At 72.0% G+C, this 56,696-nt stretch carries 50 protein-coding genes (2 of these 50 running past the window's edge); 18 read left to right on the top strand and 32 right to left on the bottom strand.

The genetic code is table 11. The features are described 5' to 3' along the window. A protein-coding gene (locus CCO04_RS01585) for a hypothetical protein (RefSeq protein WP_215812338.1) crosses the window boundary here: on the top strand, positions 1 to 538 show its 3' portion. Its footprint begins 50 nt before the window's first position; the window shows 538 of its 588 coding nt (coding positions 51-588); the start codon falls outside the window, past its left edge; the stop codon is at positions 536 to 538. A gap of 41 nt (positions 539 to 579) precedes the next feature. After that, positions 580 to 1,119 (top strand): pyridoxamine 5'-phosphate oxidase family protein, encoded by a 540-nt coding sequence (locus tag CCO04_RS01580; protein ID WP_215812337.1) that lies wholly within the window; start codon positions 580 to 582, stop codon positions 1,117 to 1,119. A 179-nt stretch (positions 1,120 to 1,298) separates the two neighbouring features. On the opposite strand, the gene CCO04_RS01575 is transcribed toward CCO04_RS01580, so the two are convergent. The 4 genes from CCO04_RS01575 to CCO04_RS01560 are packed head-to-tail and all read right to left on the bottom strand — an operon-like array spanning position 1,299 to position 7,645. Continuing rightward, positions 1,299 to 2,552 (bottom strand): anthranilate synthase component I family protein, encoded by a 1,254-nt coding sequence (locus tag CCO04_RS01575; protein WP_215812336.1) that lies wholly within the window; start codon positions 2,550 to 2,552, stop codon positions 1,299 to 1,301. Next, entirely contained in the window at positions 2,546 to 3,118 is a 573-nt protein-coding gene (locus CCO04_RS01570) for an aminodeoxychorismate/anthranilate synthase component II (protein ID WP_215812335.1), read from the bottom strand. Before CCO04_RS01570 ends, CCO04_RS01575 begins: the two co-directional genes overlap by 7 nt. Positions 3,119 to 3,125: 7 nt before the next feature. Next, positions 3,126 to 5,051, bottom strand: coding sequence for an anthranilate synthase family protein (locus CCO04_RS01565; RefSeq protein ID WP_215812334.1), 1,926 nt, complete (start codon positions 5,049 to 5,051; stop codon positions 3,126 to 3,128). A 59-nt stretch (positions 5,052 to 5,110) separates the two neighbouring features. Continuing rightward, entirely contained in the window at positions 5,111 to 7,645 is a 2,535-nt protein-coding gene (locus tag CCO04_RS01560; RefSeq protein WP_215812333.1) for a CHAT domain-containing protein, read from the bottom strand. A gap of 93 nt (positions 7,646 to 7,738) precedes the next feature. Here CCO04_RS01560 and CCO04_RS01555 point away from each other — a divergent pair, with 93 nt between their 5' ends. Further along, a complete protein-coding gene (locus tag CCO04_RS01555) occupies positions 7,739 to 9,058 on the top strand; it encodes a S8/S53 family peptidase (RefSeq protein WP_215812332.1) in 1,320 nt (439 codons plus the stop codon). A gap of 7 nt (positions 9,059 to 9,065) precedes the next feature. On the opposite strand, the gene CCO04_RS01550 is transcribed toward CCO04_RS01555, so the two are convergent. Together CCO04_RS01550 and CCO04_RS01545 are read right to left on the bottom strand one after the other, a co-directional pair. After that, the gene (locus CCO04_RS01550; RefSeq protein WP_215812331.1) at positions 9,066 to 9,533 is read right to left on the bottom strand and encodes a hypothetical protein; all 468 of its coding nucleotides are present in this window, start codon (positions 9,531 to 9,533) and stop codon (positions 9,066 to 9,068) included. Beyond that, entirely contained in the window at positions 9,530 to 10,108 is a 579-nt protein-coding gene (locus tag CCO04_RS01545; protein WP_215812330.1) for an RNA polymerase sigma factor, read from the bottom strand. Before CCO04_RS01545 ends, CCO04_RS01550 begins: the two co-directional genes overlap by 4 nt. Before the next feature lie 135 nt (positions 10,109 to 10,243). Between CCO04_RS01545 and CCO04_RS01540 the strand changes: the two genes are divergently transcribed. Both CCO04_RS01540 and CCO04_RS01535 read left to right on the top strand, forming a co-directional pair. Further along, entirely contained in the window at positions 10,244 to 10,630 is a 387-nt protein-coding gene (locus CCO04_RS01540; RefSeq protein WP_215812329.1) for a hypothetical protein, read from the top strand. Next, positions 10,627 to 10,875 (top strand): LuxR C-terminal-related transcriptional regulator, encoded by a 249-nt coding sequence (locus CCO04_RS01535; protein WP_215812328.1) that lies wholly within the window; start codon positions 10,627 to 10,629, stop codon positions 10,873 to 10,875. The genes CCO04_RS01540 and CCO04_RS01535 overlap by 4 nt, the downstream gene beginning before the upstream one ends. Before the next feature lie 219 nt (positions 10,876 to 11,094). On the opposite strand, the gene CCO04_RS29060 is transcribed toward CCO04_RS01535, so the two are convergent. Continuing rightward, positions 11,095 to 11,226: a hypothetical protein gene (locus CCO04_RS29060; RefSeq protein ID WP_256448354.1), complete on the bottom strand. Its 132-nt coding sequence runs from the start codon at positions 11,224 to 11,226 to the stop codon at positions 11,095 to 11,097. 211 nt (positions 11,227 to 11,437) lie between these two features. Between CCO04_RS29060 and CCO04_RS01530 the strand changes: the two genes are divergently transcribed. Further along, entirely contained in the window at positions 11,438 to 12,478 is a 1,041-nt protein-coding gene (locus tag CCO04_RS01530; RefSeq protein WP_215812327.1) for an AraC family transcriptional regulator, read from the top strand. 93 nt (positions 12,479 to 12,571) lie between these two features. Then, positions 12,572 to 13,720 carry an AraC family transcriptional regulator gene (locus tag CCO04_RS01525; protein ID WP_215812326.1) on the top strand — a complete coding sequence of 383 codons (1,149 nt, stop codon included), beginning with the start codon at positions 12,572 to 12,574 and terminating at the stop codon, positions 13,718 to 13,720. Between the two features lie 75 nt (positions 13,721 to 13,795). Here CCO04_RS01525 and CCO04_RS01520 read toward each other — a convergent pair whose 3' ends face one another. Further along, positions 13,796 to 14,314: a MarR family winged helix-turn-helix transcriptional regulator gene (locus CCO04_RS01520; protein WP_215812325.1), complete on the bottom strand. Its 519-nt coding sequence runs from the start codon at positions 14,312 to 14,314 to the stop codon at positions 13,796 to 13,798. Between the two features lie 80 nt (positions 14,315 to 14,394). Here CCO04_RS01520 and CCO04_RS01515 point away from each other — a divergent pair, with 80 nt between their 5' ends. Beyond that, positions 14,395 to 15,669: an MFS transporter gene (locus CCO04_RS01515; protein ID WP_215812324.1), complete on the top strand. Its 1,275-nt coding sequence runs from the start codon at positions 14,395 to 14,397 to the stop codon at positions 15,667 to 15,669. Here the strand turns inward: CCO04_RS01515 and CCO04_RS01510 are convergent. From CCO04_RS01510 to CCO04_RS01500, 3 genes are read right to left on the bottom strand one after another with little or no spacing between them, the layout of a single operon-like run. Next, positions 15,653 to 15,982: a hypothetical protein gene (locus tag CCO04_RS01510; RefSeq protein ID WP_215812323.1), complete on the bottom strand. Its 330-nt coding sequence runs from the start codon at positions 15,980 to 15,982 to the stop codon at positions 15,653 to 15,655. The two genes, CCO04_RS01515 and CCO04_RS01510, sit on opposite strands and share 17 nt — an antisense overlap. Positions 15,983 to 15,999: 17 nt before the next feature. Beyond that, positions 16,000 to 17,046 (bottom strand): SMP-30/gluconolactonase/LRE family protein, encoded by a 1,047-nt coding sequence (locus CCO04_RS01505; protein WP_215812322.1) that lies wholly within the window; start codon positions 17,044 to 17,046, stop codon positions 16,000 to 16,002. After that, positions 17,043 to 18,539 (bottom strand): FAD-dependent oxidoreductase, encoded by a 1,497-nt coding sequence (locus tag CCO04_RS01500; protein WP_308281098.1) that lies wholly within the window; start codon positions 18,537 to 18,539, stop codon positions 17,043 to 17,045. Before CCO04_RS01500 ends, CCO04_RS01505 begins: the two co-directional genes overlap by 4 nt. 58 nt (positions 18,540 to 18,597) lie before the next feature. Here CCO04_RS01500 and CCO04_RS01495 point away from each other — a divergent pair, with 58 nt between their 5' ends. The 5 genes from CCO04_RS01495 (at position 18,598) to CCO04_RS01475 (ending at position 21,980) form a co-directional block, all read left to right on the top strand. Beyond that, the gene (locus CCO04_RS01495; RefSeq protein ID WP_215812321.1) at positions 18,598 to 19,284 is read left to right on the top strand and encodes a TetR/AcrR family transcriptional regulator; all 687 of its coding nucleotides are present in this window, start codon (positions 18,598 to 18,600) and stop codon (positions 19,282 to 19,284) included. Continuing rightward, a complete protein-coding gene (locus CCO04_RS01490; RefSeq protein WP_215812320.1) occupies positions 19,281 to 19,925 on the top strand; it encodes a class II aldolase/adducin family protein in 645 nt (214 codons plus the stop codon). Before CCO04_RS01495 ends, CCO04_RS01490 begins: the two co-directional genes overlap by 4 nt. Next, a complete protein-coding gene (locus tag CCO04_RS01485; protein WP_252372590.1) occupies positions 19,926 to 20,843 on the top strand; it encodes a carbohydrate kinase family protein in 918 nt (305 codons plus the stop codon). A gap of 24 nt (positions 20,844 to 20,867) precedes the next feature. Then, positions 20,868 to 21,260: a hypothetical protein gene (locus CCO04_RS01480; RefSeq protein ID WP_215812319.1), complete on the top strand. Its 393-nt coding sequence runs from the start codon at positions 20,868 to 20,870 to the stop codon at positions 21,258 to 21,260. A gap of 105 nt (positions 21,261 to 21,365) precedes the next feature. Then, entirely contained in the window at positions 21,366 to 21,980 is a 615-nt protein-coding gene (locus CCO04_RS01475) for a GNAT family N-acetyltransferase (protein ID WP_215812318.1), read from the top strand. Here the strand turns inward: CCO04_RS01475 and CCO04_RS01470 are convergent. Further along, on the bottom strand, positions 21,946 to 23,937 hold the full coding sequence (locus tag CCO04_RS01470) for a fatty acid desaturase (protein WP_215812317.1): 1,992 nt from the start codon (positions 23,935 to 23,937) through the stop codon (positions 21,946 to 21,948). The genes CCO04_RS01475 and CCO04_RS01470 overlap by 35 nt on opposite strands. Positions 23,938 to 24,056: 119 nt before the next feature. Here CCO04_RS01470 and CCO04_RS01465 point away from each other — a divergent pair, with 119 nt between their 5' ends. Then, positions 24,057 to 25,556: an aldehyde dehydrogenase family protein gene (locus tag CCO04_RS01465; protein ID WP_215812316.1), complete on the top strand. Its 1,500-nt coding sequence runs from the start codon at positions 24,057 to 24,059 to the stop codon at positions 25,554 to 25,556. Here the strand turns inward: CCO04_RS01465 and CCO04_RS01460 are convergent. The 12 genes from CCO04_RS01460 to CCO04_RS01405 form a co-directional block, all read right to left on the bottom strand. After that, entirely contained in the window at positions 25,507 to 26,766 is a 1,260-nt protein-coding gene (locus tag CCO04_RS01460; RefSeq protein WP_215812315.1) for a CdaR family transcriptional regulator, read from the bottom strand. The two genes, CCO04_RS01465 and CCO04_RS01460, sit on opposite strands and share 50 nt — an antisense overlap. Beyond that, a complete protein-coding gene (locus CCO04_RS01455; RefSeq protein WP_215812314.1) occupies positions 26,766 to 27,248 on the bottom strand; it encodes a hypothetical protein in 483 nt (160 codons plus the stop codon). The genes CCO04_RS01460 and CCO04_RS01455 overlap by 1 nt, the downstream gene beginning before the upstream one ends. After that, a complete protein-coding gene (locus CCO04_RS01450) occupies positions 27,245 to 27,730 on the bottom strand; it encodes a hypothetical protein (RefSeq protein ID WP_215812313.1) in 486 nt (161 codons plus the stop codon). Before CCO04_RS01450 ends, CCO04_RS01455 begins: the two co-directional genes overlap by 4 nt. Continuing rightward, positions 27,727 to 29,058: an MCE family protein gene (locus tag CCO04_RS01445; protein WP_215812312.1), complete on the bottom strand. Its 1,332-nt coding sequence runs from the start codon at positions 29,056 to 29,058 to the stop codon at positions 27,727 to 27,729. The genes CCO04_RS01450 and CCO04_RS01445 overlap by 4 nt, the downstream gene beginning before the upstream one ends. Then, positions 29,058 to 30,266 (bottom strand): MCE family protein, encoded by a 1,209-nt coding sequence (locus tag CCO04_RS01440; RefSeq protein WP_215812311.1) that lies wholly within the window; start codon positions 30,264 to 30,266, stop codon positions 29,058 to 29,060. The genes CCO04_RS01445 and CCO04_RS01440 overlap by 1 nt, the downstream gene beginning before the upstream one ends. Beyond that, positions 30,263 to 31,324, bottom strand: coding sequence for an MCE family protein (locus CCO04_RS01435; protein ID WP_215812310.1), 1,062 nt, complete (start codon positions 31,322 to 31,324; stop codon positions 30,263 to 30,265). Before CCO04_RS01435 ends, CCO04_RS01440 begins: the two co-directional genes overlap by 4 nt. Beyond that, entirely contained in the window at positions 31,321 to 32,313 is a 993-nt protein-coding gene (locus tag CCO04_RS01430; protein WP_215812309.1) for an MCE family protein, read from the bottom strand. The genes CCO04_RS01435 and CCO04_RS01430 overlap by 4 nt, the downstream gene beginning before the upstream one ends. Continuing rightward, a complete protein-coding gene (locus tag CCO04_RS01425; RefSeq protein WP_215812308.1) occupies positions 32,310 to 33,383 on the bottom strand; it encodes an MCE family protein in 1,074 nt (357 codons plus the stop codon). Before CCO04_RS01425 ends, CCO04_RS01430 begins: the two co-directional genes overlap by 4 nt. Further along, positions 33,380 to 34,564, bottom strand: a complete 1,185-nt coding sequence (locus tag CCO04_RS01420) for an MCE family protein (RefSeq protein ID WP_215812307.1) — start codon at positions 34,562 to 34,564, stop codon at positions 33,380 to 33,382. Before CCO04_RS01420 ends, CCO04_RS01425 begins: the two co-directional genes overlap by 4 nt. 7 nt (positions 34,565 to 34,571) lie before the next feature. Continuing rightward, a complete protein-coding gene (locus CCO04_RS01415) occupies positions 34,572 to 35,396 on the bottom strand; it encodes an ABC transporter permease (protein ID WP_038683112.1) in 825 nt (274 codons plus the stop codon). 1 nt (position 35,397) lies between these two features. Beyond that, complete coding sequence (locus CCO04_RS01410) at positions 35,398 to 36,150, bottom strand: ABC transporter permease (protein WP_215812882.1); 753 nt, start codon at positions 36,148 to 36,150, stop codon at positions 35,398 to 35,400. Positions 36,151 to 36,221: 71 nt separating this feature from the next. Then, complete coding sequence (locus tag CCO04_RS01405; protein WP_215812306.1) at positions 36,222 to 37,976, bottom strand: GMC family oxidoreductase; 1,755 nt, start codon at positions 37,974 to 37,976, stop codon at positions 36,222 to 36,224. A 326-nt stretch (positions 37,977 to 38,302) separates the two neighbouring features. Between CCO04_RS01405 and CCO04_RS01400 the strand changes: the two genes are divergently transcribed. Then, the gene (locus tag CCO04_RS01400) at positions 38,303 to 39,538 is read left to right on the top strand and encodes a CdaR family transcriptional regulator (RefSeq protein WP_215812305.1); all 1,236 of its coding nucleotides are present in this window, start codon (positions 38,303 to 38,305) and stop codon (positions 39,536 to 39,538) included. A 5-nt stretch (positions 39,539 to 39,543) separates the two neighbouring features. Here the strand turns inward: CCO04_RS01400 and CCO04_RS01395 are convergent, their stop codons facing one another. Beyond that, on the bottom strand, positions 39,544 to 39,738 hold the full coding sequence (locus CCO04_RS01395) for a ferredoxin (protein ID WP_215812304.1): 195 nt from the start codon (positions 39,736 to 39,738) through the stop codon (positions 39,544 to 39,546). Continuing rightward, on the bottom strand, positions 39,738 to 41,189 hold the full coding sequence (locus tag CCO04_RS29455; RefSeq protein WP_215812303.1) for a fatty acid desaturase: 1,452 nt from the start codon (positions 41,187 to 41,189) through the stop codon (positions 39,738 to 39,740). Before CCO04_RS29455 ends, CCO04_RS01395 begins: the two co-directional genes overlap by 1 nt. Before the next feature lie 154 nt (positions 41,190 to 41,343). Between CCO04_RS29455 and CCO04_RS01385 the strand changes: the two genes are divergently transcribed. Then, positions 41,344 to 41,679 carry a hypothetical protein gene (locus CCO04_RS01385; RefSeq protein WP_215812302.1) on the top strand — a complete coding sequence of 112 codons (336 nt, stop codon included), beginning with the start codon at positions 41,344 to 41,346 and terminating at the stop codon, positions 41,677 to 41,679. On the opposite strand, the gene CCO04_RS01380 is transcribed toward CCO04_RS01385, so the two are convergent. The 3 genes from CCO04_RS01380 to CCO04_RS01370 form a co-directional block, all read right to left on the bottom strand. Next, a complete protein-coding gene (locus CCO04_RS01380; RefSeq protein WP_215812301.1) occupies positions 41,663 to 41,902 on the bottom strand; it encodes a hypothetical protein in 240 nt (79 codons plus the stop codon). The two genes, CCO04_RS01385 and CCO04_RS01380, sit on opposite strands and share 17 nt — an antisense overlap. 284 nt (positions 41,903 to 42,186) lie before the next feature. Continuing rightward, positions 42,187 to 42,477: a hypothetical protein gene (locus tag CCO04_RS01375; protein WP_374196933.1), complete on the bottom strand. Its 291-nt coding sequence runs from the start codon at positions 42,475 to 42,477 to the stop codon at positions 42,187 to 42,189. Next, on the bottom strand, positions 42,477 to 49,040 hold the full coding sequence (locus CCO04_RS01370; RefSeq protein ID WP_252372669.1) for an HYD1 signature containing ADP-ribosyltransferase family protein: 6,564 nt from the start codon (positions 49,038 to 49,040) through the stop codon (positions 42,477 to 42,479). The genes CCO04_RS01375 and CCO04_RS01370 overlap by 1 nt, the downstream gene beginning before the upstream one ends. Before the next feature lie 219 nt (positions 49,041 to 49,259). Here CCO04_RS01370 and CCO04_RS01365 point away from each other — a divergent pair, with 219 nt between their 5' ends. After that, the gene (locus tag CCO04_RS01365; protein ID WP_215812298.1) at positions 49,260 to 52,613 is read left to right on the top strand and encodes a hypothetical protein; all 3,354 of its coding nucleotides are present in this window, start codon (positions 49,260 to 49,262) and stop codon (positions 52,611 to 52,613) included. A 60-nt stretch (positions 52,614 to 52,673) separates the two neighbouring features. Here the strand turns inward: CCO04_RS01365 and CCO04_RS01360 are convergent, their stop codons facing one another. Then, the gene (locus CCO04_RS01360; protein ID WP_215812297.1) at positions 52,674 to 54,899 is read right to left on the bottom strand and encodes a UvrD-helicase domain-containing protein; all 2,226 of its coding nucleotides are present in this window, start codon (positions 54,897 to 54,899) and stop codon (positions 52,674 to 52,676) included. A 202-nt stretch (positions 54,900 to 55,101) separates the two neighbouring features. Here CCO04_RS01360 and CCO04_RS01355 point away from each other — a divergent pair, with 202 nt between their 5' ends. Then, complete coding sequence (locus tag CCO04_RS01355; RefSeq protein ID WP_215812296.1) at positions 55,102 to 55,680, top strand: TetR/AcrR family transcriptional regulator; 579 nt, start codon at positions 55,102 to 55,104, stop codon at positions 55,678 to 55,680. Between the two features lie 21 nt (positions 55,681 to 55,701). Here CCO04_RS01355 and CCO04_RS01350 read toward each other — a convergent pair whose 3' ends face one another. Together CCO04_RS01350 and CCO04_RS01345 are read right to left on the bottom strand one after the other, a co-directional pair. Beyond that, positions 55,702 to 56,586 (bottom strand): TIGR03619 family F420-dependent LLM class oxidoreductase, encoded by an 885-nt coding sequence (locus CCO04_RS01350; protein WP_215812295.1) that lies wholly within the window; start codon positions 56,584 to 56,586, stop codon positions 55,702 to 55,704. A 32-nt stretch (positions 56,587 to 56,618) separates the two neighbouring features. Beyond that, positions 56,619 to 56,696, bottom strand: partial view of an alpha/beta hydrolase gene (locus CCO04_RS01345; protein WP_215812294.1) — the end only. It continues 615 nt past the right edge of the window; only the last 78 of its 693 coding nucleotides appear in the window; the start codon falls outside the window, past its right edge; its stop codon occupies positions 56,619 to 56,621.

Below are 56,696 nucleotides of genomic sequence, written 5' to 3'. Positions count from 1 at the left end.
CGGCCTGCTCCTCGCGGCCTGCGGCGGCGACAAGGTCGGCCCCAAGCCGGACCTGCCGACCACGACCCCCGCGTTGTGGAACCCCTGCGACTCGCTCGACACGACGTTCGTCCAGCGGCAGTACGGCGTCGCCACCACCAAGCACGCCGGCTCGCCGACCAAGCCCGAGTGCCGGTTCACGCCCGAGGACGAGAAGTCCGGCGACCCGGTCGTCACCGCCAACTACATCCTCTTCCCGGGCACGCTCGACGACGCCTGGAAGACGATGGGCCAGCGCGACGACGCCGACGTGCGCCGGCCCAAGATCGATGCCGCCGACGACGCCCGGATCGTCGTCAACGCCACCAAGAAGCAGCTCTACGTCACCGGGTTCGTCCAGAACGGCGTCCTCATCCAGCAGGTCGACGTCGTCGACCCGAAGCCGTACGACGAGGCCCGGATCGTGCGCGCGGTCGAGGAGACGCTCACCCTGCTCTCGCGCCAGGCCGACGCCAAGGAGGTCGGCAAGACGCCGGAGCCGAGCCCGTCCGCGGGCTAGCCCGGCGATGAGTCGGCCGGCCGGCGGCGGTCGGTACCGGCATGGACACCCTCAACCTCGCGGAGCGCTACGCCGCGCCGCCGATCGCCTGGTCCGAGGTCACCGGCCTGGTGGACGCGGGCTACGCCCAGGCCACGGTGGACGCCGGCCCCGGCCGGCACACCTGCTGGCTGACCAGCCTCAACGCCGACGGGAGCCCGCACACCAACGCGGTGGGCGGCCTGTGGCGCGAGGCGTCCTTCTGGTTCGTCACCGGGCTGAGCACGCGCCGCGGACGCAACCTCGCGCGTGACCCGCGCTGCACCCTGGCCCTGAGCCTGCGCGAGCTCGACCTCGTCGTCGAGGGTCGCGCCGCGCTGGTCACCGACCCTGCCGACCTGACCGAGCTGGCCGCGCTCTGGAACGCCGAGGGCTGGCCGTGCGAGCTCGACCCCGCCGCCGAGCCCGGCCCGGCGCTCACCGCGCCCTTCAGCGCACAGTCGGCGGGCGGACCGCCCTGGCACGTGTTCCGGCTCGTCGCGTCGTCGGCGCACGCCGTGCAGACGGTGGAGCCGCACGGCGCGACGCGCTGGCGGTTCTAGGGCGTGTCTCTCAAGTCCGCGCCGTCGCGAGCGGCGTTTGCGGCCGATCTGGCAAGGCGGAGCAGCGAAGGCGGGCCACATCGACAACAGAGCCCGTCGAGTCTGCGACCCCGTCACTCGCGAGCCGCCAGATCGAGTCGCAAACACCGCGCAGCAGGCGCGGACTTGGGAGACACACCCTAGGGGTTGATCGCCTGGAGCAGCCGGGCGGCCTTCCACTCGGTCTCGGCGTGCTCCTCGTCGAGGTCGCTGGCGACGGTGATCCCGCCGCCGGTGCCGAGCACGTACTCGTCGCAGCCGCCCGCCGTCACCAGCGACCGGATGATGACGCCGAGGTCGGCCCGGCCGTCGCCGGAGATCCAGCCGAACGCGCCGGAGTAGGCCCCGCGCGGGCTCGCCTCGACCTCCTCGATGATCTCCATCGTGCGCAGCTTGGGCGCTCCCGTCATCGATCCGGCCGGGAAGAGCGCGCGCAGCGCCCCGACAGTCGTGACGTCGTCGCGCAGCCGGCCGCGCACCGTCGAGACGAGCTGGTGGACCGAGGCGTAGGACTCCACCTCCATCAGCGCCGGTACGGCGACCGTCCCGACGTCGCACACCGTCGCGAGGTCGTTGCGGAGCAGGTCGACGATCATCAGGTTCTCGGCCCGGAACTTCGGGTCGCTCGCGAGCCGCTCGCGCGCCTCGGCGTCCTCGGCCGGCGTGGCGCCGCGCGCGGTGGTGCCCTTGATCGGCTTGGTCTCCAGCGTGCGGTCGTCGGTGACGAGGGCGTAGCGCTCCGGCGACGAGCTGAGCAGCCAGGCCCGGGCGCCCGCGACGTCGTGCTGGAGGAAGCCCGCATAGGGCGCCGGGTTGAGCGCCCGCAGCCGCAGGTACGCCGCCGCGGGGCTGAGCGGGCTGCTCGCCCGGGTCCGGTAGGTCAGGTTGACCTCGTAGGAGTTACCGGCGTGCAGGTGCTCCTGGACCGTCGCGAACGCCGCGGCGTAGGCCGCGGGCGTGGCCACCGGCGGCGGCGCACCGCCCGCACCCAGACTGGTCGCGGGCGGGGTGATCGGGTGCTCGTACTCGCGCAGGTGCGAGGGCCGCAGCCACACGGCGTCGGGCAGGTCCGGGTCGGGCGTGGCGGGGAGGTCGGCGCGGGCGGCGTACCCGAAGTAGCCGAACCACTGGTCGGTCGGGCTCCCGGCCGCGAGCTCGGCCTCCAGCACGGCGAACGGGTCGTCGCCGACGACCTCCGCCCGCCCCCCGGCGTGCCGGCTGACCTCGCGCCGCGCGGCGTCGTAGGTCAGCGAGACGTCGTCGTCGTCGAGCCAGCCGAGGATCGACCGGCGCCGCGACCAGTCCCGCGCACCCCCACCGTCGAGCCACACGCAGCGGTCGTGCCGAGCCTGGATCCGGGCGAACGCCTCGGCGGGGTCGCCCTGGGTCACCATCGGCCGAGGAAGTTCTCGACGAGGCGAGCGCCGTGCTCGGTGAGCACCGACTCGGGGTGGAACTGCACGCCCATGATCGGCAGCGTCACGTGTTCCACGCCCATGGTCAACCCACTGCGCTCGTCGACCGCCGTCGCCCGCAGGCTCGCGGGCAGCTCGACCGCCGCCAGCGAGTGGTAGCGGATCGCCTCGAACGGCGTCGGCACTCCCGCGAACAGCCCCGCCCCGTCGTGCCGGACCCGGGCGCTGACGCCGTGCCCGGGCGCGACGCGGGCGACCCGGCCGCCGTACGTGGTGACGATGCCCTGCATGCCCAGGCAGACCCCCAGCACCGGCCGGGTCCCGGCGGCCAGCACCGCCCGGCCGACGGCGAAGTCGCGCTCGTCGTCGGGGTGACCGGGGCCGGGCGAGAGGATGACGTACGCGTGGCTCAGGACGTCGTCCGCGGCGACCTCGTCGTGCTGGACCACGGTCGGCAGCACGCCGGTGACGCCCGCGACCAGGTGCACCAGGTTCCAGGTGTAGGAGTCGTGGTGGTCGACGACCACCACGTCAGGCGCGCTCACCCGGGGCTCACAGCAGGACGGCGGACACCAGGTCGTGCACGATGTCGAAGCCCCGCTCGGTGAGGATCGACTCGGCGTGGAACTGCACGCCCCGGTAGTGCGGGCCCGCGAGGGCGTCCACGTCACCGGTGGTCGCGTCGGCGTCGACGCTCACGCCGGGCGGCAGGTCGTCGCCGGGCGCGACCCGGCCGACGAAGGTGTTGTAGAAGCCGACCTTCTCGGGGCGGCCACCGAGCAGCACCGAGGCCTGCGTGCCCTGGAAGACGATGTCCTTGTAGGCGAGCGGGATGCCGAGCTGGTGGCACAGCGCCTGGTGGCCGAGGCAGACCGCGACGAACGGCTTCTCGTGGGCGAGCAGCCAGGCGACGGCGGCGCGCAGCTGGGCCATCTTGGGGTCCGCGTCGTCGCGCGGGTCACCCGGGCCGGGACCGACGATGACGAGGTCGTAGCCGTCGAGGACGCCGTCGGCATAGTCCTCGTGCCGTACGACGGCGCTGGTCATGCCCATCCGCGCGAGCATGTGGCGCAGCATGTTCACGAAGTCGTCCTCGCCGTCGAGGATGACCGCGCTCTTGCCCGCCAGCCGCGGGTCGGACGGCGTGCCCGCCTGGTCGGCGAGCCAGAAGCCGGAGAGCCGGTTGTTGCGGCTGTTGAGGGCGATGAGGACCTCTTCGTCGGCGACGAGGGTCGCGACGTCGGTGGTCGGGATCGGCGCGGGCGGCACCAGGCCGAAGGCGGAGAGGATGCCGCCGGCCTTGGCGTGCGTCTCCGCCACCTCGTACGCCGGGTCCGAGTCGCGCACCAGGGTGGCGCCCGCGGTGACCTTGAGGCTGCCGTCGAGCGCGACGTCGGCGGTACGGATGACGATCGGGCTGTCGACGACGGGGGCGCCGTCGGCGTCGCGGCCGAAGAGGGCGAGCGCGGAGGCGTAGTAGCCGCGGCCCTCGGGCTCGTACTGCTTGATCAGCCGGCAGGCGTTCTCGACGGGCGAGCCGGTGACCGTGGCGGCGTACATGGTGTCGCGCAGGACCTCGCGCACGTCGCGGGTGGTGCGGCCGGCGAGGAGGTACTCGGTGTGGATGAGGTGGGTCATCGGCTTGAGGAACGGCCCGAGCACCTGGCCGCCCTCGGTGCAGATGTCGCACATCATCTTGAGCTCTTCGTCGACGACCATGAAGAGCTCGTAGATCTCCTTCTCGTCGCGCAGGAACTCGCGCATCCGCGCCTCGGTGCTGCGGGTGTCGCCGGCGGGCGGGCGCAGGTGGAAGGTGCCGGAGATCGGGTTCATCCGCACGTCGCCGCCGTGCACCGAGACGTGCCGCTCGGGCGAGGCGCCGATGAGGAAGCGGTCGCCGGTGAAGAAGACGAACGTCCAGTACGCCCCGCGTTCGCGCTCGAGCAGCCGGCGGTAGACGGTGAGCGCGACCTCGGCGCTCCAGTCGGCGACCACCGCGCGGTAGTTGCGGCCGACGACGAGGTTCGCCCCCTCGCCCTGGCCGATCTCCTCGTCGATGATCGAGGCGACGATCTTGGCGTACTCCTCGTCGGAGGTCTCGAAGCCGCCACGCTCGGTGAACTCGACCGGGACCTCGTCGATCGCCGCGACCACGTCGGCCACGGAGAACTCGTGCTCCTCCTGGACGTCGACGACGACGAGCGGCGTACCGTCGTCGTGAGCGTCGAAGCCGCGCTCGGACACCTGCCGGAAAGGTACGGCGACCAGCCGGTCGCAGATGTGCCCCGGCTCCGGAACCCCCGTCTCGAGCGGGATGTCCATGATCGACTCGACGATGCTGCGGCTGCCGCCGAGGACGCCGACGGTGTCGCGGTCGCCCGCCCGGGTGGAGCGCCGGATGATCGCCCAGGCCTCGTGCCCCTGGACGGCCGTGATGGCTTCCCGGGCGGTGAGGGGGGTGCTGGGCTGATCAGACATGGCACCGATTCTAGGAGTGGCGAGGATTCGGGCGCGCCCGCGTCCGGAACGGGAGCCCCCTAGACCCCGAGCGCGACGAACGCCGCCGCCGTACCGGCCGCCACCGCATCCCCCGCCGTACGACGGCGCACGGCGAGCAGCGCCGCCGCGGGGTCGCTCCCGGCGGCCAGGGCCGCGTGCAGGTCGACCATGAGCGCGGCCGTGGCCGCGTCGTTGACCTCGCCGACGCTGCTGACCAGGCCCGCGGTGCCGAGCGCGAACAGGGCCGCGGCGAGCCCGAGCAGCTCGTCGGCGCCGACCGGGGCCAGGACGCCGGACTCGCACGCCGACAGCACAACCCGGTACGGCGCCCGCGCGAGCCGCTCCAGGTCGTGCACGGTGAGCGGCCCGTCCGCCAGGTCGAGCGCGGAGAACAGCGGGCTGTCCGCGCGGAACCGTCCGTGGGTGGCGAGGTGGGCCAGCCGGGCGCCGTCGAGGTGAGCCAGCACGGCCTCCACGGTGGCCCGGTCGCCGTCGAGCAGCACGGCCTCGGGGTGCCGGGCGGCGAGGACCGGCACCTCGGCCCCGCCCGAGGCCAGGTCGGGCCCGGCGACGAGCACGGTGCCGACGCCCGCGCCCGCGCCGGGGCGCGCGGCCCGGGCCCGCAGCCACTGACCGGCGGACGGGACGACCGCGAACGGGCGGGCGTCCAGCGCGGGCAGCAGCGACCACGCCAACCCGTGCAGGCGGGCGGTCGGGGCGAGCACGACGGGACCGTCGGGCAGCAGCCGGACCGCGTCGCCGAGCACCGCCTCCTCGAGCCGCCGGCCGATCGCGGCCGGGTCGGCGGGGCGGCCGCGGGCGGCCCGGCGCAGCAGCATGCCGGCCGGACCCAGGAGGGCGATGACGTCGGCGGTCGCGCCGGCCACGCGACGCCGTACGGTCCCGCGGTGGGCGACGAGGACGTGCAGCACCCCGTCGACGTCGACGAGCTCGACCAGGCAGGTGTCGTCCGCGGCGGTCGCGGCGAGGACCTCGTCGACGCTCACGCCCCGGTGCCGCGCGGCCGCGGCCGTCTGCTGGTGGCTCTCGGCCCGGACCGCGCGCTCCAGGCGGCGCCGCTCACGCTCCAGGTCCTCGACGGGGGCGCCGTCGCGCCGCGTCTCGGTGAGCCGGCGGCCGTTGTCGCGCAGCGCGGCCAGCGCCGCGGAGGTGCTCCCGGCGTCGGAGGTCGCGGGCGGCTGGGCCAGCGCCGTGGCGCGGGTCCGCTCGCTCCAGCGCAGCAGGCTGCGGGGGTCCTGGGCCGCGTGCCGCAGTGCGAGCGCGGTCAGCTCGCGGCCGTGGGCGGTCGCCAGGGCGCGCAGCTCGGACGAGCCGATCAGGCGCCGGTGCTCGTCGAGCGCGTCGAGGCCCGCCGCGGCCGCGCGGAGCACGCCGCCCCGGTCGCCGTACGCCTCGCGGTCCAGCGCCCGGGCCTGCCAGGCGCCCGCCCGCACCAGCGCGTTCGGGTTCCGGCGGTACGCCGCGGCGCGCTCCCACGCGCCGTGCCGCGCGTCGGCAGGCCCCAGCCGTCCGGCCAGGGTGAGCGCGAGCGGTGCCTCGTCGGCCCGCTCCGCGTCGAGCGCGTCGGCGACCGCGCGCGCCTCGGCCGGGCCACCCCGGACCTGGAGGGCGACCAGCCGCGCTCGCAGCGCGAACCAGGTCCGGCCCTGCCGCACGAAGCGGTCCCGCGCCGCCCGCGCCTCGACCAGCGCCTCCTCCGGCGCACCGGCGGCGAGCAGCGCCTCGGCCAGCGCGAGCCGGAACTGCGCGTCCTCGTGCGGCGCCAGCGTGGTGCTCGCCCCGTAGTCGCGCAGCAGCCGCGCCGCCTCGGGAGCCAGCCCCGCCCGGCGGTACGCCGCCGCGTGGAGCGCGACCGCCTCGAAGCGCGAGGGCCGCCCGGCCGCACGGTGGGCGGCCAGCACCTCGCCGTAGATCCGCAGGCAGGCCGCCAGGTCGCCCCGCGCACCGGCGATCTCGGCGAGGTTCTCGACGGCCTTGAGCCGCTCGACGGCCGCCCCCTCGGCCGCCAGGACCCGCTCCCCCGCGACGACCTCGCGCTCGGCGGGATCGACCTGGCCGAGCGCGAGATGGACGTGCCCGAGCCAGATCCGGGCCCGCGCCTCCCACAGCGGCAGTCCGGCCTCGGCGGCGCCGTCGCGGGCGGCGGTCAGCACCGGCAGCGCGTCGGCGAACCGGCCGACCACGGCCAGCGTGCCGCCGTACCGGAGCAAGACCTGGGCGCCCACCGCCCCCTGAGCCCCCGCGCAGGCGCGCGTCAGCTCGGCGAGACCCGCGGTGGTCCGGCCCGCGAACACCAGGGTGGTGCCGTACGTCGCCCGCACGTCCCGCTCCCGATCGGCATCTCCGCTCCGCCGGGCGTCCGCGATCCCCGCGCGCAGCGCCGCCAGCGCCTCGGGGATCCGGCCCCGGTCGCGGTGCACGATGCCCTGGGCGTGGTGCGCGAAGGACCGGGCCCTCGGGTCCGTCGTACCGGCGAGCAGGGCCGTGGCCCGGAGCACCGTCGCGTCGGGGTCCTCGTTCGCGAGCCCGAGCAGCTCTTCCACCGACTCCATCGACGACCTCGCATCCTTGTCCGGCCCGCGGAGCGGGCACTACGGTAGCGCCGCCGGGAGTCCGCACCACCGGCTCGGACCACAGGAGCGGCCATGAACGATTCCGTCCGTCCCCCCGCGCCGGGAGCGCGCCTGAGCCCTCGGGACGCCGAGCGGCTGCGCATCCAGGTCGGCGTCATCCGCAAGGCGTTGAAGCACAAGATCGGCACCGGCCCGGTCAAGGGCTCGGTCCCGCCCCGTGACGACGAGGCGCACTACCTCTTCCGGGCCGGCCACGCGCTGGTCCGCGAGAAGGACGCCACCCGCATCGACCGGTTCTTCGCCGCCCGGGGCAAGGAGTTCCGCGGCGGCCTGGTCCGCAAGGAGACCCGGATGCCCGGGCTCACCCTGGTCGCGCTGCCCCAGCGGCTCGACGGGCGCGACGACGTCCTGGCCACGCTCGACGAGCTCGACCGCGACCTCGGCCCGGGCCTGGTGACGCCGGACCACGTCGTCTACGTGACCCCGACGGGCACCCTGTGCCCGGCCACCGAGCCGATCGCCGGCAAGGACCTGCCGGACGCCGTCTTTCCCCCGCCCGCGTGCGATCCCTCGATCGGCAAGGGCGTCCGGGTCGGGGTGGTCGACACCGGGATGTGGATGCCGGCCGTGACCAGCCCGGTCACGCCCTGGCTCGACGGGGTCGTCGCCGACCCGGCCGACCAGGAGCTCGTCGACCCTGCCGACATCCATCCCTACGCCGGCCACGGCACCTTCGTGGCGGGCGTGGTCCGCTGCCTGGCGCCCGGGACCCGGATCGAGGTCGAGGGCGTGCTCACCCACGGCGGCGCGGTGTTCGAGTCCGACATCGTCGCCCAGCTCGACGAGGCCCTGCGCGACGACGACCACCCCCAGCTGATCAGCATCTCCGCGGGTACCCACACCCGGCGCGACTTCGCGTTGCTCGCCTTCGAGATCCTGGCCGCGGCGCACGGGCTCGACGACGGCGAGGAGACGCTCGTCATCGCCGCGGCCGGCAACGACGCCAGCAGTGACCGGTTCTGGCCCGCGGCGTTCCCGTGGGTGGTCTCGGTCGGCTCGGTCGATCCCGACGGCGCGGTCTCGGACTACTCCAACGTCGGGACCTCCTGGGTCGACGTCTACGCGCGCGGGCGCGACCTGGTCAACGCGTTCCCGCAGGGCACCTACACCTGCTACGAACCGCCGCACCTGGGCGAGGTCCGGGAGTTCGACGGCCTCGCCCGCTGGAGCGGTACGTCGTTCGCGACCCCCGTCGTCACCGGGCTCGTCGCGGCCCGGATGAGCGCGACCGGCGAGCCCGCGCGGACCGCCTGGGCCGCCGTGCACGCGGCCGGCACCCCGTCGGTCGACCCGCGCGGCGGGCACATCACGACCGTGGGGCCGCTGACCTGAGCCTGGCTCAGAGGGTCACCCAGGGCGTGGTGAGCACGCGGTCGTCGCGCTCGACCACCACCCGCAGCGGTCCCGGCGCGACGCCCTCGACCCGGAAGAAGCCGGACACGTCGGCCCGCACCGCCACCGGCGCGGCGTCCGTCCGCTCCAGGCGGACCACGGCGCCCGGCTCACCGACGACCTCGCCGAGCAGCTCGCCGCCGGCGAGGTCGTGCTCCAGCTCGAGGGTCAGCCCGGCCTGCTCGAACGACAGCGTGCGCGGCCCTGCGGCACCCGCGTCCGACGAGCGGACCGCGGCCCCCGCGTCGAGCGCCGAGTCGTGCAGCAGCGCCGCCAGCTCGGCGTCGACCGCACGCCAGGTGAAGGCCGCGCGGGCGGCGTCCCGGCGGCGCTGGGGGACGGCGGCCCCGTCGGCCAGCGCCCGGCCCAGCAGCGCGAGCAGCTGGTCGTCGCTCAGGTTCTCGTGCTCACTCATCCGAGCCTCCCCACGAGGTCGGGGCCGAGCCCGCGCAGGGCGCGGGTCCGGCGCAGCTGGTCCAGGGCGCGGGCCCGGGTGGGCCCGATGCTGCCGATCGGCATGCCGAGCAGGCGGCTGATCTCCTCGTAGGCGACCGGCGGGTCGGCGAGCAGCAGCAGGAGCAGCTCGCGCCGCGCCGCGGGCAGCTCGGCCAGCGCCTCGGCCAGCACGTGCACGCGCTCGGCGTCGAGCAGGCCGGCATCGGTGGTGTCCTCGGTGACCGCGTCGAGCCCCGCGTCGTCCTGGGGGTCGACCGGACGGACCCGGCCGCGGGCGGCGAGCAGGCGCAGGCACTCGTTGCGGGTGGTGGTCCGGATCCAGCCCGGCAGCGCGTCCGGCTCCCGCAGGTCGCCGAGGTGCTCGACCAGCCGCAGCCACACCGTCTGGCTGACGTCGTCGCCGTCGGCCTCGGTGAGCCGGTGGCGCCGGACGATCGCCTCGACGAGCGGCAGGAAGCGGTCGACGATCGTGTCCCACGCATGCTGGTCTCCTTCCCGCGCGGCGGGGACGAGCATCGAGAGCGGACCGGTCACGGGGGCATCGTCCCGCACAACAGACCCCCGGGCCAGCAGGCGTGATACATCGCATCTCCGGGTATCAGGAGCCGCATGCCCCCGCTCCTCCTTCCACCTGCGGTTTCCCCGTCCGCAGTCCCGGAAGGACCCCCTATGAGCTGGACCGAGACGCACGAGCGCCTCCGCATCATCCGCGAGGTCGAGGCGGTCGCCGCCGCCGACATGAGCGGCGCGGTGCCCTGGCGCGTGGAGTGGCAGCGGTACTTCGACGGACCCGACGGTCTCGTCGCCGCGCTCCGGGCCCGCTGGCTGCGCATGTGCGAGGCCCAGCTCGACGCCGCGCAGGGCGAGGACCAGCTCCACGACGCGCACCGCCGGCTGCGTCGTACGGAGTCCGGGGTGCTCGAGATCCTCCGCAACGTCGAGGCGCGCGACGGCGCCGACCTCGACGTCCTCAGGCTGGCGGGCCCGCGCCGCTCTTCCACCCTCCTCCCGGAGCGGGCCCGCCACACCTCTCCCCGACGTGGGGGCGCGGCATGAGCCTCGGCGCGACGTACGTCGCCGCGACCACCCGGCTGCCGCTGCTCGACCGGCGCGAGCGCCAGGTGCTCCAGCTCGTCGCGCTCGGCAGGAGCCGCGACCAGATCGCGGCCCAGCTCTACCTGGATCCGGTCGCCGTCGAGGAGCTCTGCACGCGGATCTTCGCCACCCTCGAGCTGACGCCGACACCGCACCTGGACCGGCGGATGCTGGCGGTGCTCACGCTGGGCCAGTCCGCTCCCTAGACCCGACGGCGACGCGGACCGCCTCCGCGCCCCGGCCTGTGGGGGGCCGGGCGCGGGGCGGGACGCGACCAGACCCCGTGCCCGCGCACCCGGATGAGAGGTGCGGTGGACACGGGGCCGGCGGGGCCGGCGACCGGGTGGGGCCAGGTCGCCGGCCCTTCACGGCCGACTCGATGATGGGGACAGGGCGAGCGACGGCCGTGGTTCGGGGGCGTGCGGCTAGCGCACGACGGCCAGGACGGCGGGAGCGGCGAAGGCGAGCACGACGAGCGCCGCACCGAGCACCACCTGCACCCGGGCGCGCCGCGAGCGGCGGTGCCGTCGCCGGACCGGGCTGGTCTTCATCTGCATGCTGGTGCTCTCCTCGTGGCGCCGGTGTCGCTAGCAACCTAGGGACGCCGGGGCGGGCCTCACCAGCGATCTCCGGCGGGCGTGCGCAAAACGCCGATCCCACGGGGCGTTCGGCGACGGCGGCGGTCTGAGATGCGCTCCTGATCGCCGATTTGCGAACAGTCGTCGACGTTCTGCGATCCCCACCACCCGCGCTGCGTTGGGCGCGAGTGTGAGGGAGGAGCACCCGCCGGAGGACCACGCCCGGCTCGACGTCGCCGGGCGCGACGCGTGGTCGGAGCTGGTCGCCGGCGCCTTCGTGCCGCTGCGCGTCGACACCGACGAGCCCGGCTTCCGCGGCGCGATGCGCGAGCAGCTGGTCGGCGACCTCGCGATCAGCCAGGTCGCCTCGACCCGGGTGACCGTCTCGCGCACGGCCCGGTCGACGCTGACCGATCCGCGCGAGGTGGTGATGCTGTGCCTGTTCCTGCGCGGGAGCGGTACGACGGTCCAGGACGGCCGGATCGCCCAGTTCACCGGGGGCGGCGGCTTCCTCCTCGACGGCGACCAGCCCTACAGCCTGCGCTTCTCCGACGGCAACGAGGTGCTCGCCCTGCGCCTGCCCCGGCAGTACCTGGAGATCAGCAACCACACGCTGGGCCGGCTCACCAGCCGCGAGGTCCCCAAGAGCGCCGCCGGGCTCAACGTGCTGCGCCGCTACCTCTCCGGCCTGGTGGCGAGGCGCGGCCCCCTGCCGCAGGAGCAGCTCGAGCAGCAGCACGAGCTCGCGCTCGAGCTGCTCCACGCCGCGCTGCACCCGATGGTCTACTCCGAGCGCTCCCGGGCGCTGATGAGCGGCGCCGCCATCTTGGCCAGCGCCCGCTGGTTCATCGAGGTGCACCACGCCGATCCCCGGCTGACCGTCGAGGACGTCGCCCGCGAGTTCATGGTCTCGCGCCGGCACCTGGAGACGCAGTTCGCGCGCCTCGGGCCCGGGCCGGCGGCGTACCTGCGCCGGGTGCGGCTGCGCCACGCCGCGCGGCTGCTCCGCACCGGGCGGCGCGGCCAGGTGGCGGCGATCGCGGCGGCGTCCGGGTTCAGCGACGTCAACACGTTCGTCCGGGCCTTCCGCCGCGAGTACGGCGCCACGCCCGACGAGTGGCGCCGCAGCGAGCAGCGCGGACCCGGCCCCGGCGCCGCGGGACGCCGGCGGACCGGTCTGCTCAGCGACCTCAGCGGCTTCGACTGGACCGATCCGGGCTTCGACGCGTGACCTGAGCCACGTCCCCGGGCTGAAAATCGACGATTTGCGCACAGTCCCCCGCATTCTGCGAACAGAACGCGGCCGCGCGTGGTTAGGCATTGCGTGAACGACACCCCGCCCAGCGAGCGCCTGGCCGTGACCGGTCTCGAGGAGTGGTCACAGCTGTGCAGCACCGCCTACGTGCCGCTCGAGGTCAGCGCCACCCCCGACTTCCGCGGCGCCCTGCGCTCGCGCGAGCGCGGCCCGCTCAGCCTCAGCCAGGTCGGCGCGACCCCCTCGACGGTCCAGCGCACCAGCCGGCTGGTCACGACCGACCCGCGCGAGGCGCTGCTGTTCGCGGTCTTCCTGCGCGGCCGCGGGGTGATCTCCCAGCACGGGCACGCGGAGCCGGTGCGGGCCGGCGGCGGCTACGTCCTCCAGACCGACCAGCCCTACGGCCTGCGGCTCACCAGCGACAACGAGCTGCTCATCCTCCGGGTCCCGGCCGAACTCACCGGGCTCGACCCCGACGCGCTGCCCACGATCGCCGGGCGGGTGCTGCCGCCGGGCACCGCCGAGATCGAGGTGCTCGCCCGTGAGCTCGCCACCGCGCTGCTCGCCGACGAGTCCACCCCGGCCGCGGCCGGCCCCGAGCTCCTGCTCGACCTGCTCCGCGCCGTCACCCACCGCACCCGCTACGGCGAGCGCTCCCGGCCCTACCTCAGCGGCCCGGCGCTGTGGGCGAGCGCGCGCTGGTACCTCGAGCGCCACCACACCGACCCGCGGCTCAACCTCGACGACGTCGCCGCCCGGTTCATGGTCTCGCGCCGCCACCTCGAGCAGCAGTTCGTGCGCCACGGCTCCGGCCCGGCGACCTACCTGCGCAACGTACGCCGCGAGCGCGCCGCCCACCTCCTGCTGGCCGACCGCTCCACCACCGTCGCCCGAGTGGCCCGGTCGGCGGGCTTCGCCGACGTCGACACCTTCATCCGCGCCTTCCGCCGCCACCACGGCCAGACCCCCGCCGAGTGGCGCCGGCACCAGCCGATGACCCCGAGCGGCAACGCCCGCGCGACGCGGCTGCCGTCCCGGACGCCGGCGATGCTCAGCGACCTGCGGCGCTGGACGAGGCCGGCGGATGCTCCGTTTCTCGCACCCCCCGGACACGAGAAACGGAGCACGCCCACGTCGGAACCTTGGAGAGGGACGACGCCGGCAGGCCCCGGGCACGTGATGAAGGGAGACGGGCCCGGGACTCGGTGCTCACGCTAGACAGACGCCCGCACCGAGGGCCACGCCAGCGGCCGGACTGTGCGCAAATGGTCGATTGCTCCCCCGTCGCACCGCTCAGGAGGACGCCGGACCGCCGCTCTCCTCGGCGCGCAGGGTCATCTTGCGCAGCAGCCGGTTGACCGTGGCCAGCTCGCGCGCGGTGAGCGCGTCGGCCAGCGCGTGCTCGGCGTCCCCGCGGATGTCCATCGCCCGGCGCCACACCGCCAGGCCCTGCTTGGTGACGTCGACGATCACCCGGCGCCGGTCGTCGACCGACGGGATCCGCCGGATCCAGCCGGCCTTCTCGAGCCCGTCGAGGCGCCCGGTCATCCCGGCGCCGGAGACGCCCACCTCGGCGGCCAGCTCGGTGGGCGAGGCGGAGCCGGGGGTGTCCCGGATCATCAGCGCGTGCAGGGTGTCGTACTCGAAGTCGGTCAGGCCGACCTCGGCCAGCGCCGCGGCCTTGGCGTCGCGCAGGTGGCGCGCGAGCCGGCCGACCCGGGTGAAGACGCCCTCGACGTCCTCGTCGAAGTCGAGGTCGAGCCAGTGGTCGCGCCACCGGGCGACGTGCCGGTCGGTCCAGTCCTCCACCATGGCTGGAGCGTAGCGCCGGACTCCTTCGGCGACCGAATACTTCGCTTGCGAATACTTAGGCGGCGAAGTATCTTCGATCGGTGACCCCGCCCGACAGCGCGACCGAGACCGCGACCGAGACGACCCCCGTCGTCCCGTCGCCGCTGGCCTCGCGCGACTTCCGCGCGCTCGTCGGCGGCGTGGCGGTGGGCGCGCTGGGCTCGGCGATGACGCCGGTGGCGCTGGCGTTCGCGGTGCTCCACCTCGGCGGCTCGGCGACCCAGCTCGGCCTGGTCGTGGCGGCGTTCTCGGCGGCCGAGGTCGTCACCATCCTGTACGGCGGCGTGCTCGGCGACCGGCTGCCCCGCCAGCTCCTCATGCAGGGCTCGTCCGCAGCGACCGCGCTCAGCCAGGCCGTCTGCGCCGCGGTCCTCATCACCGGGCACGGCTCGATCCTGTTCCTCAGCCTGATCGGCATGGTCAACGGCTGCCTCGGTGCCCTCGCCCAGCCGGCCTCCAGCGCGATGACGCGCGCGACGGTCACCGAGGAGCAGCTCCCGCGCGCCGTCGTCCTGCGCAGCCTGGCCAGCCAGACGGCGTCCGCGGTGGGCTTCGCGCTCGGCGGCGTGATCGTCGCCTTCGCCGGGCCGGGCTGGGCGATCGCCGTCGACGCCGGCACCTACGCGGTCGCGGCGATCCTCTTCTCGCTGATCAGGGTGGCGCACACGCCCTCGGGCTCTCACGAGCGGATCCTCAGCGAGCTCGCCGACGGCGCCCGCGAGGTGCTGCGGCACACCTGGCTGTGGCTGCTCATCGGCCAGGCGCTGCTCTACCACCTGTTCTACGGCGGCGCGCAGGGCGTGCTCGGACCGATCGTCGTCGGCGACACCTGGGGCGCCGAGGCCTGGGGCTGGGCGCTCTCGGCGCTCATGGCGGGCTTCGTCGCCGGCGGCCTGGTCGCGCTGCGCTGGCGCCCGCGGCACCTGCTCCGCTGGGGCGTGCTGATGCTGTCGCTGACTGCGGCCTTCCCCCTGGCGATGGCCCTGGCCGGGCAGGTCTGGCTGGTGCTGCTCGGCGCCTTCGTGCACGGCGTCGGGCTCCAGCTGTTCAGCGTCGCGTGGGACCTGGCGATCCAGGAGAACATCGCGCCCGAGATGCTCTCCCGGGTCTACTCCTTCGACCTGGTCGGCTCGTTCGTCTGCCGTCCGCTCGGCTACGCGCTGACCGGGCCGGTCGCCGCCCTGGTCGGCGTCGACCTGTGGCTGGTCGTCATCGCGGCGGTGATCGGGCTCAGCTCGCTGGCCGCGCTCAGCGCGCCGTCGGTGCGCGGCCTGACCCGTCGTACGACGGTCGGGCCGCTCACGCCTCCACAGTGACGGCGACGACCGCGTCGTCGGGCCCGAACCGGACCGCCGGCCAGTAGCCGTCGAGGAAGTGCTCGCCGCAGGTGTCGTCGAGGTGGATCGTGACGGAGCCGTCCTCGTGCGCGACGAGAGCGCTCACCACCAGGTCCTGGGCGGCGTCGTCGAGCTCGGCGACCGGCGGCTCGTCCTCGCTGAACTGCCGGACGACGGCGTCCGTCGCGGTCCGGGCGTGGACGTGCAGCGCCGCGACGACGTCGGCCAGGCGCTGCTCCAACGCCTCGGCCCGGGCCGGGTCGGTGGTGTCGACGAGGAGCTCGGGGGTCACCCGCGGCACGGTACCGCTCAGCGCAGCCGGGCGGTGCGCGGGACCACGAGCGGGGCGCCGCGCTCGCCCGTCTCGACCGCGAGGATCGCGTGGTGCGAGGTCGTCCCGAGGATCGCGGACTGGTTGGCGACGAGCAGCCGGGTGCCGAGGAAGGTCGCGTTCGACGGGCTGTCGAACGGCACCGGGGAGCCGTTGCTGCCCGCGAGGGGAGCCCGGGGGAAGCGGCTGAGCACGCGCCCGTCGGGGCCGAGCTTGACGATCTGGTTGGTGCCGAGCAGGGCGACATAGACGTTGCCGGAGCGGGCGATCCCGAAGCCGTCGGGGAGGTCGAGCGGGCCCGACGTCCAGACCGTGGCGAGCTTGCCGGCGCTGCCGTCGGCCCGCACCGGAACCCGGTAGAGGTGGCCACGGAGCAGGTCGAGCGGGTCGGTGGTCGTCTGCTGCGTGACCAGGAACGAGCGCCGGGCGGCGTCGTAGACCAGGCCGGTGGTGCCGAAGCCGGCCGCACCGGCCAGCTTCTTCGAGCGGAACCACGGGCGCGGCGTACCGCCGGCGGCGGGGATGCGCCAGATGACGTCCTGGCCGTAGTCGCTGACGAACAGGGCCCCGCCGGGTCCCCACGTCGCGTAGTTGGGGATCGGCTTGCCGCCCCGGGCCAGGGCGGGCAGCGTCGCCTGCACCTTGAACCGTCCGGTGCGGGTGTTGAGCGTGAGCACCCGGGACCGCGACTTCTCCAGCAGGACGAGGCGTCCCCGCGCGTCGGACGTGGCGACCTGGACGCCGTGCGGCTTGCCGAGGTCCTGGCCGGGCACGGTCCACGAGCGCAGCAGGGTGCCGCTCGCCGTCCACTCGAAGACCCGCGAGGCGATCTTGTCGCCCATCGGGTTCGTGTAGGTCGCGGCGTAGACGCGGCCGTTGGGCGCCACGTGGACGTAGGCCGGGAAACCCGGCGCGCCGACGCGCGCGAAGACGCGGGTCTGCCACGGCGGGGCTTCCGCGGCCGATGCGGGCGCGACGAGGGCGAGCGCGGCGACGACGGCGAGCGCGAGGAGGCGGGCGATCACAGCTTGTCCAGCACCTCGATCGCGGCGCGCTCGCCGGAGCGGACGGCGCCGTCCATGTAGCCGTTCCAGTAGGTCGAGGTCTCGGTCCCGGCCCAGTGGATGCGGCGGAACGGCGTCCGGATGTGCCGGCCGTGCTGGGTCATCAGGCCGGGGGCGTAGATCGCGGTCGGGCCACCGCCGGTCCAGCGCTCCTTGGTCCAGTCGTGCTCGGTGTACTCGATCGGGCGCAGCGCCTTGTCGCCGAACATCCGGGCGAAGCCCTCGAGGACGGCGGTCCGGCGCTCGGCGACCGAGCGGGTGCCGTACTGGCGCCAGGTCGAGCCGCCGACGAAGGCGAGCAGGATGCCGTGGCCGGTGTCCTTGACGCCGTTGTCGAAGGCCGCGCGGACCGCGCCGGAGTCGGCGATGCCGAAGCCGGTCAGGCCGTCCTCGCGCCAGAACGGCTTGTCGTAGACGGCGTCGCACTTCATCAGCTTGCCCATCTGGAGGTGCTGGAGGAGTGCGCGGCGACCGGCCGGCAGGCCGGGAGCGAAGTCGATGCCGAGGACCTGCTTGGGCGGCGCGGCGACGATCACCCGGCGGGCCTGCACCCGCCCGCGACGGGTGTGCACGCGGACGCCGTGCCCGACGTGCTCGATCCGGGTCACGGCCGCGCCGAGCGCGACGCGCTTGCCGAGCTTCTTGGCCAGCAGCAGCGGCACCCGCTGGGAGCCGCCGACGAAGCGGCTCTCCTGGGCGCCGTCGACGGTGTCGGAGTTGCGCTCGAACGTGCCGATCGTGGCCTCGTTGCCCGAGCACGCGATGTAGTGCAGGACGAAGAGCAGCGAGAGCTCGTCAGGGTCGGAGCCGAAGCCGGGCTGGGTCCAGGCGCGGATGAGGTGCTCGACCCCGCGGCTGTTGATCGTGTTGCGGCGCAGCCAGTCGCCGAGCGTCGTACGGTCCCACTCGGCGGCGCGCGGGTGGGCCCACGGCGCGTCGACGGGGACCTGGGCGGCGAAGGCGTTGAGCCGCTTGAGGGCGAGGGCGGCATCGAGCAGGATCGTCGGGTCCGGCGGGATGGTGCCGGTGAACTCCTGGCGGCCGAGCAGCGTGGAGATGTAGACGTTCTTGCCGGTGACGTACTCGTCGAAGGTCGCGACGCCGAGCTGGCGGGCCAGCCGCTTGATGTGGTCCTGGGTCGGGCCGACGAACGCGCCGCCGGCCTCGATCGTGCCGCCGGTGCGGAGCTCGTGGTTGAGCACCCGGCCACCGACCCGCTTGCGCGCCTCGACGACGAGCACCGACTTGCCGGAGCGGGCGACCTGGCGCGCCGCGACCAGCCCGGCGATGCCGGCGCCGACCACGACGACGTCCACCTTGCGGGGCAGCCGGCCCTGGAGCGTGGCCGCGGTGACCTCCTGCTCGAGGGCGTCCGTGGCGAGCAGGCCGATCGCGGCCGCACCTCCGGCCAGGACTCCACGACGACCCAGCGGACTCGAGCTCAGCGTGCTCACCGGCACCTCCGAAAGATGAATCTGTGTCAGGTTCGGCTTCGGAGGCTACACTGCGCGCATGTCCTCCGCCACCGTCGACGGCCCAACGAACGAGCCGCCGCGCGGTGCCGCCGGTCCGACCCGGCGCCGGCTCCCCACCCAGGCGCGGTCCCGCGAACGGGTCGAGCGGATCCTCGACGCCGCCGCCCAGCTCGTCGTCGCCGAGGGCGTCGAGGGACTCACCACGCGCTCCATCGCCGAGGCCGCCGGGCTGCCCGTGGCCTCGCTGTACCAGTACTTCGCCGACAAGGAGTCGGTCCTCCTCGCCCTCTGCGAGCGGGACATGGCCGAGATGGACGACCAGGTCGCCACCGACCTCGCCCGGCTCGCCGAGAGCGGCGAGCTCTCGCTGGGCGCGATGATCGACACCGCGATGCGCGCGTTCGTCACCGTCTACCACCGGCGTCCGGCGTTCATGCAGATCTGGATGCGCGGGCGGACCAACGCCGCCATCTACGACTACGGCCGCCACCACAACAAGCGGATCGCCGAGAACCTCCTCGCCTTCGGCGTCGACACCGGCCTCATCGCGACCACCCGGTTCGCCACCGAGCAGCTCGTCGCCGTCGCCGAGCTCGCCGTCGAGGTGGGCGACCGCGCCTTCCAGCTCGCCTTCGAGGGCGACCCCCGCGGCGACTCCTTCCTCGTCGACCAGGCCATCGAGCTCGTCACCGGCTACCTCGACCGGATCGCGAGCGAGCAGTGACCGACGCCCTCCGGGCGGACGTCGCCGCGGCAGCGCGACGCCTGGCCGAGGCCGGCCTGCTCGTCGGCACCGCCGGCAACGTCAGCGCCCGTAGCGGCGACCTGGTCGCCATCACCGCGACCGGGGTGGCGCTCGGCTCGTGCACGCCGTCCGAGGTCACCGTCGTGTCGCTGACCGGCGCGGTCGTCGAGGGGACGCTGGCCCCGACCAGCGAGCTCGCCCTCCACCTCGGCGTGTACGCCGACGGGCCCGCCGCCGCGGTCGTCCACACCCACGCCCCCTTCGCGACGGCCGTGGCCTGCGTGCTCGACGCGCTGCCGGTGCTGCACTACCAGCAGCTCGCGCTGGGCGGCGAGATCCGCGTGGCGCCGTACGCGACCTTCGGGACGGACGAGCTCGCCGACCACGTCCGCGCGGGCCTGGAGGGACGCTCCGCCACCCTGCTGGCCAACCACGGCTCGGTCACCGTCGGTGCCTCGCTCGACGCGGCCGTCGAGAACGCCCTGCTCCTCGAGTGGCTGTGCCAGCTCCACCACCGCGCCAGCGCGCTCGGCGCCCCGCGCGTGCTCACCGAGCAGCAGCAGCTCGACGTCATCCAGGCCGCGCTCGCACGCGGCTACGGCACGCCCCAGGAGATCTGAATGACCATGACCGTCGCCGCCGTGGGCGTGCACGTCCTCGACACCCACGTGCTGGGGATCTCCTCGATCCCCGAGGGCTCGGACGGCCAGCTCGTCGACACGATCCGGATGTCCGCCGCGGGCACCGCCGGCGGGACGGCGCTCGTGCTCGCCCGACTCGGAGCCACCGTCCGCTCGTACGGCGCCGTCGGCGACGACCCGGTCGGCGACACGCTGCTGGCCCTGCTGTCGCGCTCGGGCGTCGACGTCGGCGGCCTGGTCCGCAAGCCCGAGGCCCAGACGTCGGCATCGGTGCTGCCCGTCCGCCCCGACGGCGCCCGCCCGGCCTGGCACTGCATCGGAGCGAACGGTGCCTTCACGCTCGCCGACCTGCCGGGCGACGTCCTCGACGGGGTGACCCACCTGCACCTCGGCGGGCCGGAGTTCCTCGGCGGCGACGCGGCCGGCGAGCTGCTCGCCCGGGCGCGGGCTGCGGGGATCACCACGTCGGTCGACGTCCTCGCGCCGGGCGATCCGGACATGCTCGCCTGGATCGCCGCCGCCCTCCCCCACACCGACTACCTCCTGCCCAACGACGAGCAGGTGCTCGGCTTCACCGGCGCCACCTCGCTCGCCGACGGCGCCCGGGCCCTGCTCGCCCAGGGCGTCGGCTGCGTCGCGGTCACCCAGGGCGCCCGCGGAGCGCTCGTCGCCCAGGGCTCGGACGTGACCGAGGTGCCGGCGTACCCGGTGGCGGTGGTGGACACCACCGGCTGCGGCGACGCCTTCTCGGCCGGCTTCCTGCGCGGCCTCTCCCTCGGCCGGGACCCGGTCTCGGCCGCGGCCCTCGGCTGCGCCACCGCCGCCCAGGTGGCGCAGGGGCTCGGCAGCGACGCCGGGACCTACGACCTCGCCTCGGTCGAGGCGCTCACGGCCTAGGCCCCGAGGTGGCACGATCGGCACATGGCGGGCATCACCAGAACCACCCCGGGCGTCGAGGGCCGGGCGCTCAGCCGGCTTCCGTGGCGCCAGCGCAACGCCTGGCTGATCCCCGGCATCGCCGGCGGCATCGCGAACCTGGTCGCGCCCATGATCGGCTCGCCACGGGCCGCCTGGGGGCTGGCCGGGGTGATCGGCGGCGTGCTGTGGCAGCTCGCCTACCGGCGCGACCTGGTCGAGCGGCTGACGTTCCCGGTGGCCTTGGTGACGGTGTCGGGCGTCATGGCGCTGCTCCCGAACGCGACGTTCGAGATGACGGACCACGGCGTGGTGTTCGGGCTGGGGGTGCTCGTCGGGTTGGTGTGGACCGAGCACTGGTCGAGGTGGCGCGACCGGAGGCCGCGGGGAGCGGCGTGACCGGGACGCTCGCCGCCTGACAAGGGGCATGCGCCCCCACGACCCCCGGCGCAGCGGCAACCCGGCGCGCCGAGCGAGCGCCGGCGCCGTGGCACGATCGCGTCCATGGAGACGACGCCGGTGATCCGCCCCCAGACCCCCCAGGACGACGACGCGGTCGCCCGCCTGATCGCCCAGGCCTTCGGCGACGAGGGTACGGCGGTCGTCGACGTCTGGGCCGACGTGGTGGCGCGCGGGCTCGACTGCGCTCAGCTCGTGGCCGTCGAGGACGACGACGAGGGCCGCGTGGTCGGTCACGTGGGTCTCAGCCACGGGTGGCTGGATGCTCGGCAGGCGCTGGTCGACGTGCTGGTGCTGAGCCCGCTGAGCGTCGCGCCCGACCGCCAGGCCGCCGGGATCGGTACGGCGTTGCTGGCCGCCGCGGTCGCCGAGGCCGAGCGGCTGGGGGCGCCGGTGGTGGTGCTGGAGGGCGATCCGGGCTACTACTCGCGGCGCGGGTGGGTGCCGGGCGCGGAGCACGGGATCGAGGCGCCGTCGGCGCGGATCCCGGGGCCGGCGTTCCAGGTGGTGCTGCTGGACGGGCACGAGGAGTGGATGACCGGCCGCGTCGTCTACCGCGAGGTGTGGTGGGAGCACGACGCGACCGGCCTGCGCGACCCGCACCTGGCGCAGGTCGAAGAGGTGCTCACGCGTCGTAGTCGACCCGCAGCTCCTCGGTGACGGGGTGCGCCTGGCAGGTGAGGACGTAACCGTCGGCGACCTCGTCCTCGTCGAGCACGTGGTTCTGGTCCATCACGGCCTGGCCGAGCACGACCTTGGCCCGGCAGGTGCCGCACGCCCCGCCCGCGCATGAGTACGGCGGATCGATCCCCCGCTGCAGGGCGGCGTCGAGCACCGAGTCGCCCGTCGAGGTGAGCGGGAAGGTCGTCTCGGTGCCGTCGAGGGCGACCGTGACCTGGCTGGTGACGTCGGGCAGCGCGAGCGCAGGGCCGGCGACCACGTGGAAGACCTCGGTCAGCACCTGCCCGGTGCCGGGCACCCGGCCGAGCGCGTCGCGGACGTCGTCGACCATCTCCTGCGGGCCGCACAGGAACCAGGCGGCGACGCCGGCCGCGTCCGGCACGAGCTCGGCGACCAGGGCGGGCGTGATCCGGCCGGGGACGACGCCGGGTGCGGTCTCGCGGGAGCGCACGTGGTGCACGACCAGGCGCTCGCCGTACCGGTCCTGCCAGGCGGCGAGCTCGCCGGCGAACATGGTCGACGCGGCCGTCCGGTTGCCGTAGACGAGCGTGAACCGGCTGTCCGGCTCGGCGTCGAGGGTGGTCGCGATGGTGGACATCAGGGGGGTGACGCCCGAGCCGGCGACCACCCCCACGTGGTGCCGTACGGCGGCCGGGTCGAGGCGCACGTGGAAGGCACCGGCCGGCGTCATCACGTCGAGCAGGTCCCCGGCGACCAGCCGCTCGTTGACGTACGTCGAGAACTGCCCGCCCGGCACGTGCTTGACCGCGACCCGCAGGGTGCCGGGTCCGTCCGAGGCCACCGGCGCGACGAGGGAGTAGCTGCGCCGCACCTCCTCGCCGTCGATCACCGCACGCAGCGTGAGGTGCTGCCCCTGCACGTACCGGTACGACGCCACGAGGTCGTCCGGCACGTCGAAGGTGATCGCGACGGCGTCGCTGCTCACCGGCTCGACCGCGCGCACCCGCAGCGGGTGGAAGGTGGGCCGGCGGGTGATCTCGTCGGTGAGCCGGCGCCAGGTGCGGTACTCGCTGGGTGTCAGCGAGCGGCCGAACCACGTGGAGATGGCGGCGTTGCGGTCGAGGTAGGCCTGCTCGTTGCGCCGCCACGCACGGATGTAGCGGTAGAACGGGATGCTCGGGTGCAGGTGGTGCACCAGGTGGTAGTTCTGGTAGACGAACAGCGGCGTCAGCAGGCCCTCGCCGCCGACCCGCACCCGGGTCGCGCGGTACTTGTCCTCGCGCTGGGTCACGGTGAGCCCGTGGTGCGGCAGGTAGTCGAACCACCAGGCCAGGATGAGCATCCCGATGCGCTGGGGCAGCAGGAACGCCCAGAACAGCTCGCTCCCGTAGCCCGCCGCCGCGATGGCGACGAAGCCGCCGATCACCGCGGTGAAGAGCGTGAAGGTCGCGGCCACCTCGCGCCGCGGGCGGTCCCGCAGCCGGCTCAGGTAGAACACGACGTACCAGATGTCGATGGTCGCCCAGCGCAGCGGCAGCTGCCAGGCCGGCCCCTCCTCGCACCAGGCGTCGGGGTCGATCGACTTGGGCTCGTTGGTGTTGCGGTGGTGCTCGATGTGGATGAACTTCACCAGTGGGTACGTCGCCCACGGCACCACGAGCAGCACCGAGAGGTGCCCGAGCGCGTTGTTGGCGCGGGTGTGGGTGCTGATCGCGTGATGGGTCGACTCGTGCAGCACGCTGAACATCAGGAACGTGACCGCGGCGCCCATGGGCACCGTCAGCCAGGGCGTGAGGTCCCACACCAGCACGCCCGCCATCTCGACGGCGAACAGCGCCAGCGTGCCGACGTACAGGGCGACGGTGGGCCAGGCCATCGCCGGAACCCGCTCACCGGGGTCCGGCAGTCCCGAGACGGACTGGGGGAGCTGAGCACGCGGCGCCGCCGGGGCGGTCGTGGTCGGAAGGCTCTGCATGGGACGTGAACGTAGGAGCCCGGACCCCCTCAGGGCCTTGGACACCAGTCCCAAATTGCACCCTGCATTTGTCCGCAGGCCCGTACCTGCGGGGATGCGCGGTCCCGAGACTGGGCGCCATGACGACGATCGCGGTCGAGAACCCTGCCACCGGACAGGTCATCGGCACCGTCCCCGACCTGAGCGCGGACGACGTCGCGGCCGCGGCCCGCCGGGCCCGCGCCGCGCAGCCCGCCTGGGCCGCCCTCGGATACGACGGCCGCGCGGCCGTCCTGCGCCGGATGCAGCGCTGGATCGTCGACCACACCGACGAGGTGGTCGCGACGATCTGCGCCGAGACCGGCAAGGCCTACGAGGACGCGCTGCTGGCCGAGGTCAACTACGGCGCCGCGGCGTTCGGCTTCTGGGCCAAGGAGGCGCCGCGCTACCTGGCCGAGACCAGGATCCGCTCCAGCCAGCCGCTCGTGGCGGGCAAGCGGCTGGTCCAGCGCTACAAGCCGCTGGGCCTGGTCGGCGTGATCGGGCCGTGGAACTACCCCCTGACCAACTCGTTCGGCGACTGCATCCCCGCGCTGGCCGCGGGCAACGCGGTGCTGCTCAAGCCGTCGGAGGTGACGCCGATGACCTCGCTGCTGCTCGCCGAGGGCCTGGCCGCGTGCGGCCTGCCGGACGGCGTCTTCGGCGTCGTCACGGGCCGTGGCGAGACCGGCGCGGCGCTGGTCGACGAGGTCGACATGGTCATGTTCACCGGCTCCACCGCGACCGGACGGCGGGTCGCGGCGCGGGCCGCCGAGCGGCTGATCCCGGCGTCCCTGGAGCTCGGCGGCAAGGACCCGATGATCGTGCTCGCCGACGCCGACCTCGAGCGGGCGGCCACGCACGCGGCGTACTACGCGATGTTCAACTGCGGCCAGACCTGCATCTCGATCGAGCGCTGCTACGTCGAGGAGCCCGTCTACACCGCGTTCGTCGAGCTGGTGACCGCCAAGGTCGAGGCGCTGCGCCAGGGCGTCCCCGGCGGACCGGGCAGCGTCGACGTCGGCTCGCTGACGTTCCCCCCGCAGGTCGACGTCGTCGACCGGCACGTGAGCGAGGCGCTCGCGGCGGGGGCACGGGCGCTGACGGGCGGCGTACGCCCGGAGCGCGAGGGCCACTGGTACCCGCCGACCGTGCTGGTCGACGTCGACCACTCGATGGCGATCATGCGCGAGGAGACGTTCGGCCCGACCCTGCCGATCATGGCGGTGCGCGACGCCGACGAGGCCGTGCGGCTGGCCAACGACTCGGAGTACGGGCTGTGCGCGTCGGTCTTCGGCCGCGACCTGGCCCGCGCCGAGGACGTCGCCCGCCGGCTGGAGGCGGGAGCGGTCACCGTCAACGACGCCGTGGTCAACTACACCGCGCTGGAGCTGCCGATGGGCGGCGCCAAGCCCGCGTCGGGCATCGGGCGCCGCCACGGCAAGGACGGCATCACGAAGTACTGCCGGCAGCAGTCGCTGCTGGTCTCGCGCCTGCACCTGCGCCGCGACGTGCACACCTATCCCTACCGGGGCGGGCGCACCCGCGCGATCAAGTCGCTGCTGGGTCTGCTGAACCGCGGGCGGCCGGGACGGTCATGAACGCCGCGTGGCAGCGCAGCGCGACGTCGACGGCGGTGGCGTACTCCCCCAGGCGCCGGCCCATGAGCTCCTCGGCGCGCTCGACCCGGTAGCGCACGGTGTTCTTGTGCACGAGCAGGTGCCGGGCCGCGCCGTCGACGCTGCCGGTCGAGAGCAGCGCGCGCAGGGTCGCGCGCAGCCGCTCGGCCTGGTCGTCGGGCGCGGCGAGCCGGCCCAGGGTGCGGTGCACGTAGCGCCGCATCGCCTCCCCGTCGCCGATCAGCGTCATCAGCTCGACGTCGGTGAAGAACGTGATCGGCGCGGGCCGCTCGGCGGCGAGCACGAGCCGCTGGGTCGCCAGCGCCTCGCCGTGCGAGGAGCAGAACCCGTCGACACCGGGCGCCGGAGCACCGATGGTGGCGAGGATCCGGCGCTCGCTCAGCCAGCCGGCGCAGTCGGCGAGGGGCGTGAGGTCCGGAGCGTCCGACGAGGTGATCCAGGCCCACAGGTCCCGCCCGCCGGGGTGGACGACGAGCGGTTGGCGCAGCCCGAGCGCGGCGGTCAGCGACTGCGCGGCCTGCGGCAGGTCGGCGATCCGGGTGTCGTCGTCGGTGTGCAGCAGCACCGCCGTCTGGTACGCCGACACCGGGTGCCCGCCCAGCCCGGCGGAGATCTCGCGCGGGTCGACCGCCGTACCGGCCAGGACGGCGCGCACGACCTCGAGCCGGCGGGCCGCGTCTCCCTGGCGGATCCGCTCGACCTCCTCCTGGTAGAGGCTGACCGACTGCTCGACGGAGCGGTCGAACCACATGCTCGACCGGGTCCAGAAGTGCACGAGGGCGTCGGCCTCGGCCACGCCGGAGGCGGTCGCCTCCTTGACGGCGGCGGTGATGAACTCCCAGACCGCCTGCTCGCCGGCCGTGTAGATCTGGAAGATCACCGGCAGCGGGTAGCCGTGCTGGGCCACGACCAGCGGCACGTGGCGCGCCTCGTGGACCAGGTGGAAGGTCTGCTCCGGCTGGCCGAGGTTGGCCAGGAACGAGCGCCAGTGCGCGTCGCAGGCATCGCGCACGACGCCCTGGAGCGCGGCGTCCTCGCGGACCTCGGGCACCTGGTCGACGATCCGGCCGAGCACGTGCGCCACCCATGCGTCGACGGCCGCGCCCTCGGACTCGACGCCGACGAACTCGCCGACCCAGCGGCGCAGGTCGCGGTCGAAGGACACCAGCATCAGAGCGGCTTCAGGCCGGCGATCTTCCAGCCCCCGCCCGCCGGTTCCATCGTCACCTCGACCCGGCTGCCCGAGACCGACGAGTCCTTGGCACCGGTCGTCGTGGTCTGGGTGAGGAAGAGCAGGACGACGACCCGGTCGCGACCGCCCGAGACGACACCCGCGGCGCTCACGGTGGCGGCGGTGCTGATCGTGCGCTTCGAGGCGTTCGGCTTGACGACCTCGTCGAGGATCTTGCCATAGTCGTCGGCGAACGAGCCGGTGGTCTGGGCGCGGGCCCGGGCCAGGTCGTCGTCGAGCGTCGCGGCGTCGTAGCTGAGCAGCTCGGGGACGCGCTTCTCGGCGGCCGCCAGGGCCCCGGCGCGGGCATCGGCGGTCGCCGTGGCCCGGTGCGCGCCCACGCCGGCGACGACCGCGGCGACGAGGGCCAGGACCAGGACCGCTCCGGCGACGAGTCCGGCGCGCTGCTTGAGGGCGCTCATGCGACAAACTCCAGTCCGGCGACGAGCCAGTCCCCGTCGTGCTTCTGCAGGTCCACACTGAGCCGGTAGTTGCGCGGCTCGGCGGCCTTGGTCTGCTTGTTCTGCACGGTTCCGGCCGCCGCGACGATCACGGTCGCCCGGTCGCCGGCGAGCTTGACGACGCCGGTCGAGACCGCGTCGCCGCTGGCCTGGACCTGGTTGTCGGCGAGCGCCTTCGTGAGCCGGTCAGCCTGGGCCTCCAGCTCCTTGCGGAACTCGGCGGTCGCTCCGGCGAGCAGCTTCTTCATGTCCGCGTCGGACGTCGAGCCGCTGATGTCGATGAGTCCCTCGACCTCGCTGGTGGCCGCCGCGGAGGCCGCGGCGATGTCGTCGACCCGGCCGCGCTCGTCCTGCCAGGCCAGCGCCCGCTGGCCGGCGAAGACGAGCAGGGCGACGGCCAGCAGACCGGCGGCGCCGACGGCGTACCGGCGGCGGGCGCTCATCGGAGCCCCAGGGGTGCCAGCACCAGGATCTTCCACAGGTCGTCTCCCTCGGTCTCGTCGGTCGGAGCCGTCGCCGTCTTCTCGCCCCCGCGGCCGACCGCGAGGTCGTAGGCGACCGTGCCACCGGACTCGGGCCAGATGCCGTTGCGGAACCGGATCCCGCACGCGGCCGGCGTCGGGCCGCGGTCGGTGCCCTGCGGGCACGGCAGGTTGCGGGCACCGCGGATGGCGGTCGGGTGCTCCGGCGGCAGCTCGCAGTGGGCGAGCGTGTCGACGTCGCGGACCTCGGTCGCGCGCGGGTTGCGGCGCTCCCGCGCGTCGAGGTAGCCGCTGCGGCAGGTCGGCGGGTTGTTGAGCGCGGCCCTCAGGTCGAGCTTGACGTCACCCTCCGCGGCACGCGGGTTGATCGCCGACTGCAGGCGGGCGACCAGCGACGGGTAGACGACGAGCGTCTGGCGCACCTGCGGCAGGTAGGTGTTGAGCACCTGCGCATTGGTCGTCAGGTTGGCGAGCATCATCGGCAGCACCGGCTGGAGGTCGCCGATCGTCGCGGTCGCCGCGTCGAGACCGCCCGGTCCGGTCTCGAGCAGCCCCCGCAGGGCGGCGCTGTTGTCGGCGGCGAGGACGCCGGTCACCTGGTCGAGCTGCCGGGCGTAGTCCTTGGTCGCCGGGCCGAGGTCGCGCTGGGTCTCCAGCACCGGCTGCAGCGCGGAGATCAGCGACGTGGTCGCGTCGATCTGGGACTGCGCCTCGGTGAGCAGCTTGCCGGAGGCGTCGACGAGCTCGTTGAGCTGCGGCCCGGTGCCGCCGAGGCCGTCGTCGACCTGGTCGAGCACCCGCTTCGTCGCCTCCTTGGGGACCGACTCCAGCAGCCGGTTGACCGAGTCGAGGACCGGCGTGATCTGGGGCATCTCGACGGCCCGCTCACGCGGGATCTCAGCACCCTCGGCGAGGACGTCGCCGTCCTTCGGCGCACCACCGCGCGGGTCGACGAGGTCGATGTACTGCTCGCCGATCGCCGAGGTGCTGTGCAGCTCGGCCGAGGCCCCGGCCGGGACCTTCGCGTCGTTCTCCAGCCGCAGCGTGGCGATGGCGCCGTGCTCGGTGACCTCGAGCTTGGACACCTCGCCGACCTCGACGCCGCGGTAGGTCACGGCCGCCTTGGGGTAGAGCCCGCTGGCGTCGGCGAAGTCCACCCGGACGTCGTACACGCCGATGCCGAGCATCGCCGGCACCCGTGCGTACTGGAAGAACGCGAGCCCGAGCGCGACCGCCGCGAGCACCGCGAAGATGCGGAGCTGGCGCTTGATCAGAGGGGTGAGCAGCATCAGCAGGCTCCCAGGATCTTGCCCAGCAGACCGCAGCTCTTCGGCTCCTCGGTCGGGGTGGGCGTGGGGGTGGGCGCGGGCGCCTGCGTCGGGCCGTCGGTGGGCGCGGGCGTCGCGGGGGCGGTCGGCGTACCGCCCGTGGGCGGAGCCAGCGGACCCTCGACGGGATCACCGGCCTGGAGCGCCGGCGGGGTGCCGATGAGCCCGAGCCAGCTGCCGAGCAGGCTCTGGCCGCGCAGGTCGAGGGTGGCGAAGAGGTTCGCGTAGTCGCCCTTGAGCGCGTTGCGCGCGGTCATCACCGGGAACGGGATCGTCAGGCCGATCTTGAGCGCCTCGGGCAGCGACTCGCTGGCCTTGCCGAGCTGGGCGAGGATCGGGCCGAGCGCGTCGAGGTTGGCGAGCAGCGCCTCCTCGCTCGCCCGGATGACCCGCACCGCGCGGTCGCCGGCCTGGCCGGTCGTGGTGACCGCCTTGACCAGGCGGTTGCGCTCGCGCTCCAGGACCTGCAGACCGGGGGTGATCCGGTCGATCGCGGTGGCGATCCGGTCCTGGTCCTTGCGCAGGCCGGCGCTGAGGCTGTTGAGCGAGTCGAGCGCGGTGACGATCTCGGTGCGGTTGGCGTCGAGGACGGCGAGCAGGTCGTTCGCCCGCCGGATCAGGCCGCGCGTGTCGGGGACCCGGTTGCGCAGCGCGGTCGAGAGCTCGCCGGTGATCGTGCTGATCTGCGAGAGACCGCCGTTGTTGAGCAGCAGCGCGACCGCGCCGAGGACCTGCTCCGTCGCGGGATAGGTCCCCGTCTGCGCCACCGGTACGACGGCCCCGTCGGCCAGCCGGCCGCCCGCGGACTCCTGCGGCGCGGCCACCTCGACGTACTGGGCGCCGAGGAGGGTCTTCTGCCCGATCGAGAACACCGCGTCGGCCGGCAGCGCGACGTCGTCCAGGAGGTGCAGGGTGACCACGGCCTCCCAGCCGTCGGTGGTGATCTCGCCGACGGTGCCGATCACGACGTTGTCCTTCTGGACCGTCGAGTTCGGGACGAGGTTCTCGATCTGGTCGAAGTGGACCTCGACCGTGTAGCCGTCGTCCCCGACGGCGACCTGGCCGGGCAGCGTGTTGTCGTTGGGCTGGATGTCGCAGCCGGTGGTCAGCAGCGCGGCGGCGAGCAGCGTGGGCACCAGCCGGCGCGTCCAGGTGCGGGTCCGGGTCATCGCCGGCCTCCCGTCAGGTCGAGGCCCAGCAGGTCGGCGAGCGGCTGCAGGACCTTGGCGCACTGCTCCGCCGTACCGCCGACCCCGAGAACCGCGCCGCACAGCAGCTGCGGCACGTTGTCGAGCGCCGAGAGCGTGGCGCGTCCGGTGATCGCCTGGCCCTGGATGGTGTTGCTCAGGTCGATGAGCGCGTGCGGCGCGACGTGCAGGACACCGGCCATCTCGTTGGACCGGTCGGCCAGGGCGGCGGCGAGCAGGTTGACGTCCTTGGTGGTGCTGCGCAGCCGCTTGCGGTGCTTCTCGAGGTAGGTGTCGGTCGCCGCGAGCACCTTGGCCAGGTCCTCCAGCGCACCGCTGAGGTGGGTCCGGTTCGTCGCGAGGACCGCGCTCACGTCGTCCAGCTCGGTCGTGAAGCCCCGCACCGCGGCGTCGTTGAGCGCGAGGTTGCGGGTGAAGGTGTCGAGGTTCTTGATCGTCGCGAACAGGTCCGAGCGACCGTCCGAGAGTGCCGTCGCGGCGCCGCGCAGCTCGGCGATCGAGGTGCGCAGCTGGGTGGAGTTGCCGTCCTTGAGGCTCTTCTCGAGCGCGGTGATCGCGACCGCGAGCGGGCCCGCCTTCTTGCCGGCGTCGGGGCCGAGCGTGGTGGCGAGGTCCGTGAGCTGCTGCTTGACGTCGTCGAAGGTGACCGGGACCGCGGTCTTCTCCAGCGCGATGGTGGCGCCGTCGGCCATCCGGTCGCCGCCGTCGTACACGGGCTCGAGCTGGACGAACCGGCCGCTGACCAGGCTCGGCGAGACGATCGCGGCGTGCGCGTCGGCCGGGATCGGCTGCCCCGAGTCGACCTTCAGGGTCACCAGGACGCCCTTCGGCTCGTTCTCGATCTTGTCGATCCTGCCGACCTTGACGCCGAGCACCTTGACGTCGTCGCCGACGTTGAGGCCCTCGGCGCTGGCGAAGTACGCGCGGACCGTCGTGCTGCCGCTGTCGCGCTGCCACAGGAGCACACCGGCCACGAGGGCGGCGACCACGAGCGCGAGGAGGATCTTCTTCACGGTCACGGGATCACTCCGGACAGGATCGGGGCGAGGGTGCCGGGGGCGGTGAGGTTCTGGATGTACGCGTCGAACCACGGGCCGCTCGAGATCGCCTCACCGAAGGCGGTCGCATAGCCGCGCAGGCCGTAGATGCTGTCCTGCAGGTCCTTCTTGTTGCGGTTGAGCACATCGACGACCCCGTCGAGCTCGTCGAGCGCCGGGCCGAGCACGTCGTCGGTGTCCTTGAGCAGCGCGCGGAGCTCGGTCGACAGCGCCTGCGCGCTCTTGAGCAGGCTGACCACGACCTCCTGCCGGGCGTCGAGCTCGCTCAGCAGCGAGCGGCCCGAGCCGAGCAGCGAGGCGATCTGCTGGTCCCGGCTGGCCAGCACGCCGGTCACGTTGTCGGCGTGCGCGACGAGCGAGCGCAGCTCGTCGTCGTTGGACGAGACCGCCCGGGACAGCGCGGTGATGCCGTCGAGCGCGGGACCGAGGTCGGGGCTCGACGCGTTGAGCGTCGTCGAGGCCTGGTCGAGCGCGGCGGCGAGCTGTGCCTTGTCGATGTCCGCGGTGGTCTCGGTCAGCTCGTTGAGCGTGCTCGTCAGGTTGTACGGCGACGAGGTCCGCTCCAGCGGGATGGCGTCGCCGGCGCGCAGCTCCCCGCCCCCACGCGGCTCCAGCTCGACGGCGGCCCGGCCGAGCAGCGTGATCGTGATGATCCGCGCCTCGGTCTCCTCGCCGAGCACGATGTCCCCGTCGGTGAGCACGATGTCGGCGACGACGTGCTGCCCGTCGAGCTGCACCGCACGGACCTTGCCGACCTGGGCCCCGGAGATCATCACGGCATCCCCGCCCTTGAGCCCACCGGCCTCGGCGAACTGCACGTGCAGGACGTCGCTGTTGCCGATGAGCGGCAGCCGGTTGATGTTGAGCGCGGCGAGCACCGCCAGCACCAGGACGACCGTCCCGACGAGGCCGCGCACGGCGAGCCGGTCGGGGCTGATGACCCGCGTCATGACTTGCACCTCGGAGCGTCGGAGTAGATCCACGGGGTGATGACCTGGGCCTTGCCGAGACCCGTCTCGATCCGCACGCCGCAGAGGAAGAAGTTGAAGAAGTTGCCGTACGACGCGGTGTTCTGGATCGCGCGGTAGTGGCTCGGCAGGTTCTTCAGGACGGTCTGGAGCACGTCGGCCTTGCGGTTGATGCCGCGCGCCGAGAGGGCCAGGCCCTGCAGGTCGGTGCGCAGGTCACCCCGCGCCCGGCTGGCGAGCGAGGCGGCGTCCGTCGCGAAGCGGTCGATCCGGGTCGCCGCGTCGAGCACCTGGGTGTCCTGCTTGTCGAGTCCCTCGAGCAAGGTGTCGAGGCGGTCGAGCATCCGGCCCACGGTCTCGCCGCGGTCGTCGATCGTGCCGAGGACGCTGTTGAGGTTGCGGATCACCTGGCCGATCACTTCCTCGCGGCCGCCGATCGTCGTGGTGAACGACGCGACGTGCTGGACGAGGGTCGCGACCGCCGCCTGCTGACCCTGGAGCACCTGCACCAGCTGGCCGGACAGCTCGTTGACCTGCGTCGGGCTCAGCCCCGCGAAGAGCGGCTTGAAGCCGTTGAGCAGCGTGTCGAGGTCGAGCGCGGACGCGGTCTGGACGGCGGGCAGCGTGCCGCCGGCCGCGAGCGGCTCCGCGGCCTCGCCCTCGTTGTCACCCGGGGTGAGCTGGACGACCCGGTCGCCGATGAGGTTGCGGTACTGGATCGTCGCGCGGGTCCCCTTGGTCAGCCGCTGGCCCTCGCGGACGTCGAAGGTGACGAGCACGGTGCTGTCGCGGCGTACGTCGATGCCGGTCACCTTGCCGACGTCGACGCCGGCCACGCGGACCTCGTCGCCGACGGCGAGGCCGGACACGTCGTCGAAGACCGCGCGGTAGTCGTCCCGGCCGCCCGGGCGGTACTCGCCGGTGACCGCGGCGACCCAGACCGTGAACACGGCGGCAACGACGAGGAACGAGGTGAACTTGATGAGGTCGGAGCGCTGGCGGCGCTTCTCCGGGCTCAGCCGGTGGGCCCGGTTCGTGGCACGGTTCGTCACGGGAGGTTCGTCCCTCCCTTGAGCAGGCCGAGCAGCGTGTCGACGACCGCCTGGCTCGGCGTGGGCTGCGGACCGACGTACGGGTTGGCTCCGGAGCGGAACGACGGCGGCGGCACCATGCCCTCCTCGGGGGTGACGTAGGGGAGCCCGTAGCAGGCCGGGCCGTTGTCGGCACCGAGCTGCGGCAGGTTCTCCTCGTAGGTGTACGGGTCGCGGCCCGGCACCACGCGGGTGTACGTCGTGACGCCCGGGTGGGTGCCGCCGACGGCGGCCTCGGCGAGCTTGTTCGCCGACGCCAGACCCATCAGGAGGCAGGGCAGCTCGGGCGAGTACCGCTCGGCCACGGCCGAGACCGGCTGCAGCAGGCGCAGCGAGGTGACCAGGCCCTGCTCGGAGTCGCGCAGGAGCGTGCCGGCGCTGTCGCTGAAGCCGGTGAGGCTGCGCTCCAGGGCCCGCAGGGAGGCCTGCTGCTTGACCAGCGTCTGCGAGACCGTGCCGGCCTGGGCGAGCGCGTCGACCAGGTCCGGCCGGGCGATCGCGTAGACGTCGGCGACGTCGTCGGCCACCCGGAGGTCGGCACTGAGCGTGCGCAGCGACGGGTTGAACGAGCGCAGGTAGGCGTCGGTCTGGGTGATGAGCGCGCCGATCAGCTCACCGCGCTGCTCGACCGCGCCGGCCACCGCGGTGAGGGCGGAGTTGACCTCGGCCGGGCGGGCGACGTCCAGGACCTTGGTGAGGTTCTCGAACGCCTCGTCGACCTCGACGGTCACCCGGTCGGCCGGGATCACCGCACCGGCGCGGATCTTGGCGCCACCGCCGCTGTCGGCCGGCGGCGTGAGCTGGACGTACTTGGCACCGAACGCGGTCGGCGGGACGATCTGCGCGGTGACGTCCGCGGAGACCCGGTCGACCTTGTCGGCGTCGATCTTGAGCTCGATCCGGACCTTCTCGCCGTCCGACTCGACCTTGCCGACGCGACCGATCTCGACGCCGCGCAGCTTGATCGGCGCTCCCGAGGCGAGCGTCAGGCCGGCCCGGTCCGCCTCGACCGTCACCAGGACGTTGTCGTCGAAAGCCCCGCGGTACTTGGCGATCGTGCCCGCGACGAGCGCGGCGACGAGCGCCAGGAAGATGAACCCGTAGACGACCTGGCGGTCGATCCGGTGGGCAGAGCTGCTCATGCGTCCCTCACCCCGCGATGTGGACCGACGGACCGCCCCAGACGGCGATCGCGAAGATCAGGTCGATGAACATGGTGCAGATGAGCGCCGAGCGCACGGCCTTGCCGACCGCCTTGCCCACGCCCGCGGGCCCTCCCGACGCGCGGAAGCCGTGGTAGCAGCAGATCGAGACGATGACGAGCGCCATCAGCGCGACCTTGACCATCGCCAGGAACAGGTCGCTGGAGATGAGGAAGGTGTCGAAGTAGTGCTGGTAGGTGCCCGGCGCCTGGTCGTACCCGACCGTCACGACCAGGTACGTCGCGAGCCAGCACATCATCAGCGCGATCGCGAAGAGCGGCACGACGGCGATGAGGCCGGCGATGATCCGCGTGGTGACCAGGTAGGGCACCGGCGGGACCGCCATCACCTCGAGCGCGTCGATCTCCTCGCTCACCCGCATGGCGCCGATCTGCGCGGTGAAGCCGGCGCCGACCGTGGCGGTGAGCGCGATGCCCGCGATGATCGGCGCGACCTCGCGGGTGTTGAAGTACGCCGAGAAGAAGCCCGACAGCGTCGAGACGCCGATGTTGTCGAACGACGTGTACGCCTGCAGGCCGACCTCGATGCCCGAGGCAGCGGTGAGGAAGCCGATCACCAGCACGGTGCCGCCGATGAGCGCGAGCGCGCCGGACCCGAGGGAGACCTCGGCCAGCAGCCGGACGACCTCCTTGGGGTAGTGCTTGAGCGCGCGCGGCATGTGGGCGTACGCGTTGCCGTGGAAGCTCAGCTGGTCGCCGAGGTTGCGCAGCGACGTCGTGGGCTTCGCCAGGTGGCGGGAGAGCTGGGACATCTCAGGCTCCGAGCTTGATCTGCAGGAACAGGGCACTGATCACGCTGTTGGCGGCGAAGAGCAGCATGAAGGCAAAGACGACCGTCTGGTTCACGGCTTCACCGACACCCTTCGGCCCGCCCTTGGCGTTGAGCCCGAGGTAGCAGGCGGTGAGGCCGGCGAGCATGCCGAAGACGGCGGCCTTGGCCTCGGAGGCGAGGAAGTCCGGCAGCCCGACCAGCAGCGTCAGGTCGGACAGGTAGAGCCCGGGGGTCGCGCCCTGCAGGACGACGGAGAAGAAGTACCCGCCGACCAGGCCGACCACGGTCACCATGCCGTTGAGCGCGACACCGACGAGCGTCGACGCGATCACCCGCGGTACGACGAGCCGCTCGATCGGGTCGATGCCCAAGGTGACCATCGCGTCGATCTCCTCGCGGATCTTGCGGGAGCCGAGGTCGGCGCAGATCGCCGTCGCTCCGGCGCCCGCGACGACAAGGACGCTCACGATGGGCCCGATCTCGCGGACCACCGCGACGGCGGCGCCGGCACCGGCGAGGTCGACCGCGCCGATCTGGATGAGCAGCTGGTTGACCTGGAAGATGATGACGACGCAGAACGGGATCGACACCAGCAGCGCCGGGCCGAACGAGACCGTGGTGATGAACCAGGCCTGGGAGATGAACTCGCGGAACTGGAAGCGCCGGGTGAACATCTGCGCGAAGACCTTGCCGACGAAGCTGTAGAAGTCGCCGAACGTGCCGAGCGTCTTCATCAGGAAGGTCGAGCGGAGTGCGTCCCGGGCGACCTGGCGGGACTCCTCGGTCAGGCCGGCGGGAGCGGCGGTCACGCGGTCGCCTCGCTCGGCTCGCCCTGGTCGCTCGTGACGACGTAGAGCGGGAGACGCAGCGCAGCCGGTGCGGTCGGGGGCACAGCCGGCCGCACCGGCGCGATCGGGGAGAGCCGCTCGTAGCCGGCTCCGAGCGCGGGCCGCTGGTCGGCCTCGCCCTGGTTGGGCCACACCGCCATCGCGCGCTCGGCCTGCGCGGTGATGGTGAGGCTGGGGTTGACGCCGAGGTTCGCGGAGATCGCGGCACCGTCGACGACGTGGAGGCCGGGGTGGCCGTAGACCCGGTGGTAGGCGTCGATCACGCCGTTCTCGGCCGAGTCGCCGATCGGGCAGCCGCCCAGGAAGTGCGCGGTCATGGGGATATTGAAGATCTCGCCGGCGCTGCTGTAGGAGCCGCCGTCGATCTTGTCGCTGATCCGGCGCACGACCTCGTTGCCGACCGGGACCCACGTGGGGTTGGGCTCGCCGTGACCCTGCTTCGAGGTCAGCCGCACCTTGCGGCCGCGCCGCTTCGGGAAGACGGTGATCGAGTTGTCGCTGGTCTGCATGACGAGCGCGATGATCGTGCGCTCGGGCCAGCTGCCGAGACCGGCGTACGTCGAGAGCAGCAGGCCCGGGTGGCGCACGGCCTGGCCCAGCCAGCGCAGCCAGCGCGGCACCCGGCCGCCGCCGTCGGTCATCAGCGTGAGCAGCAGGCCCATCAGGCCCGAGCCCTTGCCGTAGCGGACCGGCTCGACGTGGGTGACCTCGTCGGGGTGGATCGACGAGGTGATCGCGACGCCGTGGTGGAAGTCGTGCTGGTCCTTGCTGCGCAGCTTGGTGCTCGACGCGCACAGCGCCTCGGAGTTGGTCCGGGTCAGGTAGCCGAGCCGCTCCGAGAGCCGGGGCAGGTCGCCGGAGCGCCGCATCCCGTGCAGCAGCTCCTGGGTGCCCCAGGTGCCGGCCGCGACCACGACCTGGGCGGCCGCGATGCTCGTCGTACGCCGGGCGGAGCCGCCGGAGCGGTGGGTCACGACGTCGTACCCGCCGCCGGGGCGGGGCTTGATCGCGGCGACCGTGGTGCGCTCACGGACCTCGGCACCGAGCTTCTCGGCGAGGTAGAGGTAGTTCTTGAGGAGCGTGTTCTTCGCGTTGTGCCGGCACCCGGTCATGCACTCGCCGCACTCCAGGCAGCCGCGGCGCTCGGGCCCGGCGCCACCGAAGTACGGGTCCGGGATCGCCGCGCCCGGCGTACCGAAGCAGACGCCGACCGGCGTCGGGCGGTAGGTGTCCCCCACGCCCATCTCGTCGGCGACCTGCTTCATCACCTCGTCGCTCGGCGTGACGGTCGGGTTCTGGACGACGCCGAGCATCCGGCTGGCCTGGTCGTAGTACGGCGCCAGCTCGGCCTTCCAGTCCGTGATGTGCGCCCACTGCGGGTCGTTGTAGAAGGCGTCGGACTTGGGCTGGTAGAGCGTGTTGGCGTAGACGAGCGAGCCGCCGCCCACACCCGCGCCGGCGAGCACGACGACATCGCGCAGCAGCCGGATCCGCTGGATGCCGAAGCAGCCCAGGCGCGGCGCGAACAGGAACTTGCGCACGTCCCACGACGTCTTCGCGAACTCGTCGTCCTCGAAGCGCCGGCCGGCCTCGAGCACGCAGACCCGGTAGCCCTTCTCCGCAAGGCGCAGCGCCGTCACCGAGCCGCCGAAGCCGGAGCCGACGACCACCACGTCGTACGCGAAGTCTGCGGCGCGGTCGTCTGCGTGCATGGCGAAGCACCCCCATGAGAACGGCCGAGCCCCTGTGCCGGGCTGACCTGTGAGCGCCCATCTCACTCGGTGACGGGGGTCACGCTCTCGTGGCGGCGGTCCAAAGATGGACTAGGCCTTTGTCCCGGTGCACAAAGACGCAGGTCACGCCCTAGGGGGTGACCTGCGGGTCCGCGTCGTCGCGAGCGTCTCCGGCGGCCGATCCGGCAAGGCGGAGGAGCGAAGGCGGGCCGGAGGCCCGTCGAGTCTCCGACAACGCCGCCGGATCGAGTCGCCGGTGGCGCGCAGCAGGCGCGGATCCGCAGGTCACCCCCTAGGGTGACCGGGTGAGCAGCGAGTCGATGCCGTCGGACCTGGCACCCTGGCTGCTGGCGTACGTCGCCGAGCAGGCCCAGCCCGACGAGGTCGAGATCTGGGTCGACCGGGTGACCAACGCGATCCTCACCGAGATGCCCGAGGTCGGGGCGGTCGAGGGGCTGCCCGAGCAGGTCCGGATCACCGTGCGCGAGCACTGGCTCGCGTTCCTCGGCGACTTCGCGCAGCCCGAGCAGCACTTCCACCTCGTCGAGGCCGCGCGCCGGCTCTCGGTCGAGCTGGCCGACCGGCAGCTGCCGCTGGAGATGCTCATCCGGTTCTACCGGGTGGCCCAGCAGGAGGTCTGGGACTACGTCAGCGAGCTGATCAAGGCGCTGCCGCCGGGCGACTTCGACCGGGCCGACCTGCTCATGTACTTCTGGAACCGGGCCGGCGTCTGGCTCGACCAGTCGATCACGGAGTCGATCGCGGCCTACCAGGCCGCGCGCTCGCGGGTCCTGGCCGGAGCAGCGGCCCAGCGCTACGAGTCGGTCCGCTCGATCCTGGCCGGTGAGCTCGGCGACGCTCGCGAGGCCTCGTCCGCCCTCGGCGGCTACCCGATCTCGGTGCACCACACGGCCGTCGTCCTCTCCGTGGGGGACGCCGAGCGCGCCGGGACCCTGGAGCAGCTCGCCACCGAGCTCGCCCGCCGCATCGGCGCCGCCAGTCCCCTCGTCGTCAAGCCCGGCGGCCGCCAGCTCTGGATGTGGCTCGGCACCCGCGACGCCCCCGACCTGACCGCGCTCGCCGCCCTCGCCGCCACTCCCGGCTCGCTGGCCCACGAGAGCGTGGTCGTCGGCGTCGGCTCGGCCACCCCCGGCATCGCCGGCTTCGTCGCCTCGCACCGCGAGGCCCAGGGCGCCCTCCGGGTGACCACGCCCGACACGTCCGGCTGGCTCGCGCTCTACACGGACGTCGAGCTCCCCGTCCTGCTCGGCTGCTCCCCCGAGGTCGACCGCTTCGTCGCCCGCGAGCTCGGGCCGCTCGTCGGCGAGGACGAGAGCACCCAGCGGATCCGGGAGACCCTCACGGCGTACCTCGACAGCGGCGGGAGCGCCGAGGAGGCGGCCCGCGCGCTCGTCGTCCACCGCAACACGATCCGGTACCGGCTCGGGCAGGCCGAGGAGATGCTCGGCCACCCGATCGCCCGGATCAGCCCCCAGCTCGCGGTGGCGCTGCGCCACCACGAGCTGTTCCACCGGGCCTAGCCGCCCTAGCCCTCCAGAGTCAGGGCCAGCACCGGGCAGGCCTGGACGGCGGCGAACACGTGCGCCCGGTCGGCCTCGGGCGGCGCCTCGTCGAGGACCTGGACCAGCTCGTCGTCCTCGTCCACCTCGAAGTAGTCGTTGGCCATGGACTCACACATCCCGAGGCCCTCGCACTTGGCCTTGTCCGCGACGATCCGCATCACGCACCGACCTTGTGCCGCGGCTCGACGGCCTTGAAGTCGACCTTCTCGCGCACCCCGCAGTCGGGGCAGCACCAGTCGTCCGGGATGTCCTTCCAGGCCGTGCCGGCGGCGAAGCCCTCGAGCTCGTTGCCCTCCGCGACCTCGTAGGTGTACTGGCAGCCGGGGCACTGCGCGGCGAGCACCTCGCCCTCGAACTCATGGGCACTGGTGTCGGCCTGGACGGCGGCCTCCGCGGCGACGACCTCGGCCGGCACGGGGTACTTGCGCAGCAGCTTCTCGCGCTTGCTCGCCAGCACGTTGGCCTGGCGGATGTCGCCGTCGTAGTGGGCGACGACGCGCTTGTCCATGAGCGCCCGGAACGCCGGCGGGAACAGCGCCACGACGATCATGCCGGTGTAGCCGGTCGGCAGCACGGGAGCGTCCTTGAAGTCGCGCAGCGTCTGGTAGCGACGGGTCGGGTTCGCGTGGTGGTCGCTGTGCCGCTGCAGGTGGTAGAGCAGCACGTTGGTCGCGATGTTGTTGGAGTTCCACGAGTGCGCCGGCGTGACCCGCTCGAAGCGCTGCTTGCCCTCCGCACCGACCTTCTGGCGCAGCATCCCGTAGTGCTCCATGTAGTTGACGACCTCGAGCAGCGAGAAGCCGACGACCGCCTGCAGCACGAGGTACGGCAGCAGCCCGAGCGGGTTCACGTCGTACGCCAGGCCGAGCCAGAGCAGGAGTCCGCCCCAGAGCGCCACGGTCATCAGCCACGCGTTGAGCACGTCGTTGCCGAGGTGGAACGGGTGCGTGCTCTTGCGCTGGTAGCGCTTGGCCTCGAGCTCCCACGAGCTCTTCAGCGAGCCGGCGACGGTGCGCGGCCAGAACCGGTAGACGCTCTCCCCCATCCGGCTCGACGCCGGGTCCTCGGGCGTCGCGACCCGGACGTGGTGCCCACGGTTGTGCTCGATGTAGAAGTGGCCGTAGAACGTCTGCGCCAGCGCGATCTTCGACGCCCAGCGCTCCACCGACTCCCGCTTGTGCCCGAGCTCGTGCGCGGTGTTGATGGCGACGCCACCGACCACGCCGATCGAGATCGCCAGGCCCACCTTGGCCGCCACGGTCAGGTCCGCGGTCGCGAGGAACCACATCGCGATGACGAAGCCGACGTACTGGACAGGGAGGTAGAGGTAGGTCACCCACCGGTAGAAGCGGTCGTTCTCCAGCGCCTCGATCACGTCGTCGGGCGGGTTGGTGCTGTCGTACCCGGCGACGAGGTCGATGAGCGGGATCAGCGCGAAGAACACCACCGGCGTCAACCAGAACCACAACGAGCGGTCGGTCGCCTCGAAGAGCGCGATCCCCACGAGCGGCGTGGCCGGGACGACCAGTCCCAGGATCCACAGGTAGCGCTTCTTGTCGCGCCAGGGAACGGTCGTGCCGTCCGTTCCACACGTTGCGTACTTCGCCATCGGGTGCCTCCTCGGATCGGGCGACGGCTTCGTCGTCGTACCGTCAACGGTCGCAGCGGGGCACCCCACCGCTCTCGGGCCGCCTGCACAACCTTGCGCGGGGCCGTTGGCAGGTTGCACAACGGCCCGCGGGGGCGCCCCCTAGGCTCCCGCCATGGCTCGCCAGTACCTCGACGACGCGCACGGACCCGACGGCGTACGGGTGACGATCGCGATCGAGCCCGGCGGGGCCCGCTTGGAGCGCAACGGCGACCGCCTCGGCGTGCGCGTGCGCGTCCCCCGCTGGATGCGGTGGCTGCGCCCGCACGTCCTCGGGCCGTTCGCCGCCCGTCGTACCTGGGTGGTGGACGTGGAGGCGGACTCCGGCTGGCGCGTGCGCCTGCGCCGCCCCGAGCGCCACGAGGCCGTCTACCTGGCCAAGAGCCTCTGGCACGAGGTCAACGAGGGCGGCCTGCCCGCCCTGGAGGCAGCCGTCAGCGCAGCAGGCTGAGCAGGCTCAGCAGCACCGGCACCGCGAACGCGAACAGCAGCACCCACGCCACCACCCGGTGCGAGCGCTTGCGGCTGTCCAGCGCCCCCGCCAGCTCGAGCATCGCGCCGTCGGGGACCGACCGGCTCAGGCCCATCCGGCGCGCGTCGTCGGGGATGTGATCGGCCTGGGTCCAGGCGACGGCTCCCGGGTCGTCGGGGCCGTCGTCGTCGCGGCGCTCCATGGCGCGGATCGTACGTCCTATCGGACGGGACCGACAGAGTGCCCAGTCAGTGTCGGCAGCATCGGGGCCGGCGGACCCTCGAAGCCGCACGTCACTCCCGTCTGCGTGGCATGGTCGACCTCCACGGTGCGAGACCAGCATGACCTCTGCAGAGAGTCCCTCATCACATGTCGCCGAGAGCGCGCTCTCGGCGACACCGACTGGGGTCGCCTCACCGACCGAATCACCACATGGCGGGCGCGTTTCAGTTCTGGGTACCTCCGTGGGACCCGCGGTCAACAGGCCTAGGTCAGCTCGAACCATTCCATGGCTTTGCTCCAAACTGTGTCGAACTCTTCCGCAGTGATCTCCTCTGCCAAGAACTGACGGTCATCGTTGATTTCGTCAAGGGACGGCACTCGATCCAGCCCTAGGAACGTCCTTCCGGTTTCAATACCGTTGCCAGCGAGGTCGAGATGACCGTCTGCGTACTCGTCGACTTTTCGAGTCTCCCAGCCGTCACCGTCAATCTCGCTGAACAGCACAACGGGAAACTCCGCGAGGCCGTGTCGCCAATGGACGCGTTGGTACCTCACTAGTTCCACCCTGCACTAACAAGGCGCTTGGTGATGTCCAGCGGCTCCCCAGACTGATTCACGTACACCCCTTCCCGCCCCTTGACAATGCTCAGACCTGAAACGTCGATCTCCAAGAAGTTGGTGAACTTCCGACCCTGAAACGGAATGCCCAGGAAACAGGCCGAAAGCTGAGCACAAGTCTTCGTCCCGGGAAGAATATCGGTGAGATACTGACCATCGCCGTACCGTGCGTCCTTAGGACTGACCTTTTTCAAGGACGGGTTTAGTTTTCCGCTGTCAAGAATTCCTCGCATGCCGGCTTCGTCAGTGTAGTGGAAGAGGCTCAGTCCACCCTTTCCTGCTGCGGGCGCGGTGCGTGCCGCCCTCGCTGCCGTCGCTGCCATGCCTCCACTGACCGCTGCGAGCGCGATGTCGGCAGCGAGCCACGCGCAGTCGGACTTGCTCTTGTCGATGACGCAGCCCTTCGCGTCCTGCACGGGCGAAGTGATGATGCCGATGAGAAGGTCACGCATCCCCTTCTGGATGGATGGTCCGAAGTTCAGGCTGTTGAGAGCGCGAGAAATCGGATTGGAACCGGAGAAGCTGAGGGTGAGACCGCTCTCGTCGTCGCCCTGTCGGTCACGAACAGGAACGTCCTTCGCACCGGGCCCGACGTATCCGAATCCCGGGACGTAGTAGACGGCCCCGGACGTCGTCGGCGGCCTGCCTCCGGACGAGGACGGTGGCGGCTGCTTGCCAACCGACCAGGCACCGGTCTTGGGGTCGCGATTTGAGTTGACGCACGGCTCCCCGTTGCACAGGGGATACAGGCCAGTCGGATCGGAGTACGTGACGGGGTTGTTGTTCGCGTAGTTGTAGCCGTTGGCCTGCGTCGGGTCCGCGGGGTTGAGCAGTGGGTCGACGCTGGTGAATCGGCCGGTGGCCGGGTCGTACGAGCGAGCACCCATGTCCACCAGGTCGGTGACCGGGTTCTCGGGCTTGTTGAGGAAGGTCCGGTCGTCGATCCACGGCTCCGGCTCGTCGGCACCGAGCGGGTTGCCGTACGGGTCGAAGGCGCGGCGTTCGACCACGGGTGTGGTCGAGGAGCTGAACGCGGCATAGGTCAGCTGTGTGGTGCCGTGCGGGTCGGAGAGCGTGAAGACCGGGTTGTTCTCGTTCTTGCGCATGGCGACCTGCTGGCCAGACGCAAGGGTGTAGTACCTGGTCGTAGCGAGAGTCTTGCTCCCACCCGTCTCACTCAGCGTGAGCTGTTGGCCCGGAAGATAGAGCGTCGTCTCCGTCGTGCTGCCCCGGCGATCGATCCGCAGCAGGTGCGCACCATCGACGTCATTGACGTACTCAGTCGTGTCACCGTTGGGCGCGGTGACGGTGCCCAGACTGCCATCGTCTCGATAGCCGAACTTCATGTCTCCTGCAGGCGAGGTGATGGTGTCGGTGGCACCCGTCGCCGTGTACGTCGCGCTCTGCGTCGACGGGATGCTGGCGACGACCCCGGTATCGCTGCTTGCCGTACTGCCTGAGGTGGTTGCCGAACTCAGCGCATGCGGATGTCCGCTGACGCCGTTGTCGTACGTCGTGACGGCGTCGTCGGCAGTGCTCCCCGGCAACGCGTGGATCGTCTGCGTTGTACGTGAGCCGGCGGCGTCGTGGGTCCACGACTCCCAGAACGGGGTCACTCCCCCGATCACGGAGTCCGAAGGGTTCGCGGCGCAGCTGTCGGTCGCGCTCCAGGCGTCGGTGAGCTGTTGCAGGCTGTCGTAGCGGTAGCAGGTGGTCTGCGTGGGCGCGCCGGCCGGACCCTGGGTGTCGACGACACGGGTGGTGTTGCCGACCTTGTCGAACGTCGCGGCGACGTTCTGGATCTGCGGCTGGGCGAACTGGCCCGTCATCAAGGTGTTGGTGATCCACCGGTTGTGCGGATCACGGGTGTAGGTGAGCGCACTGGTGGCGTCGTTGACGCCGAGGACGTACTGGCTCGCCTCGCGGAGCGGCGTGTAGGTGGCGCCGGTGAGATAGGCGTTGTCTCCCGTCAGGCCTTCCTCGAGGCCGAGGGGGGTGTACCAGTGAGTGAGCTTCTCGAAGTACATCCCCTGGTTGATCGCCGAGTCACGCGTGGGCGCCAGCGTGGTGGTCGCGGGCAGGCCAGTGGGGTTGTAGGTACGACGGGTCGCGTACTTCGGGAGCAACCCGGGGACGTCGAGCGCCAGCTCCGTGCCCGTCGGTTGTCCCGCCGGCGTGTAGCCGAGGACCGTGTTGGTGTAAGTCCGACTCTGGCTGCTGGCTTGGTCCACCACGTAGGAGCTGGTGGAGGTGAGCTCGCCCTTGACCAAGGTGTCGTACGTCCAGGACGCGGTCTTGCGTCCCGAGGCGGGGGAACCCGCATATCGGGCGGTCGGACGCCCCCACGAGTCGTAGGTCGAGGAGACGATGCGCCCCGCAGCGTCCGTCGTCGATGTCGGTGAACCGGCATCGTCATAGCTGGTCGTGGACACGCCACTGTCGGGATCGTCGGCGGTGACCTGGCGGCCGAGGAGATCGTAGGTGTTCGTCCAGGTCGCGCTCTTCGCCGTCCCCGCGGCCGTCGACATCGATGCCACGCCGCCTGTCGGAGCGTAGGAGTACGTCGTCCGGTTGCTGTCCGCGCTGGCGAAGGACGAGGCCGTCACCGGCTCGGTGTACCGGCGCAGCTCCGTCGTCTGGCCGAAGCCGTTGACCAGGGTGGTCGTCGCGACCGCGCCGCTGGGAGGCAGCACAGTGGTGCGGTCCCCGCCATGGATGATGCTGGTGGTGGTCTCCGGTTGGGCCGCAGATCCCTTCCACCGCTGAGTCTTCGTCGTCCGGCCCGCCCGGTCGTAGAGCGTGGTCGTGCGGGAGTCGATGTTCGCGTCAGCCGTCGTGAGAACGGTGGAAGACGGAGCGCCCGACGTGTACCAGCCGTCGTTGGTGCGAACCACCCAGCCATGAGAGTCGACGAAGGAGTCGGTGATCACTCGCCCCCCTCCTGGGGCGTCGGTCTGGGTCTGCCGCGGGATTCCTCGTGAGTCGAGGATGACGACGGTCGTGTCGTATCCAGGAGTGTCGCCGTTGCCGGGAGCGACGAGAACCTTGCTCGTCACAGCAAGCGGCGCACCGGTGCCGAACTGGTAGGCGTACGTGGCAGAGGCGGTCTGCGTTGCCTGTGCTCGTCCGGGATTCCAGACGGCCGTGTACCGGCCGAGCGCGTCGATCGTCGCCGTGGTGATGCGCCCGGCGGCATCGGTCGACTTGAGCGGGACGCCTCGCGCAGGGTCGAGTGTCCGCGTGGTCGTGACCGCTCCGGTGATTCCGGGCATGGGCGGCAGGGTCGTCGTGACATCGGTGAGCATGCCGCCGGCGCTCGTGCCGTAGGCGTACGAAGTCGTCCGAGCCGTCGTCAGCACGGTGGCCCCATCCGGGTAGACCGTCTGTGTCTTGACCCGGCCAGCCGTGTCAAAGGTCGCTGTCGCGGTGGCGTAGCGGATGCTCCCGCTGTCGTTGCGCGTGGCGGTCTCCGTCTTCGTCACGTCACCGGCGCTGACATTGGCGCCCCCCAGCGCGGAACCTCCGTCGTAGTACGAACGACTGCGAGAGACCAGCTCTGCGCCAGAGTCACAGTTCTGCGCGTAGACCGACAGCTCAGCGGGCGCATTGCGAACCCACGTCGTGGCGTTGTCTGCGTAGGTGGTCTTGGTGCAGGTCGTGGTCGCAGCGCCGGTACCGCCCGTGGCGCTGACGGTCACCTTGTCCGGCCGTTGGATGAAGGTCTCAGACGCCGACGCAGGCACGAACGTCGTTGCTGTGGTCTTGACCAGGTCGGTAGCGCCAGCACCGGTGCCGACCGCGGTGTCCACCGTCTTGACGGTCTGGACGACGCGAGCCTTGAGGTCCGGCAGTCCACTGCGGTTGCGAGTGGCAGTGGTCACGAGCACGTCGGGGGTGTTGCGCGTGTTGGAGACCTCCGTCGCGCCATCGAAGCCCTGGATCTCGGCGGGCATGCCGGCGAAGGCGTCGGTGTCGGTGATCTGCTGTCCCCGCGAGTTGGTGAACTCGACGTTGCGGTTGCCGCCGCCCGAGAGCCGGTCTCCGTTCATGCCCAGGTAGTAGGTGGTCCTCGAGCGCGTGGTCTGGTCGCTGGTGCCGTTGGGCGAGTTGTTGTTGGTATCACCGGTAACCGTCTCGACCGTGCGATAGCCACGCCACTGCGACCACGTACGACGGGCCGCCTTGACGACCTCGTTGTCGTCGAAGTGCCACCCGGGGCTGCTGTAGGTGTACTTCGTCTGCTGCATCGGCGTCAGATTGTTGGGATCGATCTCGACGACCGACATCACGGCGTACTTGTGGAAGTAGTCGAGCGTGGGCGACGTCTGGAAGGGAGGCACCCAGTTGACCGGGTAGCACGCACGGTCGTTGTCGTCCGGCGCCGCGGGCATGTTGCCCACCGAGCACCACAGGGAGGGAAGGTTCGCACCGTCGCTGTAGACGACCTGCGTCCGCGCCCCGGTCTCGGCGACGATCTGGGTGAGCCTGTCGTAGCCCATGTCGGGCAGCGCCTTGTAGCCCTTGACCCGGCTGTCGAGAGTCAGGTACCCGAACGTAACGGGCGGCAGGGCGAGGGTCTGCCCGGCGGTCGTCGCGGTCCGGGTGATCCGGTCCAGGTTCAGGGTCTGCGTCGAGGAGCTCTGGCTCCACGTGTAGGCGAGAGCGTAGGAGTCGACGTTCACGTAGGCGGTGCCGCTGTAGTAGCTAGCGGTGATGTTCGACAGCTTCTTGCGGGTCCAGAACGTGGGCCAGTTGATGGTGCACGTACCGCCGGTCGCAGTGCAGCTCTGGTCGACGGGGACGTCCGGCCAGTTCTTGCTGTTCGCCACCACGAACTGAGCATCGGTGCAGGTGATCGCGCCCGTCGGGTTGCACCGCTCCTGGACCGTGAAGGAGACCCGGTTCGGCGGGTTGGCGACCCCGTAGATGGAGTTGCTGGCGTTGGTGATGCCGTAGTCGATCCGGGTGAGGTAGCCACCGCGGTCGTACGCCGTGCGCGTCGTCGTGCCAGACGGGACGAAGTAGCCGACCTCGTTCGCGTAGTAGTAGGCGGCGACATTGCGATGGGTGTCCTCGACCATGTCGAGGTTCCACCGCCACGTACGGGTGCATCGCTTGGCGGCACATCCGTCGGCCGCGGTGCCACCGTAGACCGGCACGTTCCACGCCGACTTCGTCGCCTTCGCCGTCGTCCCACCGGGCAGGACGTTGGCGCCGAAGGTGTAGCGGGTGCCGTCGGTGGTGGTCACCCTCCAGTACTCCCCGCCCTGACCGCCGTTCTGGGCACCGGTGAGGCGCTCAATGCGCTCACCGCCGTCGCCCTCGGGCCGGATCTTGCCGGTCGTGCTGTCGACGACGAGCGCCTGCGTGCCACCTCCGGGCAACCGCAGCGTGAGGATGTCGCCACCGGCCCAGCACAGGCCCTTGTCGGTCGACGAAGGCGTGACCTCCTTGCAATTGCGGAAGGTCCGCTCGATGTAGCCGGGTTGGTAGTCGAAGCCCAGTCCGGTCCAAGACGACTGCGGGTTGCTGTTGGAGCTGAGTCCGTCGACGGCCGCCGAGTTGTAGGCGAGGGCGACTCCGGGAGCGACTCCGCCCGCCGCGGGCTGCGTGACGGTCACCGGGTAGCTCCAGTTGAAGCTGCCGGACGAGCCACCATGACTCCACGAACCCGACGGCTCGAGGTTGCTCGCCGTGTAGTCGCCCTGAGAACCGCCCGGGCCGGCCACGGCGGCGACCACGGTGGCATTGGCTGAGCTGCTGGGCACAGCCGCGCGTGCGCTGGGGTCAGCGCTCGGAGTCGGGTCGGCGGGATCCGCCGGGGCACCCGGCGTCTCGACCTCGCCCACGAGAACGTCGTCCAGGGTCGCCGACACTTCACGATCAGTTCCATCGTTGACGCTGTCGGCCAGCGGAGTCTGCGTCTGGCATGCGGGACGCTCCGGGGTGGTCAGGGCGCACCCCGGTAGCGTCACGAGCTGCAGACGGGATGCCCAGTCGTTGCCGCCCACCCGGGCGAGCTCGTCGTAGTCGAGAGCGAACTCCGCTCGGGTGTCCGAACCCTCCTCGGCCGTCACGGCAAACACCAGACCAGGAGTTCCGAGCTTCGCGGCGACCTTCGGGTCGACGAGTCCTACCCGGTACCGACCATCAAGGTCCGAACCCGCCCGGCCAGCCCCGCGCACCCCCGCCAGCGGCGCTCCGTCCCACGCGCCAGCTTGGTCGACCTGATCGATGCCGGCGGCCTTGCCGGGTTCTGCGGTCTGAATGACTGTCCAGGCGCTCGGCAGCCTGCCGCGCTTGCTCACCGACTTCGGCGTACCCGAGGCGGGGGGACGGCCCCAGGACCTGCCCGCCTGGCTGTGCGGGACCGGCTTGTAACGCTGGGCAGCCGGAACATACGGCTTGTCCTTGCCTGCCGCCGACGGCGCGCCCGGCGCGACTTGGAGCGCGGTGATCACCAGCGCGATGAGGACAAGCAGGCTGATGCGTGAGCGCATGTTCTCCACCCGGACGACGACGACCGAGCCGAGACTCCGCCTCGGTTCGCCCGCACCATGGGAATGCGGTGGCGGCACAGTACCAAGAGGCCACCGCTCAGTGTGCCTTTTTTTTCACTCGTTTTTACTTTGGCGTACCCGTGTCACCCCTGGCGCTTATCTTGTGGTCGCGGCTTGGCATAACCACCACTGACCAGTCGCAGAGAGAGGGAGTAGTCCGTGACCACCAGAACCGTGTTCCAGCGGCCGCATCGGCTGCGGTCCATGAGCGTGGGCTTGACCTTCGCCGTTGCCGCATCAGGGCTGGCGATGCTGCCGATGTCGCCCAGTGCCGCCATCGCGGCGCCCGCCAATGCCGACCTGTCAGGTCCCGCAGACCCGGCGAGCGCAGATCAGGCCCAGGACATGGCGCAGGCAGCATCGCAGGCAGCCGCAACGGGCGAGGAGGTCGAGGTCCCGTCCCTGACGACGCAGACCAACCAGGTGGTGGCGCAGCCTGGGGGAGCCTTCAAGCTCGAGGCGCACCGCGAGCCGGTACGCACGGACATCAACGGCGAATGGGAACCGATCGACACCACCCTCGAGGTTGCCTCTGACGGATCGATCCGTCCCAAGGCCATCACCATCCCCGTCGAATTCGCCCCTGGCGGCAGCAACGAGGCGGTGACCACTGGCGAGGGCGACCATTCGATCACCTTCACCTGGAACGACGGGCCGCTGCCCGCGCCCGTCATCAGCGGTAGCGAGGTCACCTACCCCGACGTACGTCCCGGTGTCGACCTGGTCTTCACAGCGCACCCAGACGGCTACACCGACGCGCTCGTTGTCAAGACTCCCGCCGCCGCCGCGGCGCTCCAGGCCGACCCCGCCGAGTTCACCGGATCGTCGGCCGGTCTCGACCTGTCGATGACCGCCGAGGGCGCCGTCGTCGCGGAGAGCTCGAGTACCGACATCGCTCTGGTCAGCCCGCCTCCGATCGCCTGGGACTCCTCGGGCGGCGGCGTGGGAAACGACCGTCCCAACGCCAGCTCGTCCGGCACCGGCGTCGTCCATGAGCTCGAGCCGGCAGTGATCAACGAGCCCGAGGCCGACAAGAAGGCCGGCGTCGAGTCCACTGTCAGCATCGAGCTGGCGCCCCCGGCGACCGCGCTCGCCGACCCCGCGACAGTCTACCCGCTCTACCTCGACCCGGCCATCACAGGCAAGGGCAACTCGCACTACCTCACGGTTCACTCCAAGGGTTGGGACTACTACGACGCCGCCAACCAGGTGATGCGCGTCGGCTATTGCGGCTGGGCCGAGTGCAACAACAGCACCCAGGGCAACGCGCGATCGTTCTTCTCGTTCCAGATCGACCCGCTCAAGGTCGCCGGCGCCGACCCCGTCGTCTTTGACGCATCGGTGCAGGCCAAGCAGGTCTGGAGCGCTGATTCCGCAGCGCAGCCGGTCAATCTGACCAAGGCACAGCCGTTCACGGCCGGCACGAACTACCCCGGTCCTTTCGGCGCACGCTTGCAGCAGATCGCCAGCTCGGCGGGACGAAATGGCAACAACGAGGGGTGGATCACCTTCGGCAACGAGAACGTGCGCCAGTACCTCGAGGACCGAGCGAAGGCCGAGGACGACTGGGTGCAGTTCTCCCTCTCGGCGCCGTCCGAGGGCGACGCCCTCCTGTGGAAGAAGTTCGCCAATGACACCAAGCTGACCGTCCTCTACGGCTTCGTACCCACGATCAACTCCTACACCGCAAGTGGCGTCGTCACCTGCGGCACCACGGTCTACTCGCGAGGCTCGATCACCACATCCGTCGATGCCACCGAGGTCGGCACCCAGAAGGCCGGACTGCAGTACATGTTCGAGCTCTTCCAGAGCGACGCCACGACCATCATCGCTCGACGCCCCGTCGACTGGAGCAGCGCGGACTCATACACGTGGCCCAGCATCGCCGAAGGCACCTACACCTGGCGGGCCCGCGTCAGCCAGCCCACAACCGTGGGCTCCACGGTCAGGCGGACCGAACGAGCGTCGGTCACCGCAAATCGGCGGTTCACCGTCGACAGGACCCCGCCGAAGGACGTCGTCATCTCCAGCGACGACTTCCCCGAGGACTACTGGGGCAACTCGTCGACGACCGGCGGCAACTTCACGATCACCATCCCCAATGCGGAAGCGAGCGCGATCGCCTACGCCTTCAACGGTGCACCGCCCAACGTTCCCGACAGCACGTGCATTCCTACGGGGCCCGGCTACCAGGCACGACAGGCCAACCACGGGACCATCACTCTCCCGGCAACCAACCTGAAGCCCGGCGTGCCCAACACGCTCACCGTCTACGGCTTCGACCTCGCCCACAACCGCACGAGCACTGTCACCTACACCTTCTACCCGAGCCGCGGCGACCTTCCGGGCAACGTAGCCAACAACCGGGTCCAAGGCGAGGCGTCCGGAGCCGCGACGTCCGGCAACGCGTCGGCACCGGTCACGCTCACCGGTGTCCTGCCGGACGGCAGCACGACCCCGGCCCCGGGAACGGGCCAGTACCTGACGATGAACGCGTCGAGCCCCGAGGCATACGCCGAGGTCGAGATCAACCCGACCGCGCCTGGCTACTACGCCCTCGGGGCCGAGCTCGGCACCTGCCCGTCTTGTGGCAAGGCGACCTTCACCATCGAGAATGCCCAGGAGTTCGATGAAGCTCCCATCAGCACCGATGCCGAGCTCAACGGTCGGAAGTACGTGGGGCTGGGCGGCTACCAGCTCCAAGCCGGGCCCAACAAGGTCAAGATCAGGTTCCCTGACGCCTCTGCTTCCACTCCGGCGACGGTGAAGCTCGACTATCTTCGCCTGACACAGATCCGGTCCGGCGAGTACTCCTCGCTGCAGGCGGCGTTCAACAACGACGGCATCGTGAGTGAGAGCTGGTTCAACCCGATGGGGCTAGAGCCGGCTCGACCTGCGGTGGGCAGCCAGCCGGCCCAGCCCAACCGAGCTCTCTCCCAGCAGGCTCTCGCCGCCGCCGGGGTCGTGCCGGGCCAGAACCTCACGGCCACGTTCAGTGACAATGCGGGCGCGCCCGCGACGGCGACCTTCGCGATCCCGGCACAGGGCGCCGATGGGCTCGACAACGTCATCGCGGCCGGCCAGGAGATCTCCCTTCCCAATGTCGTCGCGGACCACGTCGACCTGTTGGTCGCGGCGTCGTGCGGCAACGTCAGCCCGGAGCTCTTGCGCCAGTTCGACCTGCGGCAGCTGGCCGAGGGCGGTGGGGAACCATCGGTTCGGAACTACATGGTCCCGTACACGGTTCCCGAGTGGCGCGACCCCTTGACCGCCACCAACGACCCTGCGCCGGCGATCAGTGTCAACCGGTTCGTCAGTGGCGCCACCGCAACGGTCGTCAACGCTCCGGCCGGCCTGTACGTGATCGAGATCGACGTCCTGGCAGGCCTCAAGGGTCGTCCGCTCAAGAGCATCACCCTGCCCAGCACGGGCGCCACGCTCACGACGACGGCGTCCGGTTGTGACCAGCCGCGGCTCCACGTCTTCTCGATCACCACGAGAAGCGATCAGTGACAGCCACGAGATCCTGAGCCCGAGTGCCCCGGCAAGCCAGCCGGGGCACTCGGACTTTTCTCAGCTGATCGTCGTGAGCAGCTGCGTCGCCCGAGTCAGTACGACGTACAACGTCGCCCGCCCCGTCTGCGACTCGTCCTCGATCTCCTGAGGACGCACCACCACGATGCCGTCGAACTCCAGCCCCTTGGTGTCCAACCCCGTCAGTACGACGACCCGGTCGTCCCCCGAGGGCGTCACCGACGAGTCCACCGCGGCGCGGGCGCCGGCGGCGTCGTCGGCGAGCTCGGGCCAGGAGGCGAGCCAGGCGTTGACCTCGGAGCGCCGGGCCACCGGTACGACGATGCCCACGGTCCCCGAGACGGCCTCGGCGAGCTCGAGGACGGCTGCGCGGGTGGCGGACTCGAGGTCGGCGCCGTCGGCGAGGACCACCTCGCGCGGAGGCACGCCCGTACGGCGGACCGCGTCGGGCAGGTCGGCGTCGAGGCCGACGCGTTCGGCGTAGGCGGCGGCGTGGGCGTAGATCTCGGCCGAGTTGCGGTAGTTGGTCGAGAGGTGGAAGCGGTGGATCTGCTTGCGCTCGAGGGCTTCGGCGCGGGCGGCGTCGGACTCGGCGGGGACGGGCCAGGAGGACTGGGCGGGGTCGCCGACGATGGTCCAGGAGGCGGTGCGGCCGCGGCGGCCGACCATGCGCCACTGCATGGGCGTGAGGTCCTGGGCCTCGTCGATGAGGACGTGGGCGTAGCCGTCGTCCTCGATGCTGCTCACCGGGGGGCGCCAGGCGCGGCCGGCGGGGGCGTACTCGCGCTCCGAGGCGGTCATCAGCTCCTGGATGTCGACGGCGCCCTCGATGAGGGCGAGCGGGTCGTCGCGCTCGTCGTCGGCCTTCTGGGGGACGTCGCCGAGGGCGTAGCGGAGCTCGTCGAGCAGGGGCACGTCCTCGATGGAGATCTGGCCGCTGATCGCGCGGGTGGGGTCGAGGCCCGCCCAGGACTTGGCGAGGAGGCGCTGCTCCTCGGCGCTCAGGATGCCCTCGGAGACCCGGGCGAGGAGCTCGGGGTCGCGCAGCCAGCAGAGCACGGTGGCGGCGTCGAGCGGCGGCCACCAGGACAGCGCGAAGTCGAGGAAGTCCTGGCGCGAGAGCATGTCGTCGTTGAACTTCTCGCGGCCCTGGTCGCGGCCGCGCTCGCCACGGACCTGGCGCCAGAGCGCGTCGAGCAGGGCGTTGGACACGCGCGGGAGCTGCTTGTTGCGCAGGCCCTGGGACATGAGCTGGCGGCGGACCTGGCCGAGCCGGCCGCGGTCGAGCACGAGCCGGTCGTCGCGCCAGAAGACGCGGTACTCGCGGGGACTGCCGGGCGCCTGCTGCCGGGCGGTACGCCGCATCACCTCGGCCATGCGCGCCGAGCCCTTGACGTCGGCGACGGCGGGCTCGTCGTGGCGGGTGGCGCGCACCTCGTCGACGACCTCGCCGAGGCTGCGCAGGGCCACGGCGGTCTCGCCGAGGGAGGGCAGCACGCGCTCGATGTAGCGCATGAAGACGCCCGAGGGGCCGACGACGAGGACGCCGCCGCGCTCGTAGCGCTGCCGGTCGGTGTAGAGCAGGAAGGCCGCGCGGTGCAGGGCGACGACGGTCTTGCCGGTGCCCGGGCCGCCGGAGATGCTGACGACGCCCTTGGAGGGCGCCCGGATCGCCTTGTCCTGCTCGGCCTGGATGGTCGCGACGATCGAGTGCATCGAGCGGTCGCGGGCGCGGGAGAGCTGGGCCATGAGCGCGCCCTCGCCGATGATCGGGAGCGCGCGGCCGGCCTCCTCGGCGACGGCCATGCCGTCGGCGTCGAGCAGCTCGTCCTCGACCCCGACGACGGAGCGGCCGGCGCTGCGCAGCACCCGGCGGCGCAACACGTGCTGGGGCTCGGCCGCGGTCGCCTGGTAGAACACCGCGGCGGCGGGCGCGCGCCAGTCGATCAGCAGCGAGTCGTGCTGGTCGTCGCGCAGGCCGATCCGGCCGACGTAGCGGGGCTGGACGTCGACGGCGGCGTCGAGGTCGAGCCGGCCGAACACCAGGCCCTCGTGGGCGGCGTCGAGCTGGGCGATCCGCTTCGCGGCCTGGAAGACCATCGCGTCCCGCTCGACCAGACCACCTTCGTGCCCGAGGTGGGCACGCGAGTGCCCCTCACGGGCGAGCGACTGGGCGGCCTTGCCGGCCTGCTCCAGCTGCCGATAGACCCGGTCGACGAAGGCCTGTTCTTCCGCGACCTCGCGCTCCACCAGCTCGTCTGCCACCGACGTGACCCCTACCGTCCGCACTCGTGTTCTGACCACCACATCCCCGATGCGGCAAGCCACCAACTCTACAGGCCGGGACAGAGCCGTAGCGCGCTGCCAGGTTGTTGGTTGAATATCAGCAAGGCATCGCTGCGTCCTAGGGGGGAACACGATGAGAACGACGCCTGCGGCTCCGCCGCGCAAACCGAACAAAAGAGGGGTGGCAGCTCGCGAGAAGCTGCTCTCCACCGCGCTGGAGATGCTCGGAACCGGGAGACCGGAGACCGTCTCCATCAACATGGTCGCCAAAGAGGCGGGGCTCAGCTGGGGCTCGGTCCAGAACCTCTTCGGCGATTCCGACGGGTTCTGGTCCTCGGTGGTCGAGCTGATCATCGACGCCGGACCCCAGCTGTGGGCCGCGCCGGAGAGCGCCACCGTGCAGGGCCGGGTCGCCGAGGTGGCCCAGCTCTACCGCTCGGTGCTCGCCTCGCCGTACGGCGTCGCGATCGAGACCGTCCGGGCCGGGCTTCCCCGGCCGCTCGACGTCCTCGCCGAGTCGCACCCGCGCACGTCCGCCTCGCTGGCGAGGCTCGACGAGCTGTGGGCCGAGGCCTTCCTGCACTTCTTCGCCACGCTCGACGGTCCACCGGTCGACGCCGACCGCGCCTCGGACGTGGCCGCGCTGCTGCCCAGTGCCCTGCGCGGACTGCGTGCCGACGAGCAGTTCGGTACGACGGTCGACACCGACCGCGCGCACCGGACGCTGGTCACCGCGCTGACGACCTACCTGGAGGGATGAGCCGGGCGGACCCCGGCAGGATCAACCGGCCAGCAGCGCGCGCGTCGGCGCGATGACGTCCGCGCCGAACCGGGCGATGCCGTCGAGCTTCTGCTCCAGCGGCGCGTGCTGCGGGTAGTAGTACATCCACGGCATCGTCAGGCACATCGTGACGCCGCCGCGCGAGGCGCGGGCGAAGTCCTCGGGGAGCAGGGCGTCGGTCAGCGCCGGGGCGACCGCGAACGGCTCCTCGGGGTCGCGGCCGGCGGCCCGGCGCATCTCGCGCAGGCGCTCGCCGATCGCGATCGCCTCGTCGACGGTCGCCATGTCGCCGATCCAGCCGTCGTTGCGGGCCGCGCGGCGCAGCGCGACGTCGGACATGCCGCCGACCCAGACCGGGATCGGGCCCGGCGGCTCGGGCTTCATGACGAGGCGCTCGCAGCGGTAGAACTCGCCGGCGAACTCGGTCCAGCCGGGCTCCCAGAGCTCGCGCATGAGGTCGAGCCCCTCGTCGGTACGCCGCCCGCGGGTCGCGAAGTCCTCCTCGAGGAGCTCGAACTCGTCACGGCACCAGCCGACGCCGATACCGAGCGCGACCCGGCCGCCGGACAGCGCGGCCGCCGTACCGACGGCCTTGGCGACGATGAACGGGTTGCGCATGGCGGCCACGTAGATCGAGGTGAAGAACTGCATCCGCGTGGTCACCTGCGACAGCGCCCCGATCGTCACCCACGGGTCGGGCCAGTCGACGTCGGTCTCCCAGCGCCGCCGCCCGTCCGAGGTGTAGGGGTACGGCGTCTGGATCGTCTCCAGGTCTACCACGTGGTCGGCCAGGCTGAGCGCGCTGATCCCCGCTTCCTCGGCGGCCCGCGCGAGCGGGACCAGCTGGTCGATCGGGTGGTAGGCGGTCACCATCGCGAAGTCCACGCGCGCAGCCTAGGCCAGAACTAGAACAGGTTCTAGAGGGTGACGCTGCGAACCGCCTCCTCGACCAGGTCCGCGATCGCCGCGGGCTGCGAGGCGAGCGAGGCGTGGCT

It is taken from the genome of Pimelobacter sp. 30-1 (assembly GCF_018831735.1).
Taxonomy (GTDB): domain Bacteria; phylum Actinomycetota; class Actinomycetes; order Propionibacteriales; family Nocardioidaceae; genus Nocardioides.
This window is presented reverse-complemented; position numbering and strand designations above follow the sequence as displayed.

Excerpts from the sequence above, each read along its gene's own strand:
- CCO04_RS01580 (WP_215812337.1), top strand. The coding sequence starts at position 580 with ATGGACACCCTCAACCTCGCGGAGCGCTACGCCGCGCCGCCGATCGCC.
- CCO04_RS01575 (WP_215812336.1), bottom strand. The coding sequence starts at position 2,552 with ATGGTGACCCAGGGCGACCCCGCCGAGGCGTTCGCCCGGATCCAGGCT.
- CCO04_RS01565 (WP_215812334.1), bottom strand. The coding sequence starts at position 5,051 with ATGTCTGATCAGCCCAGCACCCCCCTCACCGCCCGGGAAGCCATCACG.
- CCO04_RS01560 (WP_215812333.1), bottom strand. The coding sequence starts at position 7,645 with ATGGAGTCGGTGGAAGAGCTGCTCGGGCTCGCGAACGAGGACCCCGAC.
- CCO04_RS01555 (WP_215812332.1), top strand. The coding sequence starts at position 7,739 with ATGAACGATTCCGTCCGTCCCCCCGCGCCGGGAGCGCGCCTGAGCCCT.
- CCO04_RS01550 (WP_215812331.1), bottom strand. The coding sequence starts at position 9,533 with ATGAGTGAGCACGAGAACCTGAGCGACGACCAGCTGCTCGCGCTGCTG.
- CCO04_RS01540 (WP_215812329.1), top strand. The coding sequence starts at position 10,244 with ATGAGCTGGACCGAGACGCACGAGCGCCTCCGCATCATCCGCGAGGTC.
- CCO04_RS01535 (WP_215812328.1), top strand. The coding sequence starts at position 10,627 with ATGAGCCTCGGCGCGACGTACGTCGCCGCGACCACCCGGCTGCCGCTG.
- CCO04_RS29060 (WP_256448354.1), bottom strand. The coding sequence starts at position 11,226 with ATGCAGATGAAGACCAGCCCGGTCCGGCGACGGCACCGCCGCTCGCGG.
- CCO04_RS01520 (WP_215812325.1), bottom strand. The coding sequence starts at position 14,314 with ATGGTGGAGGACTGGACCGACCGGCACGTCGCCCGGTGGCGCGACCAC.
- CCO04_RS01495 (WP_215812321.1), top strand. The coding sequence starts at position 18,598 with ATGTCCTCCGCCACCGTCGACGGCCCAACGAACGAGCCGCCGCGCGGT.
- CCO04_RS01485 (WP_252372590.1), top strand. The coding sequence starts at position 19,926 with ATGACCATGACCGTCGCCGCCGTGGGCGTGCACGTCCTCGACACCCAC.
- CCO04_RS01480 (WP_215812319.1), top strand. The coding sequence starts at position 20,868 with ATGGCGGGCATCACCAGAACCACCCCGGGCGTCGAGGGCCGGGCGCTC.
- CCO04_RS01475 (WP_215812318.1), top strand. The coding sequence starts at position 21,366 with ATGGAGACGACGCCGGTGATCCGCCCCCAGACCCCCCAGGACGACGAC.
- CCO04_RS01470 (WP_215812317.1), bottom strand. The coding sequence starts at position 23,937 with ATGCAGAGCCTTCCGACCACGACCGCCCCGGCGGCGCCGCGTGCTCAG.
- CCO04_RS01465 (WP_215812316.1), top strand. The coding sequence starts at position 24,057 with ATGACGACGATCGCGGTCGAGAACCCTGCCACCGGACAGGTCATCGGC.
- CCO04_RS01460 (WP_215812315.1), bottom strand. The coding sequence starts at position 26,766 with ATGCTGGTGTCCTTCGACCGCGACCTGCGCCGCTGGGTCGGCGAGTTC.
- CCO04_RS01455 (WP_215812314.1), bottom strand. The coding sequence starts at position 27,248 with ATGAGCGCCCTCAAGCAGCGCGCCGGACTCGTCGCCGGAGCGGTCCTG.
- CCO04_RS01450 (WP_215812313.1), bottom strand. The coding sequence starts at position 27,730 with ATGAGCGCCCGCCGCCGGTACGCCGTCGGCGCCGCCGGTCTGCTGGCC.
- CCO04_RS01445 (WP_215812312.1), bottom strand. The coding sequence starts at position 29,058 with ATGCTGCTCACCCCTCTGATCAAGCGCCAGCTCCGCATCTTCGCGGTG.
- CCO04_RS01440 (WP_215812311.1), bottom strand. The coding sequence starts at position 30,266 with ATGACCCGGACCCGCACCTGGACGCGCCGGCTGGTGCCCACGCTGCTC.
- CCO04_RS01430 (WP_215812309.1), bottom strand. The coding sequence starts at position 32,313 with ATGACGCGGGTCATCAGCCCCGACCGGCTCGCCGTGCGCGGCCTCGTC.
- CCO04_RS01420 (WP_215812307.1), bottom strand. The coding sequence starts at position 34,564 with ATGAGCAGCTCTGCCCACCGGATCGACCGCCAGGTCGTCTACGGGTTC.
- CCO04_RS01415 (WP_038683112.1), bottom strand. The coding sequence starts at position 35,396 with ATGTCCCAGCTCTCCCGCCACCTGGCGAAGCCCACGACGTCGCTGCGC.
- CCO04_RS01410 (WP_215812882.1), bottom strand. The coding sequence starts at position 36,150 with ATGAAGACGCTCGGCACGTTCGGCGACTTCTACAGCTTCGTCGGCAAG.
- CCO04_RS01405 (WP_215812306.1), bottom strand. The coding sequence starts at position 37,976 with ATGCACGCAGACGACCGCGCCGCAGACTTCGCGTACGACGTGGTGGTC.
- CCO04_RS01395 (WP_215812304.1), bottom strand. The coding sequence starts at position 39,738 with ATGCGGATCGTCGCGGACAAGGCCAAGTGCGAGGGCCTCGGGATGTGT.
- CCO04_RS29455 (WP_215812303.1), bottom strand. The coding sequence starts at position 41,189 with ATGGCGAAGTACGCAACGTGTGGAACGGACGGCACGACCGTTCCCTGG.
- CCO04_RS01385 (WP_215812302.1), top strand. The coding sequence starts at position 41,344 with ATGGCTCGCCAGTACCTCGACGACGCGCACGGACCCGACGGCGTACGG.
- CCO04_RS01380 (WP_215812301.1), bottom strand. The coding sequence starts at position 41,902 with ATGGAGCGCCGCGACGACGACGGCCCCGACGACCCGGGAGCCGTCGCC.
- CCO04_RS01370 (WP_252372669.1), bottom strand. The coding sequence starts at position 49,040 with ATGCGCTCACGCATCAGCCTGCTTGTCCTCATCGCGCTGGTGATCACC.